This is a genomic window from Arthrobacter sp. ok909, assembly GCF_900104405.1.
Taxonomy (GTDB): domain Bacteria; phylum Actinomycetota; class Actinomycetes; order Actinomycetales; family Micrococcaceae; genus Arthrobacter; species Arthrobacter humicola.
Genome location: NZ_FNJS01000020.1, coordinates 1 through 57,538 on the forward strand (window position 1 = coordinate 1; position 57,538 = coordinate 57,538).

Below are 57,538 nucleotides of genomic sequence, written 5' to 3' on the forward strand. Positions count from 1 at the left end.
CCGCCGACCCCGATGTCCGCCCGCTGCGCCCGGTGCACCATGACCGCGGCATTCCAGCGCAGCCACGCCCGGTACTTCCGCTCGATCTCCTCGTCCCCGGGGAACGGCGCCTCCTGGTCCACCGGGATCGTGTTGACGTAGTCCGTGGTGGTCACCATCGGAACACCCACACTCTGCGCCCCGGCCCGCTGAAGCAGGCTCCGCATGATGTACTGGGCACGCTCGGTGCCCTGTTCCTGAATCAGCGCATCCAGGGACTCCAGCCACTCGGCGGTCTCTTCCGGATCACGATCAGGCAGCTGGTTTGTCAACCCGCTGAGGATATGGGAGGTATCTTCTCCTGCAGCCACGTCCAGCCTCTTTTCATCGTTGAATGGTTGGCTCAAGTTTTCATTCTGTGAGAAAACTTTCTTGCAATTCGAGATTATCGATGCGGCCCGGGGCACGTCAACACCAACGGCGCATCACCGCGGCCCTGCAGTCACAATCGGTCGGGAGGGTCCCACAAGCAACCGGGGCGTCGCTCAGGCCGAGGCGAGCAGCCTGCCCCACCGCGGGGAGAGCAGCGGGGCGCCGGTCATCTTGAGACAGTGCCACAATGTCACGGCCACCGAGTCAAGCACGGGTACGCCCATGGCCGCTTCGATTTCCTCGGCAATGTTGGCGCCGTAAAGGTTGGTGCAGAGGTAGACGAGCGCGTCCGGGTTCGAAGCCGCGAGTTCCAGCGATCCGGGCCGCATTTCGGCGTCGGAGACCCGGGCAAATGATTCGTTGTCGCTCAGGCCGAGGAACCGGTGGTCAAGCGTCTTGATCCCGTCCCGTTCGTACGACGCCACGATCGCGCGGTTGACGTCCTCCGTATAGGGGGTGAACAGTCCGATCCGTTCGGTGCCGAAGGATCGGAAGGCTTCCATGTACGCCAGCGTGGCGGTGGTGGCGGGGATGCCGGTGGCGTCCTGTATTTCCTGGACGAGTTCGCGGTCGTGACCGGCGCCGAGCCACGAGCCCGAGGTGCCGTTCCACGCGATGACGTCGACGTCGGCGGTGGCCAGGATCTCGGCGGCGGCCCGCATGACCGGGGCGTCGAACTGCTTGTCGGAGGAATCGTCGAGGGCGATCCTCGTGACCTGGATCCTCGCGAAGTGGATGGTGACGTCGTCGCGGTCGCCCAGGATGCGGTAGCTCTGCGGTTCGAGGCAGGTGTTGGAGGACGGCACGATCATGCCGATGCGGGTGGGGCGGTTGGGGGAAGGCACGGGGGATCCTAACGGGTGGCGGGGACGGTGATGGGTGCGGAAGCGGCGCCGGCCGCGGCCTGGTGTTCGCGGAATCCGTTGCGGGCCACGAAGCTTCCGACAGGGCCGGGGTCATGGAAGCCGTTGGCGTCGAGCACCACGCGTCCGGCTGACACCACGACGTCGGGCCAACCCGTGAGCGTCCGGCCGTCGAACGGGGAGAAATCGGTCCCCATGTGCAGGGCGGCGCCGTCGACGGCACGTTCCCGTGCCGGATCGAACACGACGAGGTCGGCGTCGAACCCGGGAGCGATGATGCCCTTGCCCGGGAGGGCGTTGATCCGGGCCGGCCCGGCGGCGAACACTTCCACGAAATCCTCCACCCGGGCCGCTCCGCCGGCGGCGTCCATCATGGCGGTGAACGTGACCGGCATGCGGGTTTCCACCCCGGGCAGGCCGTGCGGCATGGCACGGATGTCATCGGTCCGCTCGCGCTTCTGCGCGAGGTCGTAGCAGGAGTGGTCCGAGGCCACGGTGTGGATGGCACCGGCGGCAAGCCGGCCCCGCAGCGCGGCCACGGTCTCGGCGCTGCGCATCGGCGGGCAGCAGGCGTACCACTCGGGGAAGGACCTGCCGTAGACGGTGTCGTCCAGGGTGAGGTAGTGCGGGCATGTCTCGGAGTAGGCCTCCTGGCCGCGGCGGCGGGCCTCGGCGACGAGGTCCACGGCTCCCGGCGTGGACTGGTGCACAAAGTAGACGGGGGCGTTGGTATATTCGGCCATCGCCAGGGTCTCCTTGACCGAGATTTCCTCCGCGAGTTCGGGCCGGGTCCGGTGCAGGTGTTCAATGCTGATCCGGCCGTCGTCCGCGTGCTGCCGGGTGCAGTCGGCAATGATGGGGTCGTGTTCGGCATGGATGTAGGTCAGGCCGTCGAGCCGGACCATCTCGCGCATGACCTTCAGGATGGTGTCGCCGTCGGCCATGGTGGTGCCCCGGTTGGTGGTGTACATCTTGACGGAACGGACACCTTCGGCGGCAAGCTGCTCGAGCTGCCAGGGCACGGTTTCGTCCCAGTCGACAACCGAGCCGTGGAGGGCGACGTCGCAGCGGGACTCTCGGGCCAGTTCCTTTTTGTGCAGGACCGCGGCCAGCGGGGTCTCCCGGGCGTCGCGGGGGATGCCGAAGTCGATGATCGTGGTGGTGCCGCCCCAGAGGGCGGCGGTGGAGGTGGTGCGGTAGTCATCCAGGGTGCGGAACCGTCCGGTTACCTGGGCGACGTGACAGTGGCCGTCCACGCCGCCGGGAATCACCATCCGGCCGGCGGCGTCGATGGTCCGGGCAGCAGCGGGGACGGGTTCGGAAGCGTCCACGAGCTGGACGATCTTCCCGCCGTGCACCACCACGTGGGCAGCCTGGCGGCCGAAACTGTTGACCACGGTGCCGTGGGCAATGACAAGGTCTGGGGCGTGGGACATCGTTGTCCTCCTTCGAAGAAGAAGCTAGTGGGACGGGGTTATCAGCGGGGCTGGATTATCAGCGGGACCCGACGACTGCCCGGGGGGCGTTCTGCGCCGTCGTGAGGGCGGCGTCGAGGTTGTCCGAGAGCCCTCGGCGGGGCTTGGCCGGTGGCGGCGCGAAGGCGCCGGCCCGGTGCGGTCCGGACTGGAGGTTGACCACTGACTGTGCCATCTGGATGCCGGCGGAAATGCCGTCCACCACAGGGACGGGGATCTGGCCCGCCAGCTCGCGGGCAAGGCCGGCGAGCGGCGCGCCGGCGAGGATGACGACGTCGGCCCCGTCCTGGGTGACGGCCTGACGGCTGAGTGCCAGCAGGGTCTCCTTGAAGTCCTGCTGCACGGAACCGATGCCGGTGAGGGTCTCGTTGATGGACCGGATCGAGGCCAACCGGCCGCCGAGCCCGAAGCGTTCCACGCAGTCCAAGTACCAGGGCCGGATCCGGTCCGAGATGGCGATGATCGAGAACCGGTGACCCTGCAGTGCCGCGGCGCACAGGGCGGCCTCGGTGATCCCGATGACCGGGATGTCGGTCAGTTCCTTCAGCGCGGGCATGCCGGGGTCTCCGAACGCCGCGACCACGACGCCGTCGATCCCGTTTTCGGTGCCGGGTCCGGACCCGTCGCGGGTGTACTCGGCGATGATTTCGGCGACGGCGCCGGCGGCGATCAGGGATTCAAAGCGGGTTTCAATGTATTCGACGCCGTGGCCTGCGGTGCGGACCAGCAGTTCTGTTCCGGGCGAGGCGGAGCGCCGGGCTTCGGATTCGATCAGCGCGGTGACGTCGTTGCTGATGTTGGGGTTGATGACGAGGAGTTTCATGTGTTCTTCCGATGAAGGGCGGGTTCCGTCCGGCGGAAATCCTCCGGAAACTGTTCCCGGTATTTGTCGATGTGCGACGCCGACTGGGCAGCCGCCCGGTCCGGGTCACCGCTGGCGATCGCGGCATACAGGGCCCGGTGTTCCTCGATGAGCTCGGGGAGGTCGCTCACATGCCGGAACAGCCAGTGCATCCGGCCCTGGAGGGGTTCGAGCGCGGACTTGAGGAAGCCGTTGTCCGCGATCCGGGTGATGGCATCGTGGAATTCGCTGTTGGCCCGGTGGGCTTCCATGACGGCACCCTTGGCAAGGCAGCGGTCTGCTTCGTCCAACAGGGTTTGCAGCGCGCCGAGGTCCTCCGGTGTGGCGCGGGTCGCGGCCAGCCTGCAGGCCAGCACTTCGAGCGACTGGCGGACGTCGAAGAGATCCTCCACGTCTTTGGGGCTGAGCGTGCTGACTTCGGCCCCCCGCGCGCCGCGGTCGCTGACCAGGCCTTCCTGGCGCAGCATGCGCAGCGCTTCGCGGACCGGGAGGCGCGAGACGTTGAATTCGGCGGCGAGGTCGCGCTCCACCAGCCTGGTGCCGGGAACGTAGTGCCCTTCAAAGATCCTGGTGCGGAGGGTGTCCCGGACAGCCTCCCGGAGGGGGCGTTCCTTGTCCTGGGGTTCTTCAGCGGTAAGCATGGTGCTCCATTCGGGTTCTTTTTGGCACTGCGTTCCCGGCTCCGGGAACAGGTGTTGCGTGGCCTAGCTTAGACAGGGAGCCGCTTGTTGTAGTTCAGCGTCAGTACGGATGCTCCCATGATGACCGCCGAACCCACGAAGTACAGCAGCGCCCAGGTGTACGAGCCGGTGGCGCCGACGATCAGGCCGACAACGATCGGGGTGACGAAGCCGGAGATATTGCCGCTGAAGTTCATGGCGCCGCCCAGGACACCGGCGTTGGTCCGGCCGCCCAGGATGGAGGGGATGCTCCAGAAGAGGCCCACCCAGCGCAGGAAGAACATCACGACGGAGAGGAGGACCACAGCCGTCGTCGGGTCTGACACGACGGTGACGCCGACAAGGCCGCCGATCACAACGACGCTGGAGATGCCCAGGAGGGTACGCATGACCCGGTTGGCCGAGGCGCCGGCGGCCCTCCACTTGTCCGCGATGGTGCCGCCGAGGATTTCGCCGACGAATCCGGCGCCGAAGATCACGAAGGTGGACCAGCCGATGGTCTTCAGGTCAAAACCCTTGGCCTGTGACAGGTAGAGCGGGCCCCACGTGAGCAGGCCGTAGAAGACTCCGTTGAAGCCCAGCCAGCCGAAGCACATGGCCCAGAAGGAACGGAATTTCAGGTAGGGGAGCAGGGCACGCTTTCCCTTGCTGCCCTCGAGTTCGGCTTCGGCGTCCTCCGCGGCGTGGGAGGCCTCGAGGTACTCGGCCTCGGCGTCGTTGACTCCGCGGTGCTGGCGCGGGTTATCCCGGACGTACCACCACACGGCGAGGCCCATGAGGACGGTCGCGACGCCGGCGATGATGAACGAGCTCCGCCAGCTGCCCGTCGATGCGATCAGGCCCGCGATGAGAATGCCGCCCAGCCCGGCGCCCAGCGGGGCGCCGGCGTCAAGGATCGTTGCGCCGCGGCCGCGTTCGGATTTGTGCATCCAGATGGCGTTCAGCTTTCCGCCCGCCGGCATGACTCCGGCCTCGGTGACGCCGATGCCCAGGCGGGCGATGAACATGCTGAGGAAGCCGCCTGCCAGGCCCGAGGCTGCCGTGGCGGCACCCCAGCCGACGCAGGACGCGGTCATTACCTTGCGTGGGCCGAACTTGTCGATCAGCCAGCCGACGGGGATCTGCATGAGGGCGTAGGTCCAGAAGAAGGCCGAGAGCAGGAGGCCCACGAGCTCCGGGGCCATGTTGAATTCCTTCTGGATGATGGGCAGGGCTACCGAGATGGAGCCCCGGTCGATGTAGTTCACGGACACGAGGACCAGCAGGAGGAGGAACATTTTCCAGCGGACATTGGTGCGCCGTTGCACGCGGTCCTTGGGGCTTGCGGCGTCAGCGTGTGGTGCTGAGGTTTCCTGTACGGGGGGTTCGGTATTTCGAAGAGACACAACTTCTCCTTCAGAGAGAGGAAAAATGCCGGCAGGTGAGAGATTCAATTCGTTCGCGGGCCAGGTGGCCGGGGTGTGGGGCCGTCCTGTGCGCGGGCTTCCCGGTGCTGCTGTGAGGGCTGATATCTGGCCTGACATCAGGTGCGCAACCTAGGGGAGTCGGGGCCCGGCAAGCTTGCTTGTTTTGGGATCCCAATTTGGGATCCCAAAAATGAGAATAGAAGTGACGCGGGCCACTGTCAAGGGATGCAGGTCTGCCGGTTGCGTTCGCGCGAAAAACTTCGTTTGTGACTGGGGTCGGGTTCGCGTGCGGGAGTGCCGGGGATGCCGGGGATACGGGGCGCCGGCGGCGTCGGGGTTCCGGCGATGCTGTGCGGGCCGCTCCCGGGCATGGCTTCGCCCCGCCATCCGACAGGGAGCCTGTTCCCGGTGTGATTCGGGGTGGATGGCGGGGCGAACGTGTTCCTGATGCCGGCCCGAGCGTGCAGTTAGCTGCCGCGGTACGTGGAGTAAGCGAAGGGGCTCAGCAGGAGCGGGACGTGGTAGTGGTCTTGGGATTCGGACACCGCGAAGGTCAGCGTGACCTCGGGGAAGAAGGTCTCGGTCCCGGCGGCCTCGTAGTAGCTTCCGGTGTCGAAGCCCAGCCGGTACGTGCCGGAGGGAAGTTTGTCCGGCCCGAGGGATTTGATGCGGCCGTCGTCGTCCGTGGCGCCTGCCGCGATCTTGACCCAACGCTCGCCGTCGAGCCTGTGGAAGGTGACGGCGACGCCGGCGGCGGGCTTGCCGGTGCCGGTGTCCAGCACGTGGGTGGTGACGTGGGAGGTGCTCATGTGCCGATCAGTCCTTCGAGTCGGAGTACCGCGATTTCGCGCAGCTGCTGGCCGATGATTGCTTGTTCCTGTTCCGGGGTGTGCGCGAGCCTGGTGTTGAGGGCGGCGAGGATTTCCTCCCGGCTGCGGCCGGCGGCGCGGATCAGGAAGACCTGGCCGAATTTTTTTTCGTAGCTCCGGTTCCCCTCGGCGATGGCTGCCGCAACGGCCGGGTCCGGAATGCCCAGGCCTGCCTGCTCCGATTGTGAGAGCCGCGCCTCCGTGCTGTTTCCTGCGGCCCGTTCGCCGATGCGTGGATGGTGGGCCAGGGCGGCCTCCACCTCCGGCTCGGTAAAGGGTTCCGCTGCGCGGTTGGCCGCTTCGAGAAGGCTCGCGGCGCTGCCGAACGGCCGGCCCTGGATGATCTCCGCGATCCACCGCTCTATGTCCAGGCAGGGGCGCAGCGCGGCCGCGGCCTCGGCACGTCCGGCCGCGTTAAAGTCTTCCAACAGCATGTGCCAGATCCTTTGAGTCAATGCTGGCATCCACGGTGTAGGGCTATACGGACAAGATATTCGTATCGTGGAACTGTTATTTCAGCATATGCAAAAAATTGAACCGTACCGTGTGCCGGGTGTCAACCGGCGGCCGGATTCCGCGGCGGATTCCGACGACGGCTACGGAAACGGGCAGGTGCGCCCCGGATCCGGGGTGCACCTGTCCGAAATCGCCGCGGAAACGGCTGGGCTCAGCCGTGAATAGTTGCGACGTCGCTCTTTTCCCAGTACCCGCCGTGCGTATTCCGCCCTGGTGTGTTGTCTCCGGTGCCTGCCGGCGCTCCCGGTTTTAGCTCGCCCGTTCGCAACGGGCGGCTCGCTGACGGATTCTGCCCGGCGTAGGTGCAGGGTCCGGTACTTCTATGGTCCGCCCGCGGCGGCCCCCGATCCACCCCTTGCCAGCGACTTCTTCTTGGTGCAACGGATTTGTCGTCCATATACCCCTGGGGGTATGCTAGGGAGACCTTAGACCCACCGACAGAGGAGTACCCGGATGTGCCGTGCAGTTGCCTGCAAGAAGTGCGGAAAGACCACCTGGGCCGGCTGCGGCCAGCATGTTGACCAGGTCATGCGGGGCGTCCCCAGCGCCGACCGCTGCCGCGGCCACGAGGGCGAAACCAGCACCAAGACCACCACCAAGACCGGCTTCTTCGCCAAGCTGTTCGGCCGGTAGAACCGGGCGGTAGTACCCGTGGCCGCAACCCGCCGGCGCTGCGCTGGCCGAGTGCGCCTGCCCAAGTCCGCCTAGCCCAGGCGGTAGCCGGCGTCGCGGGCGGTGAGGATGCGGTCCGCGCCGATCTTTAGCTGCAACTGCCGCACATGCACGTCCACCACGTTGGACGTGCCGTCGAAGTCGCGGCCCCAGACGTGGCTGAGCAGTTGTTGCCGGCTCAGGACCTGTCCCGGGTGCAGCAGGAACATTTCCACCAAGGCGAATTCCCGGGCCGAGAGCTCTACCGTCCTGCCGTCGACGCTGACCGTAAGGGCGTGCAGGTTCAGCTCCAGCGGGCCGTAGCGCATGATGCTCCCCGCGAGCGGATCGCCGGTATCGACTGTGCGTACCCGGGCCCGGACACGGGCCTCCAGTTCCTCGAGGGGAAACGGCTTGACGATGCAGTCGTCGGCGCCGCCCTCCAGCGCTGCGAGACTATCCGCGGGTGACCCGGGGGCCGTGAGGAAGATGACCGGGATCCCCGCCTGCCCGTGGCGTAGGGCCGCCAGGACAGTGAAGCCGTCAAGCCGGCGAAGCCCGGCAGCCAGGAGCAGGAGATCGAATTCGCCGCTGGCCGCCAGGTCCACCGCCGTGACGGAGTCGGCGACCACGCTCGGGGCGTAGCCGGCCGCGCGCAGGCCCTCTTCGATGAAGCGGGACATGCGTTCGTCGTCTTCGGCTATGAGGATGCGGATCACGGCGACTCCCAGGAACAGCCCGGCTCCGGACGGTCCGCCACGTCCGTGCGCATCGGCGCGGTGCAGTCCGCGCGAAGCCGGACGCTGCAAATTTGCGCCGTCTCTTACGTGGACCGGGAGGACTTCCGGGGCCTTCTTTCATCCTGCCCCTGTAACGGGGCGTGCGCCACCCTTGAACGGTTGATATTCGGACTATTAACCGTCCCAATGCTGCTACTGCCCGAACAGGGCACCGGTGAGCTGATGCGTCAGCTCATGGATGAGGTCCAGACGGGCCGCGCTGTCGGCGTCGTCCGGGCCCCACGTGTAGATGACCACCGCGTAGGAGCGGTCGCCAGCACTGAGCAGCGCGGCGTCGTGGACGTATCCTTCCACCACGCCGTACTTGTGGTGGACGGTGATCTCCGAGGAGACCGCCGCCGGGATGAGGTCCTCGTCGTTGGTGTGCTGCATGTAGCCCAACAGCTCCGCGGTGTGCCCGGTATTGAGGAGCTTGCCCGTGGAGAGCTGCTGGAGGAGCCGGGCCATGTCGGCCGGGGCCAGGAGGTTTTGCTCGGGGTCGTAGGTGATGCCCAGAGTGGCGGCGTAATCGGTCAGTCGGGGGTAGCCGATATCCCGCATGAGCAGGATCCACGAGTCGTCGCTGCTGGTGTTGATCATGGCCTTGAGCTGGAACGCCGCGGTGAACGCGCCCAGTTGAGTATCGAGCGACTTTTCGCCGGTTTCCACGAGGTGGTAGTAGGCGGCAGCCGTCAGGACCTTCGCCGTGCTCGCCGCCGTGTAGGGTGCCATATCGCCGTAGCTCTGCAGCGCTCCGTCGCTGGTGTCCATGACGGCGACGCCGATCCTGTGATCGGGGTGTCCGCCGATGATCCGCCGGATCTCGGCGGGGAGGTCGACGGCGGCGCGGGGCGACGGTGCCGGCGCCGCGGCTGACTGGCTTTGCGCCTCCCCGTGGCTGACCGTCAGGAAGTCGCCCTCGGGCGACGGTCCGGTGCGGATGGCACCGAAGACGACGACGGCGGCCAGCACCAGCGCGGCGGCGGCCCAGACCAGAATCACGTTCCGGCCGTGGTGAGGCGCGGCCGGCCGCGGGCCCGGAGTCGTCATATTCGTGGGCCCTCCGGACTTAACTGGGTGCTCAGCACACGCGTGCTGGGGCGGATCGTTTCGACAGGTTCTTGACTGGCAAGGGTGGTGTCTCCGACGTTAGGCGCGGGGGCAGGCGAAGTCCACGGACCGCGCGGGGCGCCGCCCGAAGTCTTTCCAAAGTCCTAGGAGCGCAGCCGGTGCGGGGCGATCTGCAGGTGGTGCTCCAGGACGTAGTCGGCGATCGCCAGGGCGGAGGTCGCCGCCGGGGAGGGCGCATTGCGCAGCAGTGTGACGGCGCCCAGCCGGTCCACGGCGAAGTCGTCCAGCAGGGAACCGTCGGCGGCCCAGGCCTGGGCGCGGACCCCGGCGCCGGCCTTCCTGGCGAGGTCGCCGGGTTGCAGTTCGGGCAGGAACTGCCGGGCCTGCCGGAAGTACAGCGGCTTGAGCAGTGACGCCGAGATTTCCCGGGCGCCCATCCGCCAGTGCTGCCGTGCCAGGGCCGGGGCGCCGGGCCACCGAAGCGAGGCCAGAGTGTCCGGCACGGACACCCGCGCCCACGAGTAGCCTTCCCGCGCCAAGGCCGGCACCGCGTTGGGGCCCACATGGACGTCGTCGTACACGCCGCGGGTGAAGTGCACACCCAGGAACGGGAAGCGCGGGTCCGGGACCGGGTAGATCATGCCCCGGACCAAATGGCTCCGGGCGGCGGCCATCACCCAGTACTCGCCGCGAAACGGCAGGATCGCAGGCGACGGGCTGGCCCCGACCATCCTGGCCACGACGTCCGACTGCAGTCCGGCGCACACCACCAGCCGGTCGAAGGTGTGCGTGGCGGCCGGCGTGGAGACGTGCACGGCGCTGCCGGCATTGTTGACGGCCGTCACCTCCTGGCCCAGGAGCACGGATCCGCCACCGCTCCGCACGTCCTGCGCCATGGCTTCGGTGATGGCGGCGTAGTCCACGACGGCGGTGTGCGGCGAGTGCACGGCCGCGACGCCCGCGGCGTGCGGCTCGATCTCGCGCAGTTCCGCCCGGGTGAGCCGTTTCATACCCGGGACGCGGTTCTCCCGGGCGCGGCGCTCGATTTCATCGAGCCGTGGACGTTCCGCCTCGGTCACCGCGACCACCAGCTTGCCGAGCTCGCGGTACGGCAGGCCCTTGTCCCGGCAGTACTCCCGGGTGAGGGCCCGGCCTCGGGCGCACAGGACGGCCTTGAGGGATCCCGGCTGATAGTAGAGGCCGGCGTGGACCACGCCGGAGTTGTGGCCCGACTGGTGTGCGGCCACCCGGTGCTCCTTTTCCAGGACCGTGACGTGGAAGTCCCCGGTCCGGACCAGGGCACGGGCAATCGCCATGCCCACGATCCCGCCGCCAATGATCCCGATCCGAGCCGCCACGCGCGCCGCCTTCCCCTGCACTCCAATGCCTGTTGTTGTGGACCCTATCCCGAACGGCGCCCGGATGTCAGGGGAGTCCGCGTCGTAAGGCACGGCCGGCGGCTCTACTACGCTGGCAATCATGACCCGGAAAATTACTGTCAGCCTGCTGGACGCCGCGTTGCGTGAATACCTTCAGCCGCACCCGGACGTCACCGTCCTGGAATGGGACTTCGCCGGTGAGCCGCCCCGGCCGCGGATCGACATCGTGGTGCCGCCGTACATGGGCGGCCCGCAGGTCCTGCAACGCCTGGAAACCGTGGACACGGCGCTGGTCCAGAGCCAGTCGATCGGGTACGACGGCGTGGCGGACTTCCTGCCCTCCGGCAGGGTCTTCGCCAACGCGGCCGGCGTCCACGAAACCTCCACCGCGGAGCTGGCGCTGGCCCTCATCCTGGCCAGCCAGCGCGAGTTCCCCCGCCTTATACGGAACCAGCAGGAGGGCCGGTGGGATGGCCGGCCCACCGCCAGCCTGGCCGACCGCCGCGTCCTGATCGTTGGCTACGGCGGCGTGGGAAAGGCGATCGAGCACCGGCTCCTTCCGTTCGAGACCAGCGTGACCCGGGTGGCCAGCAGGGAACGGACGGACGAACGCGGCCCCGTTCACGGCATCGCGGAGCTCCACGCACTGCTGCCGGAGCACGACATCGTGGTGGTGGGGGTTCCGCTCAGCGACTCCACCCGGCACCTCGTGGATGATGCCTTCCTTGCGGCCATGCCCGACGGCGCCCTGCTGGTGAATGTGGCCCGCGGCCCGGTGGCGGACACCGACGCCCTGGTCCGGCACACTGCCACCGGCCGGATCCGCGCCGCGCTGGATGTCACCGATCCCGAGCCCCTGCCGCAGGACCACCCGCTGTGGCGGACCCCCGGCGTCATCATCAGCCCGCACGTGGGCGGGGCGAGCTCGGCGATGCGGCCGCGGATGGGCCGGCTGCTCCAGCGCCAGATCGAGCTGATGCTGGCGGGCGAGCCTCCGGTGAACGTGGTGCTAAACGGATAGGACACATGGGACGCGGACCATTATGAGCAATGGCTGGCGGATGCTGGAATGGTCCCGGCAGATGCAAGGGAGCAACAAGGGAAGGCCGGTGCACGGATGATCCTGCTGGATTCACTGGAGCGGCAGATCGTGGCCGCCCTGCAGCTGGACCCACGCTGCCCGTGGCGGAAGATGGCCGCGGTGCTGGGGGAGGCAGAGCGGACGGTGGCGCGGCGGGGCGCCCAGCTGCTTGAGTCCGGAGCTGTGGCCGTGGCTGCCGTCCGGCCGCACCCGGCGTCCATGCTGGTCGAGATGCGCTGCACGCCGGGGACGGCCCGCGCCGCCGCCCAGTCACTGGCACAGCGCCCGGACAGCACGTTTGTCTACACCATTACCGGTAGCGGGGACTGCGTGGCGGAGATCCTCACCGACCGGAACCGGATGGGGGACATCCTCGCCGACGAACTGCCCTCCACCATCGGGCTTCAGCATTCAGTGAGCTATCCAGTGCTACGTTACTTCCGCACCATTCAAGGCTGGCGGCCGGAGATGCTCAGCGTCGAGCAGGCTGACGCGCTGCGCTCGCCGGTTGCCGCTGACACGGGCGTGTTTGCCGTCAGGCAGGACCTGAACCGTCAGGACACCGAGCTGGTGGAGGCCCTCTGCGCCGACGGCCGGATCAGCTTCGAGGCGCTGGCCCGACGTGTCGGTGTCTCCGAGGCCACGGCCCGGCGGCGCTGCGAATGGCTACTGGCCAACAACCAGGTCCAGCTCCGCGTGGTGGTGGAACCGGCGGCACTTGGACTCGCCGTCGAGGCCCTGCTGTGGATCCGGGCCTCACCAAACCACGTTGAACAGCTGGGCAACGCCTTGGCCGATCATCCGGCGGTCCGGTACGCTGCCGCGATTGCCGGTGACTACCAGATCGTGGCCGACGTGACGGTGGGGGACCTGCCGTCCCTCTACCGCTTCATCACGGGTTCGGACTGGGCAGCTCATGCGACGGAGGTGGACGTCTCGGTGCTGCTGGATGCCCGCAAACGCGGTGGTCGGATCATGCGGGCAGCGGGCTGAGGCCTGCCAGGTCCGGGGCGACGGCGGCGTACCCCGTCTGCTCCTCGAACGCCCGCCCCCAGCGCAGCAGCTGCATGTCTGTGTAGTGGTTTGAGGCCAGCTGGAGCCCGATGGGCAGCCCGGCGGCACTGAACCCAGCCGGCACGCTGAGCACCGGAAGTCCCGTGGCGGACAGCAGGCAGGCCGAGCGCATCCAGTCGAGGTACGTTTCGGACCGGACTCCCGCCACCTCCGGCGGATACCTGAGGGAAGCGTCGAACGGCACCACCTGAGCGCACGGGCTGGCGAAGAGGTCATAGCGGCCGAAGAACTCCTGGATGCTGCGCTCCAGCAGGGTGCGGGCGGCGTTCGTGGCAATAATGTCCTGGGCGGTGAGGGCGAGCCCCTTGGCCACGTTCCACCGGACCTCGGGCTTTATCACCTCACCATGCTGCTCCACCAGCGTGCCCAGCCCCGCGGCAAAGTCCAGCGCCCGGGTGTTGCCGAACACGAGGTCCGCGTGCCGGAAATCCGGAGATGATTCCTCCACCACGGCGCCCAATTCCTCGAACACCGCGAGTTGCCGCTCTAGGTGGTCCAGGATCTCCGGCTCCACGGGCACCCCAATTCCGAAGTCGCGGGACCAGCCGATCCGCACACCGCTCATGTCCGTCTCAAGCCGCGAACGGAACACGGCGGGATCCAGGCCTTGCGGGCACGGAACACGGGGGTCGGAACCGGCCGTGACGGACATGAATAGGGCAATGTCCTCCACCGTGCGGGCCATCGGACCGGTCCGGCCCAGCCAGGCATACGCGTTGTGGTCCGAAGGCATGGGAATCACGGCCTGGGAAGGGCGGAACCCCACAATGTTGCAGAACGACGCCGGGATCCGCAGCGAGCCGCCCATGTCGCTGCCGTCGCCCATCGCCTGGACCCGGGAGCCGACAACGGCGGCCACTCCGCCGCTGCTGCCTCCTGCGCTGAGCGTCGGCGCGTAAGGATTCGTGGTGGTGCCGAAGAGTTCATTGAAGGTGTGTGAACCGGCGCCAAATTCCGGGACGTTCGACTTTCCGGTGCTCACCACTCCGGCGGCCTTCAGCCGGGCGACGATCAGGTCATCGGCGTCGGGAACGAAGTCCTTCAACACCAGCGACCCCTGGGTAGTGCGCATTCCGGCGGTGTTGTTCGTGTCCTTGTGGGTCATCGGCAGCCCGTGCAGAGGCGGCAACTCGGCGCCCGATGCCGTGACGTCGTCCGCGCGGGCGGCCTGCCTCTCCGCACCTTCGACGTCCAGTGTCACCACGGCGTTCAACACCGGATTCACTTCCGCAATGCGCTCCAGGTGGGCAGCCAAAGCTTCGCGGGCCGAAACCTCCTTGTTGCGGATAGCGGTTGTGAGTTCGACGGCGGACAGGTTACCGATGGTGTCAGACATGGTGCTCCTTTTGCGTGCGGTGGTTCCGTCCCTGAAGTGTCCAGCATCGGCGTATCCCCGAGGAAGGGCTCCCCGCAGGGAGCCGCCCAATGACCGATACCGCCAAAATTTTGGCTGATTCCGTCAACCATTGCGGTCAGTGTGGTCGGCGACACACAGTAATGGATACCTGCTGGCCGATCCGGTCTCGAAGGTTCAGATTTCCGCCCCTGCCTGGAGTGGCCGGCAGCGTTAGCAGCTCCGGACCCGCAGCGGGCTTGAACAGGAGGTTCCCCCATGCACGCACCCATGGCACCGAACGGCTCCACAGACATCCTCGCCATCGCGAACAACCCGGTCCTCTGGATCTCCGTGGCCGGCGTCTTCGGCGTGATCGTGGTCCAGTCGCTCATCTTCCTCCGCGCGGTCCGCCGCGCGGCACCCGCCGTGGAGATGACGCCGGAAGACATCAAGACGTCATTCCGCTCCGGCGCCGTCTCGGCGATCGGCCCGTCGCTGGCCGTCGCGCTTGTTGCCATCGCCCTGCTGGCCCTCTTCGGGGCGCCGGCAGTGTTGTCCCGGATCGGGCTGATCGGGTCGGCGGCCTACGACGTCTCCGCTGCCGGCATCGCGGCTGGAACGATGGGGGCCAAGCTGGGTGACTCGAGCTACTCCCAGAGCGTCTTCGCGGTGGCCTTCTTCGCCATGAGCATCGGCGGGGCCATGTGGATGACCGCCACGCTTATACTCACGCCCCTGCTCCGGCGCGGCGACGCGAAGGTCAGGGCCATCAACCCCGCCGTCATGGCCATCGTCCCGGCTGGAGCCCTCATAGGTGCCTTCGCGTGCCTCGGGCTGACGGAACTCCCGAAATCCGCCACCCACATCGCAGCCTTCGTGGCATCGGCCGCCGTCATGAGCCTGTGCCTGCTGCTCGCCAAAGTGACGGGCAAGAGCTGGCTGCGCGAGTGGGGCCTGGGCATTTCCATTGTTGCCGCCCTCGGCACCGCTTTCCTGGCCTCCGGCAGCGCCCTTCCCCTCTGACCGGCTCCCGAATCCCACTGCAACGGACCAGCAAGAATCGCAAAGGAACACTGACATGACCACCACCCGCACCGCACCCGCTTCCACGGAGCTCGCCATGAGCGAGTTCGACCGCACCACCTCGCGCTGGGGCCGGATCACCATGGTCGCCGGCTTGCTGCTCTCCATCGCCGGCCCGCTGTACCTTGTCTTCGCCGGTGGACTGGGCATCGCCCCCGCCCAGCTCTGGATGGCGTTCGCGGCGGTGGCTGCCACGTTCGGGATCATCTGGATCGTCGAGCCGCTGACGTACTATCCCATCCTAGGCCCGGCGGCGATGTACCAGGCGTTCATGATCGGCAATATCTCCAACAAGCTGCTGCCCGCGGCGCTGATCGCTCAGACCAACATCGGTGCGAAGGCCGGCACCAAGCGTGGCCAGCTCGCAGCCGTCGTCGCCATCTGCGGCGCCGCCGCCGTGCACCTTGTCTCCCTGGCTATCTTTGTGGGGCTGCTGGGCAGTTGGCTCATCAGTGTCATCCCGCCGGGTGTCATGAATGTGGTCCGGCTCTACGTCCTGCCGGCGGTGCTCGGCGCTGTGCTGGTGCAGGCCATCGTGTCCATGAAACAGCCACGGACCACAGTGATTGCGCTCGTGGTGGCCGCCGTCGTCGTCTTCGTTGTCCTCCCGATGGTTCCGGCGCTGGCCATGGTGTCCACCGCGATTGCGGTGCTGGGCACGGTGCTGCTGGCCTGGTTCTTCCGGGGCAAGCAGGTGACGGCCGGTACAGCCGAGCCCATCCGCCTCGAGTGACAGGGAAGCGCCTTCCCTCGATTCGCCCTGAGAGGAACCCGGGCCGCTCACGGAATCCGGACGTAAACTGACCCTCACATCGTTCTGTGTGAAACTGTCCGTGACGCGTGAACTGGAGAGCAAATGCTCTGGAAGCTGCTCGTTGAATACCTGCGGCCGCAGCGGCGGCTGTTGCTCGCCGTCGTCGTTTTTCAATTGGCGGCGTCCATTGCCTCGCTCTATCTGCCCACCCTGAATGCGGACATCATCGACCAGGGCGTCGCGAAGGGGGATACGGACTACATCCTGCGCATCGGCGGCATCATGCTGATGGTGACCCTGCTGCAGATCGCCTGCACCATCGCCGCGGTGTACTTCGGCGCGAAGGCCGCGATGGCATTGGGCCGGGACGTCCGGGGCGCCATCTTCAGCCGGGTGGCGGAGTTTTCCGAGCAGGAAGTCACCCGGTTCGGGCCGCCCAGCCTGATCACCCGGTCAACCAACGATGTCCAGCAGGTCCAGCAGCTGGTCCTGATGTCCGCCACGCTGATGGTCACAGCGCCCATGCTCTGCATCGGCGGGGTGATCATGGCCATGCGGCAGGACCTGCAGCTGTCCTGGTTGATCGCGGTCAGCGTGCCCGTGCTGCTGGTCGCGGTGGGGTCGGTCATTATCCGGATGGTGCCGCTGTTCCGGCTCATGCAGACCCGGATCGACACCGTCAACCGGGTCCTGCGCGAACAGCTCACCGGCATCCGGGTGGTGCGGGCCTTCGTCCGGGAGGACGTGGAGACCGCCCGCTTTGCCCGCGCCAATGAGGACGTCACGGATACCGCGCTGCGGGCCGGCCGGCTCATGGCGCTCGCGTTCCCCACCGTGATGCTGGTGCTCAACGTCTCCAGCGCGGCCGTGATCTGGTTCGGGGCGTTCCGGATCGAAGACGGCTCAATGCAGGTGGGCACCATGATCGCGTTCCTGAGCTACCTCATGCAGATTCTCATGTCCGTCATGATGGCCACCTTCATGGCCATCATGATCCCGCGGGCCTCGGTCTCGGCGGACCGGATCACCGAGGTGCTCGGGACCGAATCCAGCGTCCGGCCGCCGCTGCGTCCGGTGTCGCGCGCGGCCGGGCGGGCGGCCCGGGGCGAACTGGAGATGCACTACGTCGGGTTCGCCTACCCGGGAGCCGAGCAGCCGGTGCTCTCGGACGTAACCTTCACCGCCCGCGCGGGGCAGACGACGGCGATTGTCGGCAGCACCGGCTCGGGCAAAACCACCCTGGTGAACCTGATGCCGCGGCTCTTCGACGCGACGTCCGGTTCGGTGCGGATCGACGGCGTGGACGTGCGCGAGCTCCACCCGGACCTGCTGTGGGGGCACATCGGGCTGGTCCCGCAGAAGCCCTACCTGTTCTCCGGAACGGTGCGCAGCAACCTGCTCTACGGCAAACCCGACGCCACCGAGGCCGAGCTCTGGCAGGCGTTGGCGATTGCGCAGGCGGAGGACTTCGTCCGGGAAATGGAGGGTGGGCTGGACGCGCCGATCTCGCAGGGCGGCACCAACGTCTCCGGCGGCCAGCGGCAGCGGCTCGCGATTGCCCGGGCGCTGGTGAAGCGGCCCGAGCTCTACATCTTTGACGACTCCTTCTCCTCGCTGGACACCGCCACGGATGCCCGGCTGCGACTGGCGCTCAAGCAGCACACCGCTGGGGCCACCATGGTGATCATCGCCCAGCGGGTCTCCAGCATCGTGGACGCGGACCAGATCCTGGTGCTGGACCGCGGCAGGATTGTCGCGCACGGCACGCACGAGGAGCTGCTGGAGACGTCCGAGACGTACCAGGAAATCGTTAATTCCCAGCTCGCAGCGGAGGAAGCCGTATGAGCCGCACCGACAAGGCGCCGACGCCGGCCCCCGTCACCGGGGCACACGCGGCCGCACCCGGCGCGTCCACGCCCGGCCCTCCCGGCGGTGCGCCCGGCGCGCAGGCCCCGCTGCGGATTCCTCGCCCGACGGGAGGGCCCGGACGCGGCGGCCCGTTTGCGGGGATGAACATTCCGGTGGAGAAGGCGATGAACTTCTGGCCGTCCGCGAAGCGGCTGCTGGGGGAGCTCCGGCCCGAACGGCTGTGGCTGACGCTGGTCCTGATGCTCGCCGTCGTGAGCGTGACGTTCTCGGTGATCGGTCCCCGGCTGCTGGGCGAGGGCACCAACCTGATCTTCGCCGGCGTCGTGTCCAAGCAGCTGCCCGCCGGGGTAAGCCAGGAGCAGCTGATTGCCCAGCTGCGCGCCGCCGGGGAGAACCAGAAAGCGGACATGCTCAGCGCCATGACGCTGACGCCCGGCACCGGAATCGACTTCACCGCGCTGGCCAACGTACTGCTGTGGGCGCTGGTGCTGTATGTCCTGGCCTCGGCGTTCGGCTGGATGCAGGCCTACATTCTCAACGGCGTTGTCCAGCGCACGGTGTTCCGGTTGCGCGAACGGATCGAGGCCAAAATCAACCGGCTGCCGCTGCGCTACTTCGACTCCGTGCAGCGCGGCGAGCTGCTCAGCCGGGTCACCAACGACGTCGACAACATCTCGCAGAGCCTGCAGCAGTCCATCAGCCAGGCCGTGACCTCGCTGCTGACCGTCGTGGGCGTGCTGGTGATGATGATGCTGCTCTCGCCCACGCTGGCGCTGATTGCGCTCGTGACCATTCCGCTGACCCTCGTGACCACTGCCGTGATCGCCAAGCGCTCGCAGAAGCTGTTCGTGGCGCAGTGGAGGCACACCGGCGAGCTCAACGGGCAGATCGAGGAGACGTACACCGGGCACGCGCTGGTGAAGGTCTTCGGCCGGCAGCGCGAGGTGGAGGAACGGTTCCGGCAGAAGAACGTGGAGCTGTACCAGGCGAGCTTCGGCGCGCAGTTCATCTCCGGGCTGATCATGCCGGCCATGACGTTCATCGGGAACCTGGTCTATGTGGGGATCGCCGTGGTGGGCGGGCTGCAGGTGGCCGCCGGGGCGATGCAGCTGGGCGACGTGCAGGCGTTCATCCAGTACTCCCGGCAGTTCACCCAGCCGCTGGCCCAGCTGGGGTCCATGGCGAACCTGCTGCAGTCCGGTGTGGCCTCCGCCGAACGCGTCTTTGAGCTGCTGGACACCGAGGAACAGAGCGCGGATCCCGTCCCCGGTGAGGCTCCCGACGGCGGCCGCGGCCGGCTGGTGTTCGAGAACGTCTCGTTCTCCTACTCGCCGGACACGCCGCTGATCTCGGACCTGAGCCTGGTGGCCGAGCCCGGGCAGACCGTCGCCATCGTGGGCCCGACCGGCGCGGGCAAAACCACCCTGGTCAACCTGATGATGCGCTTCTACGAGCTCGACGCCGGGCGGATCACGCTCGACGGCGTGGATGTCACCGCGATGACGCGCAACGAGCTGCGCTCGCGGATGGGCATGGTGCTGCAGGACACCTGGCTGTTCGGCGGGACCATCCGGGACAACATCGCCTACGGCCGGCCCGGTGCCTCGGAGGACCAGATTCTGGAGGCGGCCCGGGCGACGTACGTGGACCGGTTCGTCCGGTCCCTGCCGCAGGGCTACGACACCGTGCTCGACGACGAGGGCGGTAACGTCTCGGCCGGTGAGAAGCAGCTGCTCACCATCGCCCGGGCGTTCCTGGCCCGCCCGTCCGTGCTGATCCTGGACGAGGCCACGAGCTCCGTGGACACCCGCACCGAGGTGCTGGTGCAAAAGGCCATGAGCGCCCTGCGCTCGGACCGGACCAGCTTCGTGATCGCGCACCGCCTCTCCACCATCCGCGACGCCGACCTCATCCTGGTGATGGAAGCCGGGCAGATCGTGGAGCAGGGGACCCACACGGAGCTGCTGGCCGCGGGCGGGGCGTACGCCGCGCTGTATGCGGCGCAATTCGCGGCTCCGGCGGCGGAGGTTTAGCTGGAATGCAACGTTTCTCCGGCGGGCTCAAGACGTTTCGCAGACTTCTCCGGCACAGACTGGGCGGTTTGACGCGTCCTATCTCTGTGGTGCAATACAGCTTCGCAAAACTGACCGAACTTGGGTTGATTATCGTGTCGGGACATTATCCGGCGTGGGCTTAAAGCGAAGGTCCGCGTCGGCCACCTCAGACCGATCGACGCTGACTCCGTTCCGTGCCCGTCCGCTCTTGAGGTCTTGAACTGTATTCGGACAAGGGAAAGGATCGGAGTGCATTGCAGGCACATGGAAGGCGGATTTCTGAATGGCGCGAATGCCGCCAGCCACGGTGGAAGTGACTCACGCTGTGGTCCAGCGCCTCGTCCGGGACCAGCGGCCCGACCTCGGCGATTGTCCTTTAGCGCGGGTTGCGAACGGCTGGGACAACGCGACCTTCCGGCTCGGTGAGGGCCTGGCCGTCCGGCTGCCGCGCAGGGCGGAGGCCGTTCCGCTGACACTTCATGAGCAGCGCTACCTTCCCGACATAGCCCGCCGCTCCCCGGTTGCGGTTCCTGTCCCCGTCCATGCCGGCAGGCCGACGTCGGACTTTCCATGGCCGTGGAGCATCGTGCCGTGGGTCCCCGGAGCCGCTGCTGCCGACGTCGGCCCGTCGGCCCGGCGGGCCGCGGGCCGGCGGCTAAAGGCCTGGCCGATTTCCTGCTGTCCCTTCACGTGCCCGCCGAAACCGACGTCCCGGTCAACCCTTTCCGAGGCGTGCCGTTGACAGATCGTGACGCTGTGCTGGTGGAACGGCTCGGGGACCACGAACGCTACCCGCAGGCGGCAGCGCTGAGAGCAGTGTGGGCGCAGGCCTGTGCCGCCAAAGCCTGGGATGGTCCGGCGATGATGCTCCACGGGGACCTCCACCCTGGCAACATCCTGCTGGCGGACGACGGCTCCCTGGCCGGCGTCATCGATTTCGGCGATGTCGGGGCAGGGGACCCGGCTGTCGATCTTGCGGTGGGGTGGCTGATGTTCGACGCCGGCACTCGCCACCGCTTCATGGGCGCCTTTGGCTCCGCAGTGGATGGGGACACCTGGATGAGGGCCCGCGGTTGGGCTCTCATCCTGTCCACCGCCATGCTGAGCAACTCCGACGATAATCCGCGGATGTTCACCGTAGGAAAGTTCGGGATCAGGCAGATCCTGGATGACGGACTTCGCCTGCAACTCTGACGCCGGCGTTATTGTCAGTGGCTCCTGTCATGCTGTGGGTATGGAAGGCAGAGCAGCTGCGGAGACGTTGGAGGCCATGGAGGCCTCCCTCGCCAGGTTGGCTGCATTTGCCTGTCGCGGAGTCGGGAACGCGGCGTCGACTGGCACTGACCCTCTTCGGGACGAAGCGGACGCGTGCCTGGACGGTATGGCTGAGGTGGCCAGCATGGAAGCCAGGCTGGCCGCGCTGAAAGTGCACTTCGCCGCCGGATATGCCCGCGCTGCCGCCGCCATGGCGGGCCCAGCCGATTCCCCTCAGGAGCGCACCGCCCAGGAAATGGCGGTGACAGCAGAGGTGGCCTGTGTCCTGACCGTGAGCGAAAGATCGGCGGCGGCGCTCCTGGCGGAGTCAGCCACCCTGACCACCGGGTTGCCCCTGACGCTGTCTGCGCTGCAGGCAGGGACCATTTCATGGCAACACGCGCGGGTGATGTGTGATGAAACCTCCGGTCTGGACCCCGCCGGGACGGCTGCTCTGGAGGCCCACTTCCTGGACCCCGAAGCTCCCTTTGCCGCGCGTGGCTGCCCCGCGGGGGAGCTGGTGCCGGGCAGGTTCCGGGCCAAGGCGCGCAGATGGCGTGAGCTGCACCATCCCGTAAGCATCGAAGCGCGCCACCGCAAGGGTGTGGAGGACCGTCGGCTGGAATATGTGCCGGACCGGGACGGCATGGCCTGGCTCTCGGCCTATCTGACTGCGGATGTGGCGGCGGGTGTATGGTCCCGTGCCACGGAGGCGGCGCGTGGCCTGCAGGAGCCGAATGAATCCCGGACCCTGACCCAGCTCCGTGCGGACGTCGCCGCTGACTGGCTGCTGGCGGGGGTGGCGGAAGGAACTCCGTCACCCACGGCGCAGGTCCTGGTGACTGTGCCGGCGCTGTCTCTCCTGGGCGCCGCGTCGGAACCGGCCACCCTGGACGGGTATGGTCCCATTCCTCCGAGCATGGCCCGCCGGCTTGTGGGGGATGGTGCCGGATCATTCCTGCGTGTGCTGACCGATCCGCGCAATGGAGCGCCGCTGGAGATCGGGCGAACCAGCTACCGGGTTCCGAAGGCGATGCGCCAATGGTTGCGGCTTCGGGATGGCCGGTGCGCTTTTCCCGGCTGCAATAACCATTCTCTGGATAACGAAGCGGATCATGTGTTGGCTTGGTCCGAGGGAGGCGGCACCGGCATCACCAACCTGGGCCAGCCATGCCGGCGGCACCACCGTCTCAGACACACCACAGCATGGAGGCCGGTTGACGCCACCCGGGACCAGCCACCCGGCTGGATCTCACCTGCGGGACGCTCGTATTCCAGCGAACAACAAGACTGGGAACCACCACACTGGCCGCAGCACCTCGGCCACGCGGATGAGTGCCGGGAGGCGGATCCGCCCGACTGGCCGGACGTAGTTGCCGGTGACGTCGGACCCGGAGAGACCGGGCCACCATTACCTGTGGACCCCTTTCCTGACTGGGCACTGTTCATCGCGGCGTAGGATCGGCGCTCCATGTTCCCCCTCCCCGTCCAATGAAAGGTTCGAATGATGTGCCGGCTATTGGCCTGCGCCCCTGTCTCCGACGTGACCCTGAAAGGCCGGATCGGCCAGGACCAGAGCGATTCAGGCCACTGTCCCCACGCCCATCACAGCCCCGCGGACGACGGCGGGAAGTCCCGCCGTCGTCCGCGGGGGGCGCTCGTATACCTGCGTCAGGAGGGCAGCGCGCGGTACCGGATCAAGGCCGCTCTCCGGCCCTACCGGGATGACGATGGACGGCCTATCGTGGTCCTGACACAGCCCAAGGAAAGGAACGACGATGTTCACCCTCCAGGTCAGCTATCCGGTCCGGGACTACGATGCTTTCAAGAAAGTCTTCGACAGCGATCCCGCAGGCCGTGCCGCCTCGGGCGCCCGGTCTGTCCGCTTGTTCCGGGATACGGAGGACCGGAACAGCGTGGCCGTGCTCCTTGACTTCGACACCAAGGACGCCGCGACCGTCTTTCTGGAACGGTTGCGCAGCCAGGTGTTGGACAAACCCGAGGTGATGGGCGAGCTGATGACGGCACCGCCGACAGCCAGGATTCTGGAAGAGGTGGCCCGCGAGGGCCAGGGCGCGGGCTGACCGCTGAGAATCAGGTGGTCCTCGTCGGATGAGTCAGCCGCCACAACACAGTCGCCCGGCCCACCATCACGGTGCGGGCGCCTCGGCCGTTTTCGAGCCCGAGGACACCTCGGGCTGCGGGGTCGGTTCGGACGAGGGGGCAGGGTCCGGGCTCTGGCCGGTTTTGGGGGCGACGTCCGCCGGCATGGTGACGCTTGGTTGGCCGGCTCCCGGCACTTTAGGTCCGGCCGAGCCGCTGTCCGCGCCGCTGGGGCTACCGTCCGTAGTCAGGCCACCTTCTTTGTTGGCGCCTTTCCCGACTTGCCCAGGCACTTGCGGGACTTGCCCAGGCACTTCCTTCACGTCCTTGGTCGACGCGTCCGTTTTGTCCGGGACAGTCGGATTGCCGCTCAATGCTGTGCCCAGCGTCGTCGTGGGTCCGGCCGCACCGCCGGCGATGTTTGACGTCGACGAGACAAGGCTGGAGATGGGCTTATTGGCTCCGAATTCGACTGCAGTGACACCGACCATCGCGATAACGAATGCGGCAGCACTGACCGCCCCGACCTTGATCCAGGTCTTGGGGGTGAACTGCCTCCTCAGCCGTTTGGCTCCAGGTTCGTCGCTCTCGGCCGGAGCGCTGGCGGCCAGCACGTCGCCGTCGTCAGCGGGCAGTCCGCCTATGCGTCGCTGGGGCATCTTCCTCAATGCCACGGCGGCGGCCGAGCTGAGTGTTCGGGCATAGAGGGCGGCGCCCACGGTGGCAACGATGGAGCCGAGTGCGGCGCCGATAAGGGTCCCGGCGACGCCGAGGAAGGACCCCACGAAGGCAGAGGTCACCGCGGCCAACGCCGAGCCAATAGTCTGGGTGCCGCTTAGCCCGAGGAGCTGTTTCGGCTTGTCTTCCCTAGTGGAGTCTGCAGGCATCTTCAAACACATTTCAGTCAGGTTATGTTACGAACAGATAACTTTACCTGCCTGCGGCTGACTCCCGACTGCGGGCGTATTTATTTGTGACGCTTCTCACGTACAAGAGGAGGGTCAAGGTTCATGCCACTGCGGCCTCGGCCGCAACCCGTTATGCGCACTGCAACACCCCCAGTCCAGGCCGATCAGGTCCGCCACCTGTCAGGGAACCTCATGTCTCCACTCACGAAGGGGACGGAGTGGGCTACTCCCGGGGTCGAAGCGGCATTGCAGAGACTGATCGCGGGGCTCGATAGCGGGATTGAATCTGCGTCCCCGAGGATCCAGACCGGTCTGCGGCGGCTCGCCGACGCGGAGGCCCGGACCTGAGGCAATCAGAACTCCGTGCGGGCTACGACTGGAAAAGGGGGCCGACCCTAGTCCAGGGGCAGCGTTATGGTCACACAAGTTCCTGCGGCGGCGGATGAATCGATCATCACCTCGCCGCCAGCAAGGTCCACCGCCAGGCGCATGAGGCGTAGTCCCATGCCGGTGTGCCGGCCAGTCATGGCTGCCGGTGCGTCGAAACCACCGCCGTTGTCGGTCACTTTGAGCTGAACGCCGTGGGTCATGCCGTGGGTGACGCAGCCCAGCCGGACCGTCACCGCTGATGCCTGGGCGAATTTGTAGACATTGCTGAGGAGCTCCTGCGCTGCCCGGTACAGAAGAGTTGCGGACTGTCGGTCTACTTCCATCCTGTGGTGCGGAGTCTCCAGATGCACCACGGTGCCGCGTTCGCGGAGGGGAGGGTCAGACGGTCAATTGCGCCGGTCAGCCCAAGGGCATGGAAATCGACCGGGTGTGTATCGGTGAGGACGCCACGTACGGCGACGACTTCATCACTTTGTAGTGATTTCATATTCTTACTGTGCGCCTGTGCCGTTGGCATTTTCCGGTGACGCGCCGAGGGCAGGGGCAGGATGTCTCGCCGTCTGCTTGGCAGCAGAGTTCACCCGGCCCGCGGTGTTTACGTGCCCGCGGGTTGGAATAACTCGGCCACATTGCCGGACGGATCCTCCAGCGCGATCTGCCACCCGGGCCCTGACGATGTCGTTTCGGAACGTGAGGCCGGCCGCACGGCGTCCGGGACTAATTCGGAGAAGGGTGCGGTTATGCAGTCGGGGCCGGAACCGGTTCTGCGCGCAACGCGCCCTGCACGCGGATGGGAACGAGATCACATGACGACATCGACTGCCGACGGAGTCGGCTTCCGCTCCAAACGCGGACCTGTCCTCATTGCCCTGATGCTCTCCACGGGTCTGGTGGCGATCGATGCGACGGTAGTGGCGACGGCGGTGCCGTCGATAGTCCAAGACATCGGCGGGTTCGCGTCGTTCCCGTGGCTCTTCTCCGCCTACCTGCTGGCGCAGGCCGTGTCAGTACCTGTCTACGCGAAGCTCTCCGACACCATCGGCCGTAAACCGATCATGCTCATCGGAATCGGCCTGTTCCTGCTCGGCTCGATCCTGTGCGGCGTTGCCTGGAGCATGCCGGTCCTCATCGCCTTCCGCGTGGTGCAGGGCCTGGGCGCGGGAGCGGTCCAGCCGATGGCCATCACCATCGCCGGCGATATCTACACGCTGGCAGAGCGGGCAAAAGTGCAAGGCTACCTTGCGAGCGTGTGGGCCGTTTCCTCGGTGGTTGGCCCGACGCTCGGCGGAGTGTTTGCCGCACTGGGCATCTGGCGTGGCATCTTCCTCGTGAACATCCCGCTGTGCCTCGTGGCAGGGTGGATGCTGGTCCGGTCGTTCCACGAGAATATTGAGCGCGTGAAGCACCGGGTCGACTATCTGGGGGCGGGGCTGCTCACAGTTTCGCTCACCCTGCTCATTCTCGGGGCCCTCGAGGGCGGCCAGGCCTGGGCTTGGGATTCCGCCATCAGCATTGCAGTGTTCGCGGGCGGCGCCCTCTTGTTCGCTGCGTTCATCCTGGTTGAACGGCGGGCGGCGGAGCCGGTCCTGCCGCCGTGGGTGGTGTCCCGGCGGCTGCTGGCGACGACGGCGATGATCGCCTTCGGCGTCGGAGCGGTCATGCTTGGCCTCACCTCTTACGTCCCCACGTTCCTCGAAGGAGCACTCTCCACCTCCCCGATCCTGGCCGGGCTCGCCCTCGCGGCCCTGACCATCGGCTGGCCGATCAGCGCGTCCCAATCGGGCCGCCTGTATCTTCGGATTGGGTTCCGGAACACGGCCATGATCGGCATCACGGTCACCGTCATCGGCACAGCAGTCCTTGCCCTCACCGCCTCTGTCCCCAGCGTTGCGCTGGTCGCGGGCAGTTGCTTCATCGTCGGGCTGGGACTCGGGCTCGTCGCGACCCCGACCCTCATCGCCGCCCAATCGAGCGTCGAATGGAACGAACGCGGTGTGGTCACCGGCACCAACCTGTTCGCGCGGTCGATCGGCAGCTCCATCGGCGTCGCCGTTTTCGGGGCGATAGCGAACGCGGTCTACGCCGGAACCCCGCACGGCGACACGGACCCCCAAACAGTCGTCGCGGCCTCCTCCGCCGTCTTCCTGGCCGTCTTGATCGCCGCCGTACTCACCGTCGTCGCCGTCATCGGCATGCCCGCCACAAAACCCGTCAAGCAGGTCCACGCCGCCGCGCGAGAGTGATCCGGGGCCGGATGAACTCTTGACGGGCTGGCGGAGCCCGCCGCCGGTCCCGCTGGTCACCTAGTTGCAGCCCGGCAGCCACCGTCTTTGCCGCTGCCCGTACCGGATTGACCGGAGGCGGAGTAATGTGCGGATTCTCAGCGAAGAGCGGGCTCCGTCCCGTTCCCTGACCCACTTCAGGAGGTCCGGAGATGTACGATACGGGCGATGCCGGGGGCGATGTCCTCGTCGATGCGCCATGGCTTGAGGAGCATCTGCACGATCCAGGGCTTCGCCTGATTGAGATCGACGTGAATGCGACGGCTTATGACCGCGGGCACATTGAGGGTGCTGTGCTGTGGAACGTCTACCGGGACCTGAAGGACGGCAACTACCAGCTCGTCGATACGCCCGCTGTCCAAAAGCTGATCGCCGGTTCCGGGATTGCCCCGGACTCAACCGTGGTCTTCTATGGCTATGGACCGGCAATGGGCTTCTGGCTCATGAAGCTCTACGGCCATACCGACGTCCGCGTTCTCGACTGCTCTCGAGGCACGTGGCAAGAGGCCGGACGTCCGTGGACCACGGAGGTGCCCGCACCGGCTACGACCGACTACCGTCTGCCCGACCAGGATGAACGGCTCCGCGCCGATCGGACGCGGGTGCAGAGCGCGATTGATGACCCCTCGGTCACGATTCTGGATGTGCGCAGTGATCTTGAATTCCGGGGCGAGCGGTTCTGGCCGTCTGGTGGACTCGAACCAGGAGGTCGCGCCGGCCACATTCCCTCGGCCGTTCACTTGTCGATCGACGCCTTGCGCGACGACGGCGGGGCGTTCCGAAACGTCGAAGAATTGCGGGAGATATTTGCGCCGATAGACCCCGCGGGCGCACGCGAGGTGATTCCGTACTGCACTATCGGAATCCGAGCCTGCACGGCGTGGTTCGCGCTCACCTATTTGCTGGGCCGTGAGGACGTCCGGGTCTACGACGGCTCCTGGGCTGAATGGGGACGGATACCCGAGTCACCGGTGGAAACCTCGTGATGCGGGCATTGAAACTGCTGAACGCCTGATTTCTGGTCGACGTCTCTGCGCCGAGCGCCGAGGGCGAGCAGGCGCTCGAGCTCTTCTGCCGTGGCTACGCCGTCAGCCCGGAGGTCTCTCAGCACTGGCCCGAATGCTCCTCGCCTTTCACCGCAGAACGGAAGTACCGTGTGGCCGGTAGCAGTTAGTTTCTGGCTCAAAGAATGAATCCTCTGGCTTTTAGGTTGAGATTGCTGGGATATGGAAGGCCTGGGGTGAATGCCGTGGATATGGTGACTGGCATGGAACCAGTTCTGACATATGTCCGGCGTTGGGGCGCCCTCGTGGCGGCCGTCATCTTCTTCTCCCTCTGGTGTGTGGCTGAGACCGGCCGAATGGGCCCGACCGGTGGGTACGGGGCGAGCAACACGGGTCTGGACACCTGGTCTGGAACTTGGCCCCTGGTGCTGATGACCTTGGCCATTGCGACAGCTTCCTGGAAGCCGCTGGTGTCCCTCGGGTTCACGGTTGCACTCCTTGCCGGACAACTAAGTCATGCCCTGCCGCCGATGGCTTCCAATCACTGGGCCATCTATCTGGGCTCCTTTGTCGCTCTTGGCTTCATCTTGTGGACCGCACCGCAGCGGCTGCGCTTTATCGCTGCGGGCGCGAACGTGGTCGCCGCTGCCATCATGGCGTTCCTGATGCTCTCGTGGAGGTACGGCAACGGCGTCGGCTGGTACCCTCCTGCGTACGCCGGCGACCGCTGGATGCTTCAGGACTACGGCTGGCAGCTATTTGCACTCCTCCTGTTGATCGCCGGAGCCTGCGCCGCCGTCGGACTCCTGTTGGCGCTGTACCAGGAACGGGGCAGCCTGTTCCGGGCACGGGAGCTGGCGCAGAGCAACCTGAAAGAAGCCGAGATCGACCTGATTGTGGAGCAGGAACGGACGCGCATCGCCCGGGACCTGCACGACGTCCTCGCCCATTCCTTGGCAGTCATCGCCGCCCAAGCCGATGGAACCCGATACCTGAGCAAGGACCAGCCCAAAGCTGTCCTCAACGCCCTGGACACCATCGCCCGGTCAGCCCGCAGCGCACTGGTGGATGCCCAACGCGTCATCGAGGGAGTCCGTGATGACGGCATGGTGACGCCCCAGCCGCGACTTAGCGACATTCCGGCTCTCATCGAAGGGATGCAGCGCGGCAGTTTGAAGGTCCACCGCAGCGAGTCCGGGACATCCGTGGAACTTTCAACTGGCCAGCAGATGGCGGTCTACCGGATCGTCCAGGAATGCCTGACCAATGCGCTCAAACATGGCGGGCGCGGCACGGACGTGCGGCTCCACTTTGACTGGAGCGGCCCGGGCCTGACCCTGCACGTGGCCTCGGCACTAGACCACGGCCAAGCAGGCGCCGGCGATCCGTCCTCCTCCCGGGTCGGGCGGGGACTTCCCGGCATGCGCGAACGCGCCCATCTGGCCGGCGGCTGGCTCACGGCCGGCCCGGACGGCGAACACTTCCGTGTGACGGTCTTCGTCCCCTACGGAACCCGGGAAGCGAGGGAAGCGGACGATACAGCCTGCGCTGAAGCCGGGGGCTCCCTCACGGAAATCACGGATGCGGAAGCCCGGCCGCTGCTCGCGGCAATCGGACTGCAGCGAGCAGCGATTGCCCGGGAAGTGCACGACCGTGGCTGATGCCGGGGCGCTCATCGCCGTCGCCCTGGTGGATGACCAGCCTCTGTTTCGTGCAGGAATCCGCATGCTCATAGACAGCCAGGAGGACATGGAACTATCCGGAGAGGCGAACGATGGGGAACAGGCGATAGTCCTGGCAAGCGAACGTCGTCCGGACGTCATGCTGATGGACCTGCGGATGCCGGTCATGGATGGCGTCGAGGCCACCCGGCGGATTGTGCAGCGCGCCGATGCTGCCGGCACCGACAAGCCAAAAATCATCGCATTGACCACCTTCAACCGGGATCATGCCGTGGTCCAGGCAGTGCAGGCCGGGGCCAGCGGGTATCTCCTCAAGAGCGCGGAACCGGAGTTCCTCCTGGCAGCCATCCGCACTGTTCACTCCGGGTATTCGGTCATCGCGCCAGGATCCATCCACTCTCTCTTTGAACATGCTGCCCGCAGTGCTCCCGCGACGGGCCCGGACCTGTCGGTCCTCAACGTCCTCTCCGCGCGGGAGCGGGACGTCTTCCTGCTCGCGGCCAAAGGCCTTAGCAACGGCGAAATGGCGGCGAGCCTGTTCGTCTCCGAAGCGACCATCAAGACCCACCTGCGCAGCGTGCTGGACAAGCTGGAGCTCCGAACCCGGCTGCAGCTGGTCGCCTTCGCCCACGATCGCCGTCTACTGGGCACCTGAAGGGGCAATTCGGCCCGGTGAAACCTAGCGGCTGCTCACCTGACCGAACAGCTTCGCGATTGGCGCGATTATGAGCGGTCGGGCGGCGTACCACCCGGCCGCGGTGATGGCGATTGCGGCCGCGAAGAGCCAGAATCCGACCCAGTTCACCACGTCGGTGCCGCCGAACATGTGGTTCAGGTTGCGCAGCGCACCGGTCGCGAACACCAGGAACACGTGGATGAGAATGAACAGCACGAAGAACAGCATCGTCGGGAAGTGAATGGCGCGTGCAACCTCCACTGGGTAGATCTTGTTCAGCCTCTTCGCGTCCTTCGGCCAGAACTCGCTCATGCGCACACCCGTGATCGCCGCGAGCGGGGCCGCGATGAACACCACGAGGAAGTACATGATCTGCTGCAGGCTGTTGTAGTTCACCCAGCCGCTCTCAACGGGCCAGTCGAGTGTCATGTACTGCAGTAGCGCGGAGAGTGCGTTCGGGACCGCCTCCCAGCTGGTCGGGACGATTCGCATCCAGCGTCCCGAGGCAAACAGCAGCACCACAAAGATGAGTCCGTTGACCAGCCACAAAATGTCGAGCGACTGGTGCAGCCACAGATTGATGCTGATCTTCTTGCCACCGCGCTTCGGCGTCCAGAACGCCGGCGGCTTCTGCTGAGTGCGCACCTGATAGCCGGAGCGAATGATGAGCACCATCAGGAAGATGTTCAGGAAGTGCGCCCACTGCGCCCACCAGGGGAAGCCGGGCTCCACCGTGTCGGGCAGGGGATATGCGCCCGGGTACCTCTTGAGGAACTCCGGCACGCCCGGCAGCGTCGTTACACCGCGCGCGGCGAGCACAAGGATCCCGGCGGCGGCCACGGCGCCGACCGCGAGGAGCACGACGAGCTTGATCCACTGGCCCCGGGTACGCGAACCGTAGAGCCTCGCCTCGGTTCTTGGCCTGACGGGCTTTTCTGCGGCGACGGCGGGCTGTGCCGCCGCTGGGGCGGCTGTGGCCGCGGGTGCACTCGCCGTTGCCGCAGGCTCAGCCTCGGCAACGGCCTCCACCACACTGGCGGCCGGGGCCTGGGCAATGTGTCCGGAATCTGCCTGCACCGCAGGGGCGGCGGCAGCCGCCGGAGCCAGCCCGGCCGGCGGCCACGGTTCGCCACCGGGGATGCGGGGAAGTCCGCGGCGCAGCGAAGTGGTTCCCATCGTCACTGCCGCAGGTGCGGCGGGTGCGGTGGCCGGAACAGCTGGAGGCGCCGTCGACGTCGGCGCTGCGGCTGCCGCCGTCGCCGTCTGTGCCGCTGCTGCAGCCGCAGCAGCATCTGTGACCGGCGCGGGCGTGGCGCCTGCGGCGGGAGCCCCCGCTGATACGGGTGCCTCGCCGGCGGGCGGCCACGGCTCCCCGCCCGGCAAACGCGGCAGGCCGCGGCGAAGCGGCCGTGCGACCGCGGCACCTGCGTTCACGGCCGGGACCGGAGCGGACAATACCGCCGGTGCCGTTTCCCGGGCAGCGGCGGGGGCGGAGGGTGCGGGGACCGCTGGCGCGGCGGTGACCGATCCCGCCCCGGAAACAGGCGCGGACAGGGCTGCCGCTCCTGCCGACACAATGCGTGCAGGCGCCTGGCCGGCTGCAGGCCAGGGGTCACCACCTTCGACGCGCGGCAGGCCCCGCCGAACAGACCGAGAAAAAGTTGCCATGACTACTTCTTCCGAGCCTCAAGGGCGCTGATCAGCTGGGGCACAACCTTGAAGAGGTCGCCGACCACACCAAAGTCGGCGATCTCGAAGATCGGCGCGTCTGAATCCTTGTTGATGGCGACGATCGTCTTCGCGGTCTGCATGCCGGCCCGGTGCTGAATGGCGCCGGAAATGCCCAGCGCGATATACAACTGCGATGACACCGAAACCCCGGTCTGGCCGACCTGCTGCGACTGCGGGATGTAGCCCGCATCCACCGCGGCACGCGAAGCGCCAACGGCAGCCCCGAGCGTATCGGCGAGCTGTTCGACCAGTGCGAACTGTTCCTTCGACCCGAGGCCGCGACCACCCGCGACAACCTTCGCGGCCCCACGCAGCTCCGGTCGCGAGGTGGCGGCAACCGCCTCCTCAAACGAGTCAATCCGCGCGGCCGGCTTCTCGGAGCGCGTCACGGCCAAGGTCTCCGAGGCTTCCGGCTGAGCCCCAGCCCGCGCATCGATGGAGCCCTGCCGAACCGTGATTACCGGCGCCCCGAACGTGGACGTTGACGTCACGTTGTAGGCACCGCCGTAGACGGAGTGGTGAGCCACGACGCCTTCGTCGTCACGGGACACACCGATCGCATCGGCGGAAATCGCTGCACGCGTGCGGGCAGCGTAACGGCCGGCGAGGTCGCGCCCGTTCAGAGAATGCGAGATCAGGATCGCGTCCGGCTGCACCTGCTCCGCGGCGGCGGCAAGGGCGTCAACGCCCGGCACTCCGAGCACGGAAGGATCGGGAGCTTCCGCGATCAGCACGTGCGCGGCACCCAGGACGGCGGCCTCCGCGGCGGCGGCGCTGCCGGCGCCGGGTGCGGCAAGTACCAAGGCGATGGGCGTGCCGACCGCAGCGGCAGCGCCGAAGAGTCCGGGTGCAGCCTTCTCGAGTTCACCGGTGGCCCGGGTTTCGACGACGACGAGGATGGCGTCAGGAGGGAATTCAGTCATGTCGTTTCTCCCTAAGCCAGTCGGTTTTCGACAAGGAAGTCAGCGAGCTTCTCGCCGGCGTCACCCTCGTCAATGATCTTTACGCCCGCCGCGTGCGGGGGCTTCTCTGCAATGGTCAGCATGATCGAACGCGCCGCCTCCGGGTTGTCGGCCGTGATCCCGAGGTCTGCCAGGGTAAGCACCTCAAGGGGTTTCTTCTTCGCGGCCATGATTCCCTTAAAGTTCGGGAAGCGTGCGCCGGGAAGCGCCTCGGTAATGGAAATCACCGCGGGCAGGTTCGCTGACACCTTCTGCACACCGGATTCAACGGGCCTGGTGCCGGACACGGCGCCGTCGCTGATTTCGACGGAGCTGAGGCCGGTAGCGTGCGGCACGTCAAGCAATTCTGCGAGCATCGCGGGAATCATCCCGCCGGATCCGTCGGTGGAGACGTTGCCGGTGATCACGAGGTCAAACCCGGCGCGTCGGATCGCTGCTGCGAGGGTTTCGGCGGTAAGTCCCAGATCCGCCCCCCGGAGCGCCTCGTCAGAGACGTGGATGGCGCTCCCCGCGCCCATCGCAAGCCCCTTGCGGATCGTTGCCGTCGCACCCTCGGGAGCGAGGCAGAGGACTGCGACCTCGGTGCCCTCGTGTGCGTCGGCGTACGTCAGCGCCAGTTCCAAGGCACGCTCACCAATCTCATCAATGACTGCCTCGCTGGCTTGCCGGTCGGCGAGGCCTGTTTCCAGGTTCAGTTTCCGGTCCCCGTAGGTGTCGGGGACCTCCTTTACTAGAACGACAATCTTCATCGATGGCTCTTCCTGTGGCGGGCTTGTCTCTACAGAGGAGACGGTCGGATCTCCATCGAGTCTACGAAAGTGAGGCCCTTCCCGACTGATCGGGCCCGTGTCGTGACTCGAGGGTCTCAGGAAGACGACCCCCGCCGTCGTAGTACATGGAAATACAGCGCACTGCATACTGCCCCGCCCGTAGTCTGTTTAGATGCCTCGTTTTGCGCTTGATATTGAGTCCGTCCCCCGCCCCGTCCGTTCGCAGGAGCTGCTGGATGCAGTGAACCACCGGGTCGTCATTGCCGATGGGGCGATGGGCACCATGCTGCAGGGGCGTGAGCTGTCGCTCGAGGACGACTTCCTGGGCCTTGAAGGCTGCAACGAGATCCTCAATGCCACGCGTCCGGATGTCCTCGCGGACATTCACGACGCGTACTTCGCCGTGGGTATCGATGCGGTCGAAACCAACACCTTCGGCGCGAACTGGTCCAACCTCTCTGACTACGGCATCGACGACCGGATCGAAGAGCTCGCCCGGAAGGGCGCGCAGATCGCCCGGGACCGTGCCGAAGCGGCAGAAAAAACAGACGGGCGGATGCGGTGGGTACTGGGCTCGATGGGGCCGGGCACTAAGCTCCCCAGCCTCGGCCACACCAGCTACGACTACCTCAAACAGGCGTTCGCGCTGCAGGCCGAGGGCCTCATCGACGGGGGAGCGGACGCCTTCCTCATCGAGACCAGCCAGGACCTCCTGCAGACCAAAGCCGCGGTCAACGGCTGCAAGCAGGCGATCGTCACCCGCGGCATCCGGCTCCCGATCTTCGTCGAGGTGACCGTCGAAACCAACGGAACCATGTTGATGGGCTCCGAGATCGGCGCTGCGCTCACCGCCCTCGAACCGCTCGGCGTCGACGCCATCGGCCTCAACTGCGCCACCGGGCCGGATGAGATGAGCGAGCACCTGCGCCACCTCTCCAAGCAGTCCACCGTAGCCATCGCCTGCATGCCCAACGCCGGCCTGCCCGTCCTTGGTGCCAACGGCGCGCACTACCCGCTCTCACCCACCGAACTCGCCACTGCGCACGAGCAGTTCGTGCGCGAATTCGGCCTGGGCCTCGTGGGCGGATGTTGCGGTACGACGCCGGAGCACATGGCCGCCGTCGTCGAGCGTCTTGCGCCCTTGCGCGCCAGTGTCGCTGTCACCAGCGGCGGGAGGGGCGCTGACGGCAGCCGTGTTCCCACCGAGCGTGAAGCCGGCATCGCGTCCCTCTACCATCATGTGCCGTTCGACCAGGAGTCTGCGTACCTCGCGATTGGCGAGCGCACCAACGCGAACGGCTCGAAGGCGTTCCGCCAGGCGATGCTCGACGAGCGTTGGGACGATTGCGTCGATATCGCCCGCGAGCAGGTCCGCGTCGGCGCCCACCTGCTCGATGTGTGCATTGACTACGTGGGGCGCGATGGCGTGGCCGACATCAAGGAGGTCGTCTCACGTTTCGCGTCGGCCTCCACCCTCCCGTTGGTCATCGACTCCACCGAACCACCCGTCCTGCAGGCCGGGCTCGAACTCATCGGCGGACGGCCGGTGGTCAACTCCGTCAACTACGAGGACGGTGACGGCCCGGACAGCCGCTTCGCGCGCATCATGCCGCTCGTGAAGGAACACGGCACCGCTGTGATCGCCCTGACCATCGACGAGCACGGTCAGGCACGCACAACCGAGGGCAAGGTGGCCATCGCCTCGCGCCTCGTCGACGCCCTGGTGGGCGAATGGGGCATGCGCGTCGAGGACATCATCGTCGACTGCCTGACCTTCCCTATCGCCACCGGCCAGGAAGAAACCCGCCGGGACGGCATCGAAACGATCGAGGCCATCCGCCAGATCACCACGAAATATCCCGGCATCCAGACCACTCTCGGCGTCTCCAACGTGTCCTTTGGCCTGAACCCGGCAGCGCGCATGGCCCTGAACTCGGTGTTCCTGCACGAGGCCGTGCAGGCGGGCCTGACCAGCGGCATCATTGACGCCGCCAAGATTGTGCCGCTCGCGTCGCTGCCGGAAGAGCAGCGCAAGGTGGCGCTGGACCTCATCTGGGACCGCCGCGAATACGACGCCGACGGCAATGCCACGTACGACCCCCTGAACAGCATGCTGGACCTGTTCGCCGGCGTCGACACCGCAGCGCTCAAGGACCAGCGCGCCGCTGAACTCGCCGCGCTGCCCACCGGCGAACGCCTGCAGCGGCGCATCATCGACGGCGAAGGCAAAGGCCTCGAAGAGGACCTCGACCTGGCGCGCGCCGAAGGCATGACCCCGCTGGGCATCATCAACGATCAGCTGCTCGAAGGCATGAAGGTGGTTGGCGAACGCTTCGGCGCCGGCGAGATGCAGCTGCCCTTCGTGCTGCAGTCCGCCGAGGTGATGAAGAATGCGGTTGCCCTGCTCGAGCCCCACATGGAGAAGTCGGATTCCTCTGGCAAGGGCACCATGGTGATCGCCACCGTGCGCGGCGATGTGCACGACATCGGCAAGAACCTGGTGGACATCATCCTCACCAACAACGGCTACAAAGTGATCAACATCGGCATCAAGCAGGGGATCGCCGAGATCATGGCCGCAGCCGAGGAGCACAACGCCGACGTGATCGGCATGTCCGGCCTGCTGGTGAAGTCCACTGTGGTGATGAAGGAAAACCTCGCCGAACTGCAGTCCCGGGGGCTCGCGAAGAAATGGCCGATCATCCTCGGCGGCGCAGCCCTGACCCGTGCATACGTGGAGCAGGACCTGGCGGAGCAGTTTGAAGGAACCGTCCGGTACGCCAAGGACGCCTTTGAGGGCCTGGCACTCATGGAGCCCCTGGTGCAGGTGGCCCGCGGCGCCGACCCGGCCGCCGTCGGACTTCCGCCGCTGAAGAAGCGGATCCACAAAGGCGGCCCGAAGTTCACGGTGACCGAGCCGGAGGCGATGCCCGGCCGGTCCGACGTCGCCTCCGACAATCACGTGCCTTCGCCGCCGTTCTGGGGCACGCGCATTGTGCGCGGCGTCGCACTCCACGACTACGCTACTTTCCTCGACGAACGCGCCACCTTCATGGGGCAGTGGGGGCTCAAGCCCGGCCGCGGCGAGGACGGCGCCTCCTATGAGGAACTGGTGGAACGCGAGGGTCGGCCGCGCCTGCGGTACTGGCTGGACCGCATCCTCGGCGAGGGAATGCTTGACGCGTCCGTCGCGTACGGCTATTTCCCGGTGGTCTCCGAGGGGGAACAGGTGGTGGTGCTGCACCACGGGGAGGACCGCGACGGCGTCCTCGGCACCGCGGGACTGCTCGCCCCCGACGGCGGCTCAGGCGGCCCGATCGGCACCGAGCGGCTGCGCTTCGACTTCCCGCGCCAGCGCCGCGACCGGCACCTGTGCCTCGCCGACTTCGTCCGCTCGCGCGAATCGGGACAGGTGGACGTGCTGCCTGTGCAGCTGGTCACCGCCGGCTCCAAGATCGACGAGGTGACTGGCGAGCTGTTCAAAGGAAACCACTACCGCGACTACTACGAACTTAACGGCCTGGTTATGCAGCTCACCGAGGCGCTCGCGGAATTCTGGCATGCGCGCATCCGCTCGGAGCTGGGCTTCGCTTCCGAGGAGCCGAAGGACAAGACCGGGCTGTTCAAGCTCGACTACCGCGGTGCGCGGTTCTCGCTCGGATACCCCGCGTGCCCGGACATGGAGGACCGCCGCAAGGTAACGGAACTGCTGCGTCCAGAGCGGATGGGCGTGGTCCTGAGCGATGAGCTGATGCTGCACCCCGAACAGTCCACCGACGCGTTCGTGTTCCACCACCCGGAGGCGAAGTACTTCAAGGTGTGAGTTGGGGTCTGAAACGGCCTCAATGTCTTGACGTGCGCATACACTGCCACCATGTGCGTCTTTGATACTTCATTCGACTACAAGACCGACAAGCCTGCGAAGACCAGACCCGACGCGGACAGGGACAGTCCGAGGCTCCGGTTTGACCATGCGCTGCTGTGGACCAAGGAGCTGAACTCCGGCGTCAAATTCGCCCCGACCCCGCCATCGGCCCGTCGGAAGGGCTACCTCATCTTCACCGACGACTCCGAGACCAAGCACTGGTACGGCAGCGACGCCATCACCGCCTCCTACACAAACTGGCTACGTCCGAGGCCTCTGGTCGACGCCATTGCCGGTCTGAACGAGGAACAGCGGTCCCGCTACCTTAACCCGCCGTACACCATCGGCAGTTCGATGATTTGGCCCGTCAGGAAGAAGGACCGACCCACCATAAACACGTCACGAGGGTTCGGTCCCTCAGGTCGGCTGATCGCTGACCGGATGGACCTCACCCTTGAGTGCATCCGGCGTCACTACGGTGGAGAGCAAGAGAGCCCCCTAACCAGTGTCCTCAACGCCTACGAGGACTTCTTCGCGCTCTTCGACGGGTTCGCGGAGTTCGTGGACTTCTTCCACCTGCAAGACCTCGTGACGCCCGGCTACGACGAGGTTCTGTTCTACCTGCCGTTCGACCAATTCGAGCGTTCGGGCACACCGGCCACAACCGAGGAGTTCGTGACGTACCGGGAGGCCACGTTGGAGTTCATCGCAGGACGGGGGCGGCGGATGGCCAAGTGGGTCATAGAGAACCACCCCGACATCGAGGTTCGCGAGTAGCGCCCTAGAGGTTCTGCGATAGGTCGGGAACAGCGTGCAAGGGGTGTCCCACCGGTGTCCTCAGACTCCGAGCTGGAGCCGGTCCGTGTCCTCGGCGGGTTGGGCCTGTGCGGCCTGCCTGCCCCCGCTGGAGACCGGCTTCACCCGCCGGAGTGCGGCGAGAATGGCCCGCCCCACCAGGGTGATTCCCATGATCGTCGTGATGGCACGCAAGGTGTCCCATCCGGCGGTCGAGGTCAGGAGCGTGTAGAGCAGGAAGCTGCTGAGGTTGGTGGCCAGCGGCGCGCCGGGCACGTAGGAAATGCCAGTACCGGCACCCACCGCGAAGGGCCAGAACCACAGATTTGTCATCAGGCCGAACGCGTAGGACGCCAGGGCCCCGTAGCCGCACAGCATCCATAGCTCGGCTCTGCCCCGCACCTTGCGGGGGAGCAGGCCTGCCCCGGCGCCCACCCACGCGCAGGCGAAGATCTGGAACGGTGACCAGGGCCCGATGCCACCCCACAGGACGCTGGACACGGCGATGGTGACGGCTCCGAGGAGCAGGCCGAAACGGGCACCGAAGGCGCGGCCGGCCAGGATCAGCAGGATAAAGACCGCCTCCACACCGCCGACGCCGGTGCTCGCCACCCGCACCGCCGAGCCAATGGCGGCCAGCACGCCGAGCAACGCCACCGTATGCGCGGAGCGGACCGAGCCGTCGAGCGACACCACGACGGCGACCGCGGCGAGCGGCGCGATGGCCAGCGCCGCGTAGGGGAGGGCCGCGGCGGCATCCTCCGGGAGGGCTGCGGCGAGCAACGGCCAGCAGAACGCTGCCAGGGCAAGAAGGTTTGCAGCCGCGAGAACTGCGAACTCCACGCCCCGCGGCATCCGGAAGTGGCGGGCTTTTGCTGCTGCACCCGGATTGTCCGGCCGTGGGTCGATGAACCGCGGTGCGGCGATGCGTTGTGCTGTCATGCTTTGTGCTGTGACGGCACTGGCCGGGGCGGCCTCTGTCACGGATGAGGGGGCGACGCCGTCGAGCATCGGGAGGATCCGGGCGCCGAGGCCGCGGGCAAAATCGAGGTCGTGGGTGGCGATCAGGACCGCCGCGCCGTCGTCCGCTGCGGCCCGGAGCGCAGCCGCGACGGCTGTGCGTGCCTCGTAATCGAGCCCGCGGGTCGGCTCGTCGATCAGGAGTACCTGCGGGTCGTCCATGGTCTGCAGCGCGATGGCAAGGATCCTGCGCTCCCCGGCAGAGAGGTCCCGCGGGTGCTCGTGTCCAATCGGCATCCGGACGTATCCCCGCAGGCGTGCAAGGCGCGATTCCGCAGACCCCGGCGGAAGCTGGTCACTACCCGGGCGACGCCGGTTCGAACGACGCGAGTCACGTTCCCGGCGTCGCTCCGCCGCCCTGAGCTCTGCCGCGACGGTGTCCCGCGTGAAGAGGTCGTCGGAGGCGTCCGGCACGAGGGCCACGTGGCCGCCGACTGTGCTTTCATCGTGCGTGCCTTCCCCCAGGGCGAGCGCCACAAGGAGGGACGACTTCCCGGCCCCGTTCGGCCCCACCAGGGCGACCACTTCACCGCGGTGCAGGGCCAGGGATGCGTCGCGCACGAGCGGCTTGCCCTCGCGGTGCACCGCGAGGTTTGTCGCAGTCAGTACGGGTGCGTGCTCCGTTTCTGACACGGGCGTCGGATACTCAACGGCCGGGGCCGACGCGGACGGCGCGACGCCGGGCATCAGCGTGCCGTCGTCGAGGGTCCACCAGGCGTCGGCAACGGGCACGAGAGCTTCCGCCCGGTGCTCCGCCACGATGACGCAGACACCCCCGTCGCGGGCGAGGGCGCCGAGGACGGCGATGACGCGTCCGCGTGCTGCGGTGTCAAGGTCGGCCAGGGGCTCGTCAACCAGGAGCAGGACCGGATGGTCCACCACCGCGGCGGCGATGGCTACGAGCGTTGCCTCACCCGCCGAGAGGGTGCTGACATTCCGGTCCAGCAGCGCCGACACTCCGATGCGCTCCGCGACCTCCAGCGCCCGGGCCTTGGCGGTGCCGGAAGCCACGCCGCGCAGCTCAAGTGCGAGGGAGATTTCGTCCCGGACCCGGGTGGTGGCGAATGCGGCGCGGGGATTCTGCAATACGACTCCGATGAGGCGGGCGGTATCGCGCGGCGGCGTGGCGGAACGGTCCGTGCCGGCGACGCGCACCGTGCCGGAAATATCTCCACCGTCAACGTGGGAGAGGAGGCCCGCGATACCTCGCAGGATCGTGGACTTGCCGGAGCCCGTCGGCCCGGTAATGACCGTCATTGACCCGCTCGACGGCGTGAACCCGGTGACGCGCACCTGCGTGTCACCAATGCGGAATTGTGCGTCTGGGATGAGAACCGGTGCTTCGGTGGCGGTGGCGGGGGCGGGTTCGTGTGCTGTCCGGCTGCCGAAGCCGCGCAACTCCAGGGCCGCGGCTACCCTTCCGGCGTGCTCGAGGGTGCGCTCGAGCACGGGAACAAGGGCGCGGGGTCCGAAGCGTTCGCCCCGCAATCGAAAAGCCAGGCGTACGGAGGTCACGGCGTCGGAGAGCGCCGGGAGCGCCGCCCAAGCCACCACAAGCGTCCGGGCCGTGCCCTGCAGGGGGCCGCCGCGGGCCAGGTGCCGGAAGCCGCGGGCCACGTCCACCCAAGCGTTGAGTATGCCGAAGACGAGGATCATTCCGGCGATCGGCAGGGCGGACAGGACCGCCGCCCACAGGCCGGGCGCCGTAACCGGGCCGAGGAGGACCACATGGGCATACGGGGCAGGCAGCGGCACCGGCGGCATGTTCAGCAGAACGGGTTCACCGGTGCCCGCCCCGTTGAAGAGAATGCGGTAGAGGACCCGCGCCGCGATGAAGACGGCGGCGAGAGCCGCCGCTGCGCGTAACGGCGCGGGTCGAAATGTCATGCCGCGGGTGCGGCCGGTGCGTCGTCGACCGTGAAGAGCAGTTCCAGGCTCTCTCCCGCGTTGACCTTCAGGGTGCCGAGGCCTTCCTGCGCGTATGCCCAGGCGCCGGAGGCCGGCTTGACCCAGAGAGCCCAGTAGGCAAAGGCGGCGGGCATCTTGCTGCAATCTTCCCGGTACGTGCCGCCCTTGTGGGCGATGTCGAAGTCTGCGGCGGGTACACCGTTCACACGGCACACCAGTTCCTTGGGATATGCGGCAGTGCCCTCGATCTTCACCTTTGCATCTTCGAGCACCTTGGAAGCGAGAGTCGGCGCGTCCACGGGAACGCAAACGGACGTGTCAGCGGCGGCCTGCTTCAGGGCGCCCGAATCGGTGATGACCTTCACGCCGGTGCAGGGCTCGGAGGCGGCGCTGGAGGAAGTTGCTGCCGGGGAAGCCGGTGCAGAGGAGGTGGGCTGGGTGGCGGCCGGCGTCGAACAGGCGGCGAGGGAAAACAGGAGACCTGCGGCGGCGAAGGAGCTCGCGGCGGCGGTGCGGATTTTAGTCAATGTCACCCGTCAAGGGTAGGGCGTTGCTGGTCCGGATCCGGATGCCGTCGCGTTGTGTGACGTAAGGTCTCTAATAAATCCAAAGCCGCTCCGCCTACGCCGCGTATTGCCCTCCTAAACGAGCGGCCACGGGTACCGCATGCCGGTGCGGTCAACCGGCAGCACCCGTGCGCGCAGCAGGCGCTGCACGCGGTGCTGCAGGGCGGTGATCTCGTCGTCATCGAGGAGCTCGGCCACCCCGGGGGGTGTTGCCTCTGCGAGCGGAGCGATGTCCTCGAGCAGGGCACCGGGGATGGGTTCACCGGCGAAGTCCCAGATCACGGTGCGTAGTTTGAAATCTGCGGAGAAGCACAGCCCGTGGTCAATGCCCCACACCCGTCCGTTGTGGCCACGCAGCACGTGGCCGCTCTTACGGTCGGTGTTGTTGGCGACGTAGTCGAACACGGCGATCCGCGCCAGCTCGCGGTGGGTCTCGGGGGCGTCCTCGTACAGCGTGAAGTAGTGCTCCTGGAAGTCGCACTCGATGAACCACTGCAGCGACCCGATCCCCAAGGGGGCGTCCTCGCGGATGACCGTCGCCGGCACGAGTCCCCACTCCAGGGACTCGCTGAGCAGGTACGCGGCGCGTTCCCGCCGGTAGAGCCCCGGCTCGAAATCGGACAGCGGCCGTTCCCCGGCCTCCGGCTTGTAGACCGCATACGCCTCGTCCTCCTCGCAGGAGACCTGGACGAGGAACGTCTCGTTGCTGCTGCGCGGGATGCGCCCGAGCAGCTCGATGCGGCCCTCGGCGAGCAGTGTCAGCTCCCGGCCGGACACCGTCTGCCCCCGTTCACTGTGCCCTCAACCCACTGAGCGGCTCCGCCGTCGAATTCACCATCAGCACCGCCGGGTCCTGACCCTCAACGAACGAGATGGCCGACACCGAGCCCGGGCTGATGACAATGCGCTGGAAGAGGTCCAAGTGCGTGCCCAGGGCGTGGGCAACCGCGGCCTTGATGGGATCGGCGTGGGAGAAACACACGACCACGCCGCCGGCGTGGGCTGCACGCAGGGCCTCCATCGCGCCGACGATCCGCGCCTGCATCTCCGGAAAGCTCTCGCCCTTGGGGAAACGGAAGGCGGACGGGCTGTGCTGGACCGTCTGCCATTCCGGAAGGGCCGCCAAGTCGGCGATCGCAGATCCGGTCCAGTCGCCGAAGTCGCATTCGAGCAGCCCGTCGTCGTGCTTCACGTCCAGTCCCGTTCGTGCCACAGTCGGCTCCGCCGTCTCGCAGGCGCGCTCCAGCGGGGACGAATATAGGGCGTCCACCGGTAGACCAAAGAGCCGGTCCGCGACCCGTTCAGCCTGGGCTCGGCCCCGCTCGGACAGATGCAGTCCCGGCGCGCGCCCCGGCAGGACCGTTCCCGTCGTCGGCGTCTCCCCATGGCGCACCAGAAGGAGGAGCGTGCCCTGCCGCTCAGGTGAAGTGACGGGTGCCGGCGTTGCTGCAGTCATCAGCATCCAGCGTATGCCGCACTCGGGCCCAAAGCTCAGGAATCTCAAAGAATCCCTCGATTCCCCGCCGGGTACAGGTCTACGGTGGAGGAGTGAGTGATCGCCCCGATATCTTCACTGTTGGTGAACTCCGTGCCTCCGGCCACGTTCACAAGGACCTGCGCCGCGAAATTCGCGACAACCTGCTCGCCGCGCTCGCCGCCGGCCGAGATCCTTGGCCCGGGATGTTCGGCTTCAGCCGGACCGTCCTGCCCCAGCTCGAGCGGGCGCTGCTCGCGGGCCACGACGTCGTCCTGCTCGGCGAACGCGGACAGGGCAAGACCCGGCTCCTCCGCACCCTGGCCGGCCTTCTGGACGAGTGGTCGCCGGTGATCGAGGACTCGGAACTGAACGAACACCCGTATGAACCGATCACGGAGCACTGCCGGGCCCTCGCCCTCACCGAGGGGGACCGGCTCCGGGTGGCGTGGCGTCACCGCTCGGAACGGTACGTTGAGAAGCTTGCGACGCCGGACACCTCCGTCGCCGACCTGATCGGCGACGTCGACCCGATGCGCGTGGCCGAGGGCCGCCGTCTCGGGGACCCGGAAACTATCCACTACGGTCTGGTGCCGCGCTCCAACCGCGGAATCATCGCCATCAACGAGCTGCCCGACCTCGCCGAGCGGATCCAGGTCTCGATGCTCAACGTGATGGAGGAACGCGATATCCAGATCCGCGGCTACGTGCTGCGGCTGCCGTTGGATGTCTTGGTGGTCGCGTCCGCCAACCCGGAGGACTACACGAACCGAGGCCGGATCATCACGCCGCTGAGGGACCGTTTCGGTGCCGAGATCCGCACTCACTACCCGATAGAGCTCGACGACGAGGTCGCCGTCATCCGGCAGGAGGGGCACCTGGTGGCCGGCGTTCCGCCCGTCATCCTCGAGATCCTGGCCCGCTATACCCGGGCGCTGCGGCAGTCTCCGGCGATCAACCAGACCTCGGGAGTCTCCGCGCGGTTCGCCATCGCGGGTGCCGAAACCGTCGCCGCGGCGGCCCTGCGCCGGGCCAGTGTGCGCGGAGAAGACGAAGCCGTCGCCCGGATCATCGACCTGGACGCGGCAGTGGAGGTCCTCGGAGGGAAGATTGAGTTCGAGTCGGGCGAGGAAGGGCGGGAACAGGACATCCTGGACCACCTTTTGCGCATGGCCACCGCGGAAGCGGTGCGGGCGCACTTCCACGGCATCGACATGGGTCCACTCGTGGCCGCGCTGGACGGTCACTCCACGGTGACCACCGGGGAACTGGTCACGGCGCGGGAGTTCCTCCAAAATCTCCCGTCCCTCAACGGATCCAGCCTCTACGACGAAATCACTGAGCGCCTGGGCGCGACGAACGACGGGCAGCGAGCCGCCGCCGTCGAACTTGCCCTGGAAGGCCTCTACCTCGCCCGGCGGATCTCCAAGGAGTCCGACGACGAGGCGACGATCTACGGCTAAGGACAGGAGGGCCCCATGAGCGTTCACAACCGGTCCCGATACGGCCGGTACACGGGAGGACCCGATCCGCTCGCCCCGCCGGTTGACCTGGCAGAGGCACTTGAGGCCGTCGCCGAGGACGTCATGGCAGGCTACTCGCCCCGGCACGCCCTGCAGGAGTTCCTGCGGCGTGGCGGCCGCAGCCGGGAAGGGCTCGATGACCTCGCCGGTCAGGTGCAGCAGCGGCGCAGTGACCTGCTGAGCCGGCACCGGCTGGACGGCACCCTCAACGAGGTGCAGAAGCTACTGGACACTGCGGTGCTGGAGGAGCGGAAACAGCTCGCCCGCGACGTTCGGATGGACGACACGGACCGTGCCGTACGGGAGATGCAGCTGCAGAACCTGCCGAAGTCCACGGCGGCAGCGGTCAACGAGCTCGCCTCCTATGACTGGCAGTCGAGCACCGCCCGGGACGCCTACGAGCGGATCAAGGACCTGCTGGGCCGCGAGATCCTGGACCAGCGGTTCGCCGGGATGAAGCAGGCGCTCGAGGGCGCGACGGAGGAGGATCGCGCGGCCGTCAGCGAGATGCTGCAGGACCTTAACGAGCTGCTCGACAAGCACCGGCGCGGCGAGGACACGGATGCGGACTTCCAGGAGTTCATGGCCAAGCACGGCCACTTCTTTCCGGAGAACCCGCAGTCGGTCGAGGAGCTGGTGGACGCGCTCGCCCAGCGGGCGGCCGCAGCCCAGCGGCTCCTGCAATCCATGTCCGCCGAGCAGCGCGAGGAGCTGATGCGGCTCTCCGCGCAGGCGTTCGGCTCGCCCGAGCTTATGGCACAGCTGGGCCAACTCGACGCCAACCTGCAGGCATTGCGCCCCGGCGAGGACTGGTCCGGCTCCGAACGCTTCGAGGGTGAGGAGGGACTCGGACTCGGTGACGGCACCGGCGTACTCCAGGACATCGCCGAACTCGACGAGCTGGCCGAACAGCTGTCCCAGTCCTACAACGGGTCACGCCTCGACGACCTGGACCTCGACGCCCTCGCCCGCCAGCTCGGACAGGGTGCCGCCGTGACGGCCCGCACCCTCGCGGAGATCGAGCGGGCCATGCAGGACGGCGGCTACCTCCGGCGCGGGGCCGACGGCGATCTCCGGTTGTCACCGCAGGCCATGCGACGGCTCGGCAGGTTGCTGTTGCGGGACACCGCCAAACAGCTCTCCGGCCGACAGGGGCGCCGGGACACGCGCGTCGCCGGGGCGGCCGGCGAGCAGACCGGCTCCAGCCGCCCGTGGGAGTTCGGCGACGCCGAACCGTGGGACGTCACCCGGACCATCACCAACGCGATCCGCCGCACCATCGCCGACGGGGGTGATCCGGGGCGCGGATTGCGCCTCGCCGTGGGTGACATCGAAGTGACCGAGACGGAAGCGCGCACACAGGCCGCCGTGGTCCTGCTCGCGGACGTGTCCTTCTCGATGGCCGCTGAGGGACGGTGGGTGCCCATGAAACGCACGGCGCTTGCCCTGCACCACCTGGTCACAACCCGGTTCCGCGGCGACCGGCTGCAGCTGATCACGTTCGGCCGCTACGCGCAGTCCATGGATATCGGCGAGCTCACGGCCCTGCCGGCCCTGCGCGAGCAGGGGACCAATCTGCACCACGGTTTGCTGCTCGCCGGCCGATTCTTCCGCCAGCACCCGTCGATGCAGCCCGTCCTCCTGGTAGTGACCGACGGCGAACCCACCGCGCACCTGCTGGCCGACGGCGACTCGTGGTTCAATTGGCCGCCGGACCCAGAGACCATCCGGGTCACCATCGCCGAGCTGGACCGCCTTGGGCGTGCCGGCACGCAGGCCACGTTCTTCCGGCTCGGCGACGACCCGGGCCTGGAACGGTTCGTCCAGCGGATGGCCCGTCGAATCGACGGCCGGGTGGTGGCGCCCGACGCCGGTGATCTGGGAGCTGCCGTGGTGGGGGAGTACCTCCGCGCACACTTCCGCGGACGCTCCTACGACGAGGCCGACTGGGCTACATAGACGGGTCTGCGCGCGGCTCCCTTATTGGAGATAATCCGGGGCCGCTTCCAGGCCGAAGTAATCCTCAAGGGTCTCCGTGCTGCTCATATCGAGAGCGACGTTCTTTCCCACATAGCGCAGATGCCATGGCTCGTAGGCGTAGCCGGTAGTGTCCTCGGCGCCGGCCGGATATCGGATGATGAATCCGTAATCCCGGCAGTTCTTAGCCGCCCACTGCCCCGCCGGGGTATTCGCGAAGCAGGCTTGCAGGGCACAGGTTCCGCTGGCATTGCCGATGTCCATCGCCAGGCCGGTCTGGTGCTCGCTGTAGCCGGGTCTCGCGGCCAAGGTATCCGCCGTCGCCTGTCCGTACTGGCTCACGTAGCTGTTATAGAGGCTGGCCTGCTGGCTGTACGAACGGTAGCCGCTGACGGGGATGATGTTCACGCCGGCCGCTTTGGCGGCCTTGGTCAGCTGTTTGTAGGCGTCCGCGGCCTCAGCCCGCAACCGTTCCCCCTGGACCCTGACCAGCTGCGCCGGTACGTACGTGGCAGGGTTCAGCTGCCGGTGTTTGTTGACCACAACCTGCAGGCTGGAGGCGGAACTGATGTCGTAGCCCGCCGCGGCCACTGCCGCCACCGACGGCGCGATCATGCCGAGCGAAAGCACCAGCCCCGCCACGGCACCTGTCATCCTGCTGATTCCTTTAAGCACGAGGGCTCCTAAGAAGTGTCCGGAACAGATGCGCGAACTCTATCGGTCTGCAGGGGCCAGGGTCGAGGGGACTCGTTGAGGGTCGGCCCAGGCGAAGGGCACGGCACAACACGTTAAACGCAAGCGGACGACGGCGGGAGGTGTGTCCCGCCGTCGTCCGTTCGGGAGCAGCAATCAGGCCCGGGGCTCGCCTGGGATGACTCCAGCAGCCCGCCGCTGACCAAGCGTCAGGGGTCAGTTTAGGCTCTCGTTTATCACCGGATCCCGCGGTACTTCATGCCGCAGCTCAGGGCAACGATACTGAGGCAGGAGAGTGCGGCGATGTAGTAGCCGGGGGACATATTCTGTCCGGTCGCTTGGACGAGGAACGCGGCGATCATCGGGGTGAAGCCTCCGAAGACGGCGACGGCAGTGTTATAGCTGAATGACAACCCGGTGGCGCGGGCCCGGGCGGGGAAGGCATCGGACATGACCGACGGCAGAGCACCGAAATAGATGGCCTTGAGTAGCGCGAGTATGACCATGACGGAGGCCAGAACGAAGAACGTGCGTCCGGCATTGAGCCAAAGGAACAGCGGAATTACCGAGATTCCGATGGCGCAAGCTGCAGGAATCATTATTTTGGTTCTGCCGTACTTGTCAGACAAGTGCCCCACCATGGGAGTTCCGAACGTCAGAATGATGCCGGTGAGAACGAGGCAGAAGAATGACGACGATTTGGGGAGCCCGAGTTGTTGGATGCCGAAGGTGGGCATGTAGTCAAGGATGAAGCTCATTGCAGTGGATACGACGAGGGCGCCGCCAGCGATAAGGATGCCCACTTTCTGGCTCTTGAAGAGGTCGCGGATCGGCTCGTGGCGTTCCGGATCGGGCCCGTGGTCTATGGGTGCTTCGTCGACGAATTTGCGGATGTAGTAGCCGGCAGGTCCAACCAGAAGTCCGAAGACGAACGGTATCCGCCAGCCCCAGGACATCATGTCTTCGTTTGACACCACCGTTGTGAGCGCGACAACGAAGATTGCTGCGGTCAGTGATCCCAGACCCTGACTGGCGAATTGGAAGCTTCCCAGGAAGCCGCGGCGTTCTGAGTTTTGTGCGATGAGGTAGGACGTTGCCGCGCCAAACTCACCGCCGGCGGAGAAGCCTTGAATGAGACGTGCCACGATGATCCCAATGGGCGCCAGAATGCCGATGGAATCATAGTTTGGCATGAACGCGATCAGCGCGGTTCCCAGCACCATTAGGCGGATTGTCAGCATCAGACCTTTTTTGAGGCCCTTCCGGTCGGCATAGGAGCCAAGGACCAGGCCACCCAACGGGCGGATCAGATAGGACGCGCCGAAAACTGCGAAAGCCTGGATGACCCCGGTGGCAGGATTATCGGATGGGAAGAAGTTCCTTCCTATGTAGATGGCCAGCAGCGCGTAGATGGACATGTCGAACCATTCGAGCGCATTGCCGATCGTCGCGGCCGCAACCCCGCGGACGGGCGAGGTCATTTTTTGCGGGGGCGTCCTGTTTAGGAACGGGTTGCCGGCTGATGGTTTGGGGCCGGCGACGACAGTTCCTGTCGGGGAGGCCTTTTGTGCAGGGTTCATTGTTTTGCTCCGGTATTTGGTTGGCTCAGGCTGTGGTCGCGGAGAGCGGAAGTTCGGCGTTGACGCCGGTCTGGCCCAGATCGTAGAAGAGGCCGCAGGCGATCTGCAGACCCTGGCTGGCGATGGATGCCAGCATGTGTTCGTTGGGTGCGTGCTGGAGGCAGCCGGGATAGGAGTGCGGGATCCAAAGCGTCGGAAGCCCCAGAATGCCCTCAAAGACGTGATTCGGCAGGGAACCGCCGATGTTCGGCAGCACTGTGGGCTGGATGCCGGTGGTGTTGTGGATGGAACGGCGTGCCCATTCCACCCAGGGATTGGCGGGGTCGAGGCGGCTCGCGGGAAAGAATGTCGTTTGGCGCACCCGCACCATTTCGAATCCGTGGCGGTCAAGGTGGGCCTGGATGGTGTCTTCGACAGTGTCTGTCGGCGTGCCTGCCACGAACCGGAGCTGGAGTATCGCACGTGCCGAGCCCGGGATCGCGTGGATCGGTGCTCCGATGTCGCCGGAGCCAAGGGCCAGAACCTCCAGGGCGTTCCAGCCGTAGAGTCTTTCGGCTGGTGTGAGGCCGGTGTCCGCCCAGTCAGTGTCGATGTGCGGGTCCCCGGGAGCGTGAGGAATGGCAATGTTGCTGAGCGCCGTTTGCACGGACTCGGGGATGTTTGTTGGAAGCAGTTCCGGCAAGAGAATCCTTCCGTGTCCGTCGATTAAGGTGCCGATGGCGGCTGCCAGTGTGGTTCCCGGGTTGCGCAACAGACCGCCCCAGTTGCCGGAGTGGTAGCTGCCGGACCGGAGGTTGACGTCCAGTTCAAACGTGATTCCGCCCCTCGATCCGAGAAAGATTGTCGGCGAGTCCGCGCTCAGTCTGGGGCCATCTGATGCAATGAAGACGTCCGCTGCCAATTTGTCTTTGTTGACCGAGGAAAATTCATCCAGCGAGGGCGACCCGATCTCCTCGCCGCATTCAAAGAGGAATTTCAGATTGAAGCCCAGGTGGCCATTGCTTTTCAGCAGGATGCGCAGCGCCGCAAGGTTGATCAGATGCTGTCCCTTGTTGTCGGCCGTTCCGCGGCCGTACCAGCGGTCGCCGTCAGCGGCGAGGATCCACGGGCTGCGGTCGTCGTCCCAGCCATCGTCCTGACCACCGACAACATCTGCGTGCCCGTAGCAAAGGACGGTTGGAAGTTCCTCGGACTCGAATCGGGTGCCGACCAGAAACGAGTTGGTCCCGCCGTTCCAGTGGGGATGAAGCTCAGTGTCGCAGCCGAGTTCGGCCAGGGCTGGAACGAGAACATCTTCCAGGTATGCTTTCAAGGCAATTCGCCCGGCTGCGGTAGCACTCTCCGTCTGGTAAGAAACCAGGCGCTTCAGCTCCTCGAACAGTTGTCCGTCTGAAGCATATGCCTCTGCAATGCTTGATATTTCCTGCGGAAGGGTCATGGTCGGTGCTCCTGGGATAGTGCCTTGTGCCGGGTGAACGGAATCAACGTTAGGAGTGCGCCAGCTCACAAACCAGCATCGTTTTATCAAGTGGCGTTGACTTCAAGGCAAACCGGAGCTTAGATGGGGCCAATGAGGATGCTTCCTACTGCACTGCTCTATTTTCATGACGTGGCCCGAACCGGTTCAATTACGGAAGCTGCCATCGCCCAGCACGTGTCGGCGTCCGCCATTAGCCGGCAGATAAGCAACCTGGAGCGCACGATCGGCGTCACGCTGTTTGCGCGGCATCCGCGAGGAATGACGTTGACGGAGGCTGGACGGCTCCTACTTGCGCACGCTCGGCGAAGTGAAGCCGAAGGAGAGGCGCTGATCCGGGAACTTCAAGATTTTGACAAGCGGCAAAAGCGGATCATCAACATTGTCAGTTCTGAAGGGCTTGCCAGGTGCAGGGTTCCCCGGGCGATTGCCCGATTCACCGTGGACTATCACGACGTCGACTTTCACTTGGATGTGGTCTCTTCAGCCGAAGCGACGCGGATGGTCGTCGACGGCCAGGCAGACATCGCCGCCGTGTACGCGCTGGGGCTCCAACGTGATGTGACCGTTGAGTTTTCCGCGGCCGCTCCGGCCTTCGCCGTGGTAGCCACAGGACATCCGCTCGCGGATCGAAGCAGCGTGAGCCTGGACGAACTGTGTGCATATCCGCTTACCCTTCCCGCCAAAGGCCTCAGCCAGCGAGAGCTTTTCGACATAGCCGTGCAGATGGAACAGATTTCGCCGCGGATTGCACTGTCGGCCGATCAGGTCAGCCCTGCCTTGGAATTCGCCCGGGCAGGAGCCGGGGCGGCATTGATGAGCCGTCTTGTGGCTCATCCGGAGGGGGAGGACGGGCTTGCCTTCGTGGCTATCGATCATCCGGTATTTCACCAGCGGCAGGCGCAGATTCAGACGATGGCCGGCCGGCGCAGACCTGCGGTGCAGACGGCCTTCATTGAAGTCTTGGCAGAGGTTCTTGCCGAAGGCTAGCTAGCTAGCGCAGGAGAAAGACAACAACCGGTGGTCCTGGTGCGTGGGGCGCAGCCTTAGGCCCGGGAATTGCCGGCGTCGGGCTCCAGCAGGCCGCCGCCGGCCCAGCGCTTGAGCGCGAGCTTCTCGGCGTCGTCGAACTCCATGAGCGCCAGACGGCAGAGCTCTTCAACGTTCCTGGCCCACGCGGCGGCGAGGTCCCTAGCAGTCATGTCGTCGGCGAGGGAGCCGCCGGCGTACACCACGCCCTGGATCACGAAGTTGACGGCCGAGCGGGACACCGGCTGGCCGGCCGCCACACAATCGTCCCGGACGGACCGGGCGAGTTCGCTGCGGTTGCCGGGGTGCTCGCGGAGCTTCGCCTCCAGCGAGACGAAGACCTGCCGGAACTGATCGGCGGAGAGGGCCGGCACGTCGGTGACCCGGGTGACCTGCTCCTCGATCGCCGGCCTGCCTTCGGAGGCCAGCGAGGACAGCTCCGGCGAGAACCGCTTCGCATCCCACACCCAGCCGGGCGACGGCGTGGACGAGTATTGGACGCCCTGGCCGATCTGCGCGATCCAGGCCCCGAACTTTCCGTGACCGCCCCAATCGGTCTTCAGCGACGGGTCAGCCGTCAGGGCCCTGTGCGCTGCCACGGCCCCGGTGACCGGACCCGGCGCGGCCTGCACCAGGGCCCGGACCTCGTCGGCGGCCGTCGTCGCGGCCACGGAAACACCCGGCGCGGTGCGGAGCGGGGCGGCAAGTCCGGCGGACGGCACCATGCGGGGGATCTCGGCCGAGGTGCCGTTGAGGATTGCGACGAAGTCGTGGGACTCCACCACGCTGTCGGCCATCTCCCGGTACGCGAACGCCACAGCGCCGGCGGCGATGACCGTCGTCATCCGGTCGGCAGCCCGGAACCGCTGAACCAGCGAGGTGAAGTCCGCATCCGCCGAGGCGACGAAGAATTCCTCAACATGCGCCGCTCCGGACAGCGCATCCATCGCGTCCAGGACCAGGTTGATGTCGGTGCTGGACTTGCCGCGCTGCGTGAGGGACGGGCAGTCGATCACGCGGAAGCCCGCCCGGGTCCAATAGGGCCGGTACTTGGAGTAGATCACCGGGTTGAGGTAGCAGTTGCGGATCAGGAAGCGCCGGGATTCCGCGCCTGTGCCGCCGTCGGCCAGCGCTTCCGTCCAGTGCTTGGGATCCTCGGCGAACCTCTTGGCCGCGGCGGGGTCCAAGGCCATCAGGCCCGTGTAGACGTTGTCGAAGTCCACGAACATCGCGGCGCGGATGCCAGGCCGTCGGGACTGGGGGAGGGGATCACTCATCGGCTCAGTGTGTCAGCACGAGGGCGGACGTGCCAGATGTGTCGTTCCCGTTGGCGTCGGGTTGCACCGGCAGTCCCGGTCCGCTCGGGAAGGGACGGGGTTGCCGCCCCGCGCCGCTTCGGCGACGGTCTCTTGCACCTCACGCGACGTCAGGAACTAGCGTTGTCTGCATGGCAGATTCAACCGGGGATGAACCACTGTGGAGTATCGGTGAACTTGCGAAAGCGTGCGGCGTCACGGTCCGGACACTCCATCACTATGACGAGATCGGGTTGTTGTCCGCAGGCAGGAGAACGGCTTCCGGCCACCGCCGCTACACCGAGCAGGACCTGCGGAGGCTCTACCGGATCAGGGCCCTTCAGATGCTCGGATTGCCACTGGCCGAAATCGCCACCGCGCTGCAACCCACGGACGATGACCTGCCCTCTCTGCGGATACTCCTGCAACAGCAACTGGTTCATGTTCGTCGCCACGTCGAGCAGGTCCAGATGCTCCAGAACCGGTTAGGGAATCTGCTGTCCCGCCTCGACGGGCCGGAAACGCCCACCCCGGAACAATTCTTGACAACGTTGGAGATGATCACGGTGCTCGAAAACCACTTCACCCTGGAGCAGCGCCAGGAACTGGCGGCCCGCAGGCTTGAACTCGGTGAAGATCGGGTTGAGGAAGCCAAACGGAAGTGGGCCGCCCTGGTCGAGGAAGGCCTCCGGTACGTGGATGCCGGCACACCGGTGTCTGAGCCAGCCGTCCAGGACTGGGCAAGCTCCTGGGACGAAGTGGGTTCAATGTTTCACTCCGGCGACCAAACCAAAGCCGCGGCACGGGCCATGTGGGAAGACAACGGTGAGGCGCTTAGCGCCAACCTGCCATGGTCCACAACTCAACTGGCCGGTCTGATGGCCTACCTCCAGAGGGCGCGGACACAGCTCTGAGCGGGCCAAGCCGCGGTCTCCCCTGTGACTTCCATGTGTTTTGCCTGTGGATCCTCCGCCGGTCCTTGCGCAGGTCTGGTTGCCTACGGCAAGCTGTTCATTAGTTGGCGACTTGATCAGCTACCAGGTCCGACGGCGAGGATGCCGCTGGACCTTGGCGCGGCAATGTCGCCGCCCAGGCAGGAGCCCGCAGAACGGGAGGGCACGTCACATGAAACGTGCAGCATTCGGATCAGCTAAATTTCGCGCCATCGGCATTTACTCATTGATAGCTGTGGTGGTGATTCTCGGAATTTCGCTTGTTTTCATCTACCGGGCGACCGTTACGCCGAACTCCACGTCGAGTCCGGGAGCATCGGCGCCTCCGGAGGCATCGGGGCCTGCGGGCACAAACCCCTCGGTGAGTCGCGGGACCTACCAGGCAGTACCGAATCAGGTGCTGTTTGCGCTTGATACTAACGGTAAGCCGAATATTTCTGGCGACCTGACGAATATCAAGCAGGGCGACGTCGGAGACTGCTATTTCCTGGCGGCCCTGCTGACGGTGGCCGCGCGGGAGCCCGACACCATTCAAAACATGATTCACGACAATGGTGACGGCACTTACACCATTTCATTTCACAGCAAGTATGACGGGGTGCCCAATCCGGTGCAGGTGACGGTCAACGGTGACCTCCCGTATCGCCGCGGCAAAACCGTCGAAAATGGCATCGAAAATATCGGTGGCAAGAACGTTTCGTGGGCGGCGATTATCGAGAAAGGCTGGGCGGCCGCGAACGGCAACAGCTATAAAGGCATCGAAGGCACGGACCTCAGCAACGCCCAGGATCACGATGTGCACAATGGTCTCTATGCCATCACCGGCAAGGTGGGCGTCGACCGCAACCCCGGCGGCCCCATGACGCAAGTGAGCTTTGAGCAGGTCCAGCAGGATTTCGCGAACGGCCTCGTCACGCTGGGGACCTCAAACTCCAACGGCAGGCTGGTATCCGACCACTCCTACGCAGTGCTGGACGTGAACGCCTCCGACCAAACCGTTGTGGTGGGAAATCCGGAGGGCGGGCAGGAGACCTTGCCGTTTGACACCTTCCGGTCCACGAACATCAACCAGTACATCGCGATCCCCACCTACCCCTGAGAAACAGGCAGCTGAACGAACGACGGCGGGCAAGCGCCGCTGTCGGAAGCACCCGTCCTGCGGTTCGGAGCCGGTTCGGAGCCGGTTCGGCTATCCGGTCTCGGCCGCTGCCAGGCCCGTCGTCGTCGATGCGCGCCCCCTCCTCCATGGCAGCGATCGTGCTGATGCCCACGTGCGGTCCGCAATGCGAACGACCCGTCCTCGCAGCACCGGCAATGTTTCACTTTGTTCGATATTGTTTTCATTCGAACGTTAGTGTACAAATGTGAACATGACATGCATCACTACGACTTTCCTGGCCGACGGCCGGGAGATCCTCTACTTTGACGATGCCGGCACAGCGGAACGGGCCCCCGAATCCCTGACGGACCACCGCGAACTGCCCGTCCGCCCGGACCCGGGCCAGTTGCGCTTCGACGCGCTCAGCCGGGAATGGGTCGCCGTCGCCGCCCACCGGCAGTCCCGTACGCACCTGCCGCCGGCGGACCAGTGCCCGATCTGCCCGACGACGCCGGCCAACCTGACCGAGATTCCGGCTCCGGACTACGACGTCGCTGTCTTTGAAAACCGCTTCCCCTCACTGGGCCCCGCCGCGAGCGAGCTCCCGACGGCGCTTGCCTGGGGAACCTCGACGCCGGCCGTGGGCCGCTGTGAGGTGGTGGCGTTCACCCCGGAGCACACCGGGTCCTTCGCCGAACTGGGCTGGCGCCGCACACGGACCGTGATTGACGCCTGGACCCACCGGACCGAGGCCCTCAGCGCCCTGCCCGGAATCCGGCAGGTATTCCCGTTTGAAAACCGGGGCGCCGAGATCGGCGTCACGCTGCACCACCCGCACGGGCAGATCTACGCCTACCCCTACGTGACGCCGCGTGCCGCCGTCCTGGCCGCCGCGGCCGGCGCGTACTTCGATGCTTCGGACGGCACGGCAACGCTCGCCGCGTCCGTCCTGCAGGCCGAGCGCAGTGACGGCAGCCGCATGGTCCTGGAAGGCGAACACTTCAGCGCCTATGTGCCGTTTGCCGCGCGCTGGCCGCTGGAAGTCCACCTCGTCCCGCACCGTCAGGTTCCGGATCTGGCCGCGCTGAGCGGGGCCGAACGCGATGAGCTGGCGCACCTCTACCCGGATCTCCTGCGGCGCTTCGACGCCCTGTACCCGACGCCGACCCCCTACATTGCGGCCTGGCACCAGGCCCCTCTGGAGACGGAGATGCGCCGGGCCGGCCAACTGCATCTGCAGCTGACCTCCCCCCGGCGTGCCGCCGACAAGCTCAAGTACCTGGCGGGCTCCGAAGCAGCGATGGGGGCCTACATCAACGACACCACCCCCGAATCGGTCGCCGCCCGGCTACGGGAAGTGGCCAGTGACGTCGCCGGCACCGCAACCCGCACCACCCTGACCCCGGAAGGCGCCCCTGCATGAACACGACCACTCGCGCCGACGCCCATCCGGACAGCCTGATCAGCCGCTTTGAGGCCACCTTCGGGGCCGCCCCGGACGGCGTCTGGGCCGCCCCAGGGCGGGTGAACCTGATCGGTGAACACACCGACTACAACGAAGGCTTCGTGCTGCCCTTCGCCATCGACAAGCGGGCGACGACGGCGGTCCGGCTCCGGGGCGACTCCACCGTCCGGCTGCTGTCCACCTCCGGCGACGACGGCATTGTGGAGGCCAACGCCGCGGCCTTGACGCCCGGCAGCGCGCCCGGCTGGGCCAAGTACCCCCTGGGCGTCGTGTGGGCGCTGCAGCAGCGCGGCGTCGAGGTTCCCGGCTTCGATCTGCTGCTGGACTCCGATGTCCCGCTGGGGGCGGGCCTGTCATCGTCCCACGCGATTGAATGCGCCGTCGTGACGGCCCTCAACGAGCTCACCGGTGCAGGGCTTTCGGCCCAGGAGATGGTCCTGCTGACCCAGCACGCCGAAAACGCGTTCGTCGGCGCGCCGACCGGCATCATGGACCAGTCGGCATCACTGCGCGGCACCAGCGGCCACGCCGTCTTCCTCGACTGCCGGGACCAATCCGTTCAACTCGTGCCGTTCGAGGCGCAGGAGTCGGGACTGGTCCTGCTCGTCATCGACACGAAAGTCTCACACTCCCACGCCGACGGCGGTTACGCCTCCCGCCGCGCCTCCTGCGAGCTCGGCGCCGAGGTCCTGGGCGTGCGTGCCCTGCGGGATGTCGCCGTCGCCGACCTTCAGAACGCCAGCGAGGTGCTCGATCCGACCACCTTCCGGCGGGTCCGCCACATCGTCACCGAAAACGACCGCGTCCTGCAGACGGTGGACACCCTCCGCTCCCAGGGCCCGGC

General features: G+C 66.5%; 49 protein-coding genes and 1 pseudogene (1 of these 50 cut by a window edge). 24 read left to right on the plus strand and 26 right to left on the minus strand.

Annotation, left to right across the window (positions count from 1 at the left end):
• The 8 genes and pseudogenes from BLR03_RS15445 to uraD all read right to left on the minus strand — a co-directional run.
• A pseudogene (locus tag BLR03_RS15445) lies at positions 1–350 on the minus strand (pyruvate dehydrogenase (acetyl-transferring), homodimeric type); the annotation flags it as partial.
• 174 nt (positions 351–524) lie between these two features.
• Positions 525–1,256, minus strand: coding sequence for a maleate cis-trans isomerase family protein (locus BLR03_RS15450; protein WP_091254263.1), 732 nt, complete (start codon positions 1,254–1,256; stop codon positions 525–527).
• Between the two features lie 8 nt (positions 1,257–1,264).
• Positions 1,265–2,710: an amidohydrolase family protein gene (locus BLR03_RS15455; RefSeq protein WP_091254265.1), complete on the minus strand. Its 1,446-nt coding sequence runs from the start codon at positions 2,708–2,710 to the stop codon at positions 1,265–1,267.
• A 58-nt stretch (positions 2,711–2,768) separates the two neighbouring features.
• Positions 2,769–3,572 (minus strand): aspartate/glutamate racemase family protein, encoded by an 804-nt coding sequence (locus tag BLR03_RS15460; RefSeq protein ID WP_091254267.1) that lies wholly within the window; start codon positions 3,570–3,572, stop codon positions 2,769–2,771.
• The gene (locus tag BLR03_RS15465; protein ID WP_091254270.1) at positions 3,569–4,252 is read right to left on the minus strand and encodes a GntR family transcriptional regulator; all 684 of its coding nucleotides are present in this window, start codon (positions 4,250–4,252) and stop codon (positions 3,569–3,571) included. The genes BLR03_RS15460 and BLR03_RS15465 overlap by 4 nt, the downstream gene beginning before the upstream one ends.
• A gap of 68 nt (positions 4,253–4,320) precedes the next feature.
• Positions 4,321–5,676: an MFS transporter gene (locus tag BLR03_RS15470; RefSeq protein ID WP_091254273.1), complete on the minus strand. Its 1,356-nt coding sequence runs from the start codon at positions 5,674–5,676 to the stop codon at positions 4,321–4,323.
• A 488-nt stretch (positions 5,677–6,164) separates the two neighbouring features.
• Positions 6,165–6,506 (minus strand): hydroxyisourate hydrolase, encoded by a 342-nt coding sequence (gene uraH / locus BLR03_RS15475; RefSeq protein WP_091254276.1) that lies wholly within the window; start codon positions 6,504–6,506, stop codon positions 6,165–6,167.
• Positions 6,503–7,000: a 2-oxo-4-hydroxy-4-carboxy-5-ureidoimidazoline decarboxylase gene (uraD, locus tag BLR03_RS15480; protein ID WP_091254279.1), complete on the minus strand. Its 498-nt coding sequence runs from the start codon at positions 6,998–7,000 to the stop codon at positions 6,503–6,505. The genes uraH and uraD overlap by 4 nt, the downstream gene beginning before the upstream one ends.
• A gap of 535 nt (positions 7,001–7,535) precedes the next feature.
• On the opposite strand from uraD, the gene BLR03_RS15485 reads away from it, so the two are divergent.
• The gene (locus BLR03_RS15485) at positions 7,536–7,715 is read left to right on the plus strand and encodes a hypothetical protein (protein ID WP_091254283.1); all 180 of its coding nucleotides are present in this window, start codon (positions 7,536–7,538) and stop codon (positions 7,713–7,715) included.
• Between the two features lie 71 nt (positions 7,716–7,786).
• Here the strand turns inward: BLR03_RS15485 and BLR03_RS15490 are convergent, their stop codons facing one another.
• From BLR03_RS15490 to lhgO, 3 genes are all read right to left on the minus strand, one after another.
• Complete coding sequence (locus BLR03_RS15490) at positions 7,787–8,452, minus strand: response regulator transcription factor (RefSeq protein WP_091254434.1); 666 nt, start codon at positions 8,450–8,452, stop codon at positions 7,787–7,789.
• A 213-nt stretch (positions 8,453–8,665) separates the two neighbouring features.
• Positions 8,666–9,562: a serine hydrolase gene (locus tag BLR03_RS15495; RefSeq protein WP_091254286.1), complete on the minus strand. Its 897-nt coding sequence runs from the start codon at positions 9,560–9,562 to the stop codon at positions 8,666–8,668.
• A gap of 164 nt (positions 9,563–9,726) precedes the next feature.
• Complete coding sequence (gene lhgO, locus BLR03_RS15500) at positions 9,727–10,941, minus strand: L-2-hydroxyglutarate oxidase (RefSeq protein ID WP_254788529.1); 1,215 nt, start codon at positions 10,939–10,941, stop codon at positions 9,727–9,729.
• 121 nt (positions 10,942–11,062) lie between these two features.
• Here lhgO and BLR03_RS15505 point away from each other — a divergent pair, with 121 nt between their 5' ends.
• On the plus strand, positions 11,063–11,983 hold the full coding sequence (locus BLR03_RS15505; RefSeq protein WP_091254292.1) for a 2-hydroxyacid dehydrogenase: 921 nt from the start codon (positions 11,063–11,065) through the stop codon (positions 11,981–11,983).
• Between the two features lie 96 nt (positions 11,984–12,079).
• Positions 12,080–13,036: an Lrp/AsnC family transcriptional regulator gene (locus tag BLR03_RS15510; RefSeq protein WP_091254295.1), complete on the plus strand. Its 957-nt coding sequence runs from the start codon at positions 12,080–12,082 to the stop codon at positions 13,034–13,036.
• Here BLR03_RS15510 and BLR03_RS15515 read toward each other — a convergent pair.
• Positions 13,017–14,453, minus strand: a complete 1,437-nt coding sequence (locus BLR03_RS15515) for an amidase (RefSeq protein WP_091254297.1) — start codon at positions 14,451–14,453, stop codon at positions 13,017–13,019. The genes BLR03_RS15510 and BLR03_RS15515 overlap by 20 nt on opposite strands.
• A 276-nt stretch (positions 14,454–14,729) precedes the next feature.
• Between BLR03_RS15515 and BLR03_RS15520 the strand changes: the two genes are divergently transcribed.
• The 8 genes from BLR03_RS15520 to BLR03_RS15550 all read left to right on the plus strand — a co-directional run bounded on the left by BLR03_RS15520 (position 14,730) and on the right by BLR03_RS15550 (position 23,551).
• On the plus strand, positions 14,730–15,476 hold the full coding sequence (locus BLR03_RS15520) for a DUF5058 family protein (protein WP_091254300.1): 747 nt from the start codon (positions 14,730–14,732) through the stop codon (positions 15,474–15,476).
• Between the two features lie 55 nt (positions 15,477–15,531).
• A complete protein-coding gene (locus tag BLR03_RS15525; RefSeq protein WP_091254303.1) occupies positions 15,532–16,269 on the plus strand; it encodes a hypothetical protein in 738 nt (245 codons plus the stop codon).
• A 123-nt stretch (positions 16,270–16,392) separates the two neighbouring features.
• Positions 16,393–18,135 (plus strand): ABC transporter ATP-binding protein, encoded by a 1,743-nt coding sequence (locus BLR03_RS15530; protein WP_091254307.1) that lies wholly within the window; start codon positions 16,393–16,395, stop codon positions 18,133–18,135.
• Positions 18,132–20,192, plus strand: coding sequence for an ABC transporter ATP-binding protein (locus tag BLR03_RS15535; protein ID WP_302846594.1), 2,061 nt, complete (start codon positions 18,132–18,134; stop codon positions 20,190–20,192). Before BLR03_RS15530 ends, BLR03_RS15535 begins: the two co-directional genes overlap by 4 nt.
• Before the next feature lie 313 nt (positions 20,193–20,505).
• Positions 20,506–20,955, plus strand: coding sequence for a phosphotransferase (locus BLR03_RS24950; protein ID WP_254788530.1), 450 nt, complete (start codon positions 20,506–20,508; stop codon positions 20,953–20,955).
• Positions 20,904–21,407, plus strand: coding sequence for a phosphotransferase (locus tag BLR03_RS24955; protein WP_254788531.1), 504 nt, complete (start codon positions 20,904–20,906; stop codon positions 21,405–21,407). Before BLR03_RS24950 ends, BLR03_RS24955 begins: the two co-directional genes overlap by 52 nt.
• Before the next feature lie 76 nt (positions 21,408–21,483).
• A complete protein-coding gene (locus BLR03_RS15545) occupies positions 21,484–22,926 on the plus strand; it encodes an HNH endonuclease signature motif containing protein (protein WP_091254439.1) in 1,443 nt (480 codons plus the stop codon).
• A gap of 319 nt (positions 22,927–23,245) precedes the next feature.
• Entirely contained in the window at positions 23,246–23,551 is a 306-nt protein-coding gene (locus BLR03_RS15550; protein WP_091254310.1) for a hypothetical protein, read from the plus strand.
• Between the two features lie 66 nt (positions 23,552–23,617).
• Here the strand turns inward: BLR03_RS15550 and BLR03_RS15555 are convergent, their stop codons facing one another.
• From BLR03_RS15555 to BLR03_RS25345, 3 genes are all read right to left on the minus strand, one after another.
• Positions 23,618–24,457, minus strand: coding sequence for a PrgI family protein (locus BLR03_RS15555; protein WP_175460577.1), 840 nt, complete (start codon positions 24,455–24,457; stop codon positions 23,618–23,620).
• Positions 24,458–24,873: 416 nt separating this feature from the next.
• Positions 24,874–25,191: a sensor histidine kinase gene (locus BLR03_RS15565; RefSeq protein WP_368086976.1), complete on the minus strand. Its 318-nt coding sequence runs from the start codon at positions 25,189–25,191 to the stop codon at positions 24,874–24,876.
• A complete protein-coding gene (locus tag BLR03_RS25345) occupies positions 25,182–25,355 on the minus strand; it encodes a hypothetical protein (RefSeq protein WP_368086977.1) in 174 nt (57 codons plus the stop codon). Before BLR03_RS25345 ends, BLR03_RS15565 begins: the two co-directional genes overlap by 10 nt.
• 319 nt (positions 25,356–25,674) lie before the next feature.
• Between BLR03_RS25345 and BLR03_RS15570 the strand changes: the two genes are divergently transcribed.
• The 4 genes from BLR03_RS15570 to BLR03_RS15585 all read left to right on the plus strand — a co-directional run bounded on the left by BLR03_RS15570 (position 25,675) and on the right by BLR03_RS15585 (position 30,491).
• A complete protein-coding gene (locus tag BLR03_RS15570) occupies positions 25,675–27,111 on the plus strand; it encodes an MFS transporter (RefSeq protein ID WP_091254316.1) in 1,437 nt (478 codons plus the stop codon).
• Between the two features lie 191 nt (positions 27,112–27,302).
• Positions 27,303–28,136, plus strand: a complete 834-nt coding sequence (locus BLR03_RS15575) for a sulfurtransferase (RefSeq protein ID WP_091254318.1) — start codon at positions 27,303–27,305, stop codon at positions 28,134–28,136.
• A 281-nt stretch (positions 28,137–28,417) separates the two neighbouring features.
• Positions 28,418–29,815: a sensor histidine kinase gene (locus tag BLR03_RS15580; RefSeq protein ID WP_091254442.1), complete on the plus strand. Its 1,398-nt coding sequence runs from the start codon at positions 28,418–28,420 to the stop codon at positions 29,813–29,815.
• Positions 29,808–30,491, plus strand: a complete 684-nt coding sequence (locus BLR03_RS15585) for a response regulator (protein ID WP_254788532.1) — start codon at positions 29,808–29,810, stop codon at positions 30,489–30,491. Before BLR03_RS15580 ends, BLR03_RS15585 begins: the two co-directional genes overlap by 8 nt.
• Before the next feature lie 24 nt (positions 30,492–30,515).
• Here BLR03_RS15585 and BLR03_RS15590 read toward each other — a convergent pair whose 3' ends face one another.
• Genes BLR03_RS15590 through BLR03_RS15600 form a run of 3 tightly spaced genes read right to left on the minus strand, consistent with a single transcriptional unit; the run spans position 30,516 to position 33,954 of the window.
• Positions 30,516–32,180, minus strand: a complete 1,665-nt coding sequence (locus tag BLR03_RS15590; protein ID WP_091254324.1) for a cytochrome b/b6 domain-containing protein — start codon at positions 32,178–32,180, stop codon at positions 30,516–30,518.
• Positions 32,181–32,182: 2 nt separating this feature from the next.
• Positions 32,183–33,166, minus strand: a complete 984-nt coding sequence (locus BLR03_RS15595) for an electron transfer flavoprotein subunit alpha/FixB family protein (protein ID WP_091254327.1) — start codon at positions 33,164–33,166, stop codon at positions 32,183–32,185.
• Between the two features lie 11 nt (positions 33,167–33,177).
• Entirely contained in the window at positions 33,178–33,954 is a 777-nt protein-coding gene (locus tag BLR03_RS15600) for an electron transfer flavoprotein subunit beta/FixA family protein (RefSeq protein WP_091254330.1), read from the minus strand.
• A gap of 193 nt (positions 33,955–34,147) precedes the next feature.
• Between BLR03_RS15600 and metH the strand changes: the two genes are divergently transcribed.
• Both metH and BLR03_RS15610 read left to right on the plus strand, forming a co-directional pair.
• A complete protein-coding gene (gene metH, locus BLR03_RS15605) occupies positions 34,148–37,798 on the plus strand; it encodes a methionine synthase (protein WP_091254333.1) in 3,651 nt (1,216 codons plus the stop codon).
• 51 nt (positions 37,799–37,849) lie between these two features.
• Positions 37,850–38,617 carry a DUF6994 family protein gene (locus BLR03_RS15610; RefSeq protein WP_254788533.1) on the plus strand — a complete coding sequence of 256 codons (768 nt, stop codon included), beginning with the start codon at positions 37,850–37,852 and terminating at the stop codon, positions 38,615–38,617.
• 60 nt (positions 38,618–38,677) lie between these two features.
• Here BLR03_RS15610 and BLR03_RS15615 read toward each other — a convergent pair whose 3' ends face one another.
• From BLR03_RS15615 to BLR03_RS15630, 4 genes are all read right to left on the minus strand, one after another.
• Entirely contained in the window at positions 38,678–41,542 is a 2,865-nt protein-coding gene (locus tag BLR03_RS15615) for an ATP-binding cassette domain-containing protein (protein WP_091254338.1), read from the minus strand.
• Positions 41,539–42,096, minus strand: coding sequence for a hypothetical protein (locus tag BLR03_RS15620; protein ID WP_091254339.1), 558 nt, complete (start codon positions 42,094–42,096; stop codon positions 41,539–41,541). Before BLR03_RS15620 ends, BLR03_RS15615 begins: the two co-directional genes overlap by 4 nt.
• Before the next feature lie 108 nt (positions 42,097–42,204).
• Complete coding sequence (locus BLR03_RS15625) at positions 42,205–42,906, minus strand: SCO1664 family protein (RefSeq protein WP_091254342.1); 702 nt, start codon at positions 42,904–42,906, stop codon at positions 42,205–42,207.
• Positions 42,907–42,919: 13 nt separating this feature from the next.
• Positions 42,920–43,591, minus strand: coding sequence for an MSMEG_4193 family putative phosphomutase (locus tag BLR03_RS15630; protein WP_091254344.1), 672 nt, complete (start codon positions 43,589–43,591; stop codon positions 42,920–42,922).
• 86 nt (positions 43,592–43,677) lie between these two features.
• Here BLR03_RS15630 and BLR03_RS15635 point away from each other — a divergent pair, with 86 nt between their 5' ends.
• Together BLR03_RS15635 and BLR03_RS15640 are read left to right on the plus strand one after the other, a co-directional pair.
• Entirely contained in the window at positions 43,678–45,066 is a 1,389-nt protein-coding gene (locus tag BLR03_RS15635; protein WP_091254346.1) for a sigma 54-interacting transcriptional regulator, read from the plus strand.
• Positions 45,067–45,081: 15 nt separating this feature from the next.
• A complete protein-coding gene (locus tag BLR03_RS15640) occupies positions 45,082–47,085 on the plus strand; it encodes a vWA domain-containing protein (protein ID WP_091254348.1) in 2,004 nt (667 codons plus the stop codon).
• 21 nt (positions 47,086–47,106) lie between these two features.
• Here the strand turns inward: BLR03_RS15640 and BLR03_RS15645 are convergent, their stop codons facing one another.
• From BLR03_RS15645 to BLR03_RS15655, 3 genes are all read right to left on the minus strand, one after another.
• On the minus strand, positions 47,107–47,778 hold the full coding sequence (locus BLR03_RS15645; protein WP_254788534.1) for a M15 family metallopeptidase: 672 nt from the start codon (positions 47,776–47,778) through the stop codon (positions 47,107–47,109).
• A gap of 254 nt (positions 47,779–48,032) precedes the next feature.
• Positions 48,033–49,376 (minus strand): MFS transporter, encoded by a 1,344-nt coding sequence (locus BLR03_RS15650; RefSeq protein ID WP_254788535.1) that lies wholly within the window; start codon positions 49,374–49,376, stop codon positions 48,033–48,035.
• Between the two features lie 25 nt (positions 49,377–49,401).
• A complete protein-coding gene (locus BLR03_RS15655) occupies positions 49,402–50,814 on the minus strand; it encodes a M20 family metallopeptidase (RefSeq protein ID WP_091254355.1) in 1,413 nt (470 codons plus the stop codon).
• 138 nt (positions 50,815–50,952) lie between these two features.
• On the opposite strand from BLR03_RS15655, the gene BLR03_RS15660 reads away from it, so the two are divergent.
• A complete protein-coding gene (locus BLR03_RS15660) occupies positions 50,953–51,843 on the plus strand; it encodes a LysR family transcriptional regulator (protein WP_175460578.1) in 891 nt (296 codons plus the stop codon).
• A gap of 56 nt (positions 51,844–51,899) precedes the next feature.
• Here the strand turns inward: BLR03_RS15660 and BLR03_RS15665 are convergent, their stop codons facing one another.
• A complete protein-coding gene (locus tag BLR03_RS15665) occupies positions 51,900–53,159 on the minus strand; it encodes an NYN domain-containing protein (RefSeq protein WP_091254359.1) in 1,260 nt (419 codons plus the stop codon).
• Positions 53,160–53,329: 170 nt separating this feature from the next.
• Here BLR03_RS15665 and BLR03_RS15670 point away from each other — a divergent pair, with 170 nt between their 5' ends.
• The 4 genes from BLR03_RS15670 to galK form a co-directional block, all read left to right on the plus strand.
• The gene (locus BLR03_RS15670; RefSeq protein ID WP_091254361.1) at positions 53,330–54,091 is read left to right on the plus strand and encodes a MerR family transcriptional regulator; all 762 of its coding nucleotides are present in this window, start codon (positions 53,330–53,332) and stop codon (positions 54,089–54,091) included.
• A gap of 211 nt (positions 54,092–54,302) precedes the next feature.
• A complete protein-coding gene (locus BLR03_RS15675; RefSeq protein WP_091254363.1) occupies positions 54,303–55,229 on the plus strand; it encodes a C2 family cysteine protease in 927 nt (308 codons plus the stop codon).
• 271 nt (positions 55,230–55,500) lie between these two features.
• Positions 55,501–56,652 (plus strand): galactose-1-phosphate uridylyltransferase, encoded by a 1,152-nt coding sequence (gene galT, locus BLR03_RS15680; RefSeq protein ID WP_091254366.1) that lies wholly within the window; start codon positions 55,501–55,503, stop codon positions 56,650–56,652.
• Positions 56,649–57,538: the 5' portion of a galactokinase gene (galK, locus tag BLR03_RS15685; RefSeq protein WP_091254368.1), read on the plus strand. 283 nt of this gene lie beyond the right edge of the window; only the first 890 of its 1,173 coding nucleotides appear in the window; the start codon lies at positions 56,649–56,651; its stop codon lies off the right edge, out of view. Before galT ends, galK begins: the two co-directional genes overlap by 4 nt.

What these genes read in the sequence shown, in the direction of transcription:
- BLR03_RS25345 (WP_368086977.1), bottom strand. Translation starts at nt 25,355, where the DNA reads ATGAAATCACTACAAAGTGATGAAGTCGTCGCCGTACGTGGCGTCCTC.
- BLR03_RS15525 (WP_091254303.1), top strand. Translation starts at nt 15,532, where the DNA reads ATGACCACCACCCGCACCGCACCCGCTTCCACGGAGCTCGCCATGAGC.
- BLR03_RS15660 (WP_175460578.1), top strand. Translation starts at nt 50,953, where the DNA reads ATGCTTCCTACTGCACTGCTCTATTTTCATGACGTGGCCCGAACCGGT.
- BLR03_RS15670 (WP_091254361.1), top strand. Translation starts at nt 53,330, where the DNA reads ATGGCAGATTCAACCGGGGATGAACCACTGTGGAGTATCGGTGAACTT.
- BLR03_RS15570 (WP_091254316.1), top strand. Translation starts at nt 25,675, where the DNA reads ATGACGACATCGACTGCCGACGGAGTCGGCTTCCGCTCCAAACGCGGA.
- BLR03_RS15650 (WP_254788535.1), bottom strand. Translation starts at nt 49,376, where the DNA reads ATGAACCCTGCACAAAAGGCCTCCCCGACAGGAACTGTCGTCGCCGGC.
- BLR03_RS15630 (WP_091254344.1), bottom strand. Translation starts at nt 43,591, where the DNA reads ATGCTGATGACTGCAGCAACGCCGGCACCCGTCACTTCACCTGAGCGG.
- uraH (WP_091254276.1), bottom strand. Translation starts at nt 6,506, where the DNA reads ATGAGCACCTCCCACGTCACCACCCACGTGCTGGACACCGGCACCGGC.
- BLR03_RS15580 (WP_091254442.1), top strand. Translation starts at nt 28,418, where the DNA reads ATGGAACCAGTTCTGACATATGTCCGGCGTTGGGGCGCCCTCGTGGCG.
- BLR03_RS15675 (WP_091254363.1), top strand. Translation starts at nt 54,303, where the DNA reads ATGAAACGTGCAGCATTCGGATCAGCTAAATTTCGCGCCATCGGCATT.
- galT (WP_091254366.1), top strand. Translation starts at nt 55,501, where the DNA reads ATGACATGCATCACTACGACTTTCCTGGCCGACGGCCGGGAGATCCTC.
- BLR03_RS15575 (WP_091254318.1), top strand. Translation starts at nt 27,303, where the DNA reads ATGTACGATACGGGCGATGCCGGGGGCGATGTCCTCGTCGATGCGCCA.
- BLR03_RS15515 (WP_091254297.1), bottom strand. Translation starts at nt 14,453, where the DNA reads ATGTCTGACACCATCGGTAACCTGTCCGCCGTCGAACTCACAACCGCT.
- BLR03_RS15640 (WP_091254348.1), top strand. Translation starts at nt 45,082, where the DNA reads ATGAGCGTTCACAACCGGTCCCGATACGGCCGGTACACGGGAGGACCC.
- BLR03_RS15600 (WP_091254330.1), bottom strand. Translation starts at nt 33,954, where the DNA reads ATGAAGATTGTCGTTCTAGTAAAGGAGGTCCCCGACACCTACGGGGAC.
- BLR03_RS15565 (WP_368086976.1), bottom strand. Translation starts at nt 25,191, where the DNA reads ATGGAAGTAGACCGACAGTCCGCAACTCTTCTGTACCGGGCAGCGCAG.
- BLR03_RS24950 (WP_254788530.1), top strand. Translation starts at nt 20,506, where the DNA reads ATGCCGCCAGCCACGGTGGAAGTGACTCACGCTGTGGTCCAGCGCCTC.
- BLR03_RS15495 (WP_091254286.1), bottom strand. Translation starts at nt 9,562, where the DNA reads ATGACGACTCCGGGCCCGCGGCCGGCCGCGCCTCACCACGGCCGGAAC.
- BLR03_RS15610 (WP_254788533.1), top strand. Translation starts at nt 37,850, where the DNA reads ATGTGCGTCTTTGATACTTCATTCGACTACAAGACCGACAAGCCTGCG.
- BLR03_RS15595 (WP_091254327.1), bottom strand. Translation starts at nt 33,166, where the DNA reads ATGACTGAATTCCCTCCTGACGCCATCCTCGTCGTCGTCGAAACCCGG.
- BLR03_RS15455 (WP_091254265.1), bottom strand. Translation starts at nt 2,710, where the DNA reads ATGTCCCACGCCCCAGACCTTGTCATTGCCCACGGCACCGTGGTCAAC.
- BLR03_RS15655 (WP_091254355.1), bottom strand. Translation starts at nt 50,814, where the DNA reads ATGACCCTTCCGCAGGAAATATCAAGCATTGCAGAGGCATATGCTTCA.
- BLR03_RS15590 (WP_091254324.1), bottom strand. Translation starts at nt 32,180, where the DNA reads ATGGCAACTTTTTCTCGGTCTGTTCGGCGGGGCCTGCCGCGCGTCGAA.
- BLR03_RS15485 (WP_091254283.1), top strand. Translation starts at nt 7,536, where the DNA reads ATGTGCCGTGCAGTTGCCTGCAAGAAGTGCGGAAAGACCACCTGGGCC.
- BLR03_RS15465 (WP_091254270.1), bottom strand. Translation starts at nt 4,252, where the DNA reads ATGCTTACCGCTGAAGAACCCCAGGACAAGGAACGCCCCCTCCGGGAG.
- BLR03_RS15505 (WP_091254292.1), top strand. Translation starts at nt 11,063, where the DNA reads ATGACCCGGAAAATTACTGTCAGCCTGCTGGACGCCGCGTTGCGTGAA.
- metH (WP_091254333.1), top strand. Translation starts at nt 34,148, where the DNA reads ATGCCTCGTTTTGCGCTTGATATTGAGTCCGTCCCCCGCCCCGTCCGT.
- BLR03_RS15555 (WP_175460577.1), bottom strand. Translation starts at nt 24,457, where the DNA reads ATGCCTGCAGACTCCACTAGGGAAGACAAGCCGAAACAGCTCCTCGGG.
- BLR03_RS15535 (WP_302846594.1), top strand. Translation starts at nt 18,132, where the DNA reads ATGAGCCGCACCGACAAGGCGCCGACGCCGGCCCCCGTCACCGGGGCA.
- BLR03_RS15545 (WP_091254439.1), top strand. Translation starts at nt 21,484, where the DNA reads ATGGAGGCCTCCCTCGCCAGGTTGGCTGCATTTGCCTGTCGCGGAGTC.
- BLR03_RS15665 (WP_091254359.1), bottom strand. Translation starts at nt 53,159, where the DNA reads ATGAGTGATCCCCTCCCCCAGTCCCGACGGCCTGGCATCCGCGCCGCG.
- BLR03_RS15615 (WP_091254338.1), bottom strand. Translation starts at nt 41,542, where the DNA reads ATGACATTTCGACCCGCGCCGTTACGCGCAGCGGCGGCTCTCGCCGCC.
- BLR03_RS15530 (WP_091254307.1), top strand. Translation starts at nt 16,393, where the DNA reads ATGCTCTGGAAGCTGCTCGTTGAATACCTGCGGCCGCAGCGGCGGCTG.
- uraD (WP_091254279.1), bottom strand. Translation starts at nt 7,000, where the DNA reads ATGCTGTTGGAAGACTTTAACGCGGCCGGACGTGCCGAGGCCGCGGCC.
- BLR03_RS15460 (WP_091254267.1), bottom strand. Translation starts at nt 3,572, where the DNA reads ATGAAACTCCTCGTCATCAACCCCAACATCAGCAACGACGTCACCGCG.
- BLR03_RS15550 (WP_091254310.1), top strand. Translation starts at nt 23,246, where the DNA reads ATGTTCACCCTCCAGGTCAGCTATCCGGTCCGGGACTACGATGCTTTC.
- BLR03_RS15520 (WP_091254300.1), top strand. Translation starts at nt 14,730, where the DNA reads ATGCACGCACCCATGGCACCGAACGGCTCCACAGACATCCTCGCCATC.
- BLR03_RS15510 (WP_091254295.1), top strand. Translation starts at nt 12,080, where the DNA reads ATGATCCTGCTGGATTCACTGGAGCGGCAGATCGTGGCCGCCCTGCAG.